Source organism: Pseudoalteromonas sp. MMG024, from assembly GCF_021654175.1.
In the GTDB taxonomy this organism is placed as follows: Bacteria; Pseudomonadota; Gammaproteobacteria; order Enterobacterales; family Alteromonadaceae; genus Pseudoalteromonas.
Genome location: NZ_JAKFZO010000012.1, coordinates 1 through 57671, shown reverse-complemented (window position 1 = coordinate 57671; position 57671 = coordinate 1). Strand labels below are relative to the sequence as shown.

Here is a 57671-nt window from a genome sequence, read left to right as displayed (position 1 = left end):
TTCAACGCTTCTTACAAGAGCAACCTGATGATATCGGTTTAAACCGCACACAATGGCAGATTTTTGATTGTTTAAACGGACAAACTTTGTCGTTAGCGCAGTTATTCGGTGCGAATCAAGATTTGGAAGAAGTCCCGTTTATGGGGGATTTAAGTTTTTGGTGTCAGATTGAAGAAATGCGAGAGTATTTGAATATATCGACGCAAGACAGTTTATTACACCAAGAAATAGAGTTCTATCATGGGGTTAAAGTGAGCTTGTCAGAAAAAGGACAAGCTCTGCTCTAAATTAGAGGTAGTGACCCGAGTTCAGGTTAGCTAAAAACTAGCTAGCGCAGACGCGAGTTAGTTACTTTTTGCCAGTTGTTTCAGTTTAAATACTAAATCAAGTGCTTGACGCGGGGTCAAATCATTCGGGTCAATAGTGTCTAAGGTTTCAACCACAGGGTTAGGCGTATCAAATAAACTTGCCTGTTGTGATATTTGCATATCTGCCGCGTTGTTAAGCGGCATTTCACTGACACTTTGATGCTGCTCCAACAATGAAAGCTTTTGTTTTGCTCGGTTGATTACCGCTTTTGGCACACCTGCAAGGCCCGCTACTTGTAAGCCAAAGCTTTTACTTGCTGCGCCATCTAATACGGTGTGTTTAAACGCAATAGTATCTTGGTATTCAATTGCATCTAGGTGCACATTGGCTAAAATTTCCAGCTGGTCAACAAGCTCAGTTAGTTCAAAGTAGTGAGTTGCAAACAGTGTTTTAGCAGCAATATTCTTCGCTAAATATTCGGCTGTTGCCCACGCCAGTGATAGACCATCATAAGTACTGGTACCGCGGCCAATTTCATCCATTAATACCAGTGAGTTCTCGGTAGCATTGTTAAGAATGTTGGCGGTTTCAGTCATTTCTACCATGAAAGTTGAGCGACCTGATGCAAGATCATCGCTCGCGCCAATACGTGTAAAAATACGGTCGGTAATGCCTATGCTCGCAGATTGCGCTGGAATATAACAACCAATATGTGCCATTAAGACGATTAACGCAGTTTGACGCATATAGGTTGATTTACCACCCATATTTGGCCCGGTAATAATTAACATTTTACGCTTATCATCAAGGTAAGTTGGGTTGGCAATAAATGGTTGTTGCATAACAAACTCAACCACAGGGTGACGGCCGCCTTTAATATCGATGCAGTTGTCTTCACTAAGGTTGGGTCTAATATAATCGAGGGACTCAGCGCGTTCAGCAAGATTATTAATGACATCCAATTCACTGAGCGCGGCAGCCATTTTTTGCAGTACGTCAATTTGCGGCGAAATAATATCGAACAATTCTTCATACAGACGCTTTTCAAGTGCCAATGCATTGGATTGGCTGTTAAGAACTTTGTCTTCGTGCTCTTTCAGTTCAGGAATAATATAGCGTTCGTTATTTTTTAGTGTTTGACGGCGTACGTAATCTGCCGGTACAAGGTTAGCGTTGGCCTTACTGACTTCTATGTAATAGCCATGCACCTTGTTGTAGCTAATTTTTAAGGTTGCAATGCCAGTGCGCTCGCGTTCGCGAATTTCCATTTGCTCAAGAATATCGGTTGCACCTTTGCTAAGGTTGCGCCACTGGTCGAGTTCGGCGTTATAGCCTTGGGCAATAACACCACCATCGCGAATTAGTACCGGAGGGTTGTCGATAATAGCGTGTTCAAGTAGCTCTTGAAGTTCAGTTAAAATCGGTGTGGCGTGCTTGATTTGTTTTAAGCGCGTGCTATTTGCATCATTTAATAAATCGTGAATAGGGTGCAGTGTTTGCAGCGCTAAACGTAAACGCGATAAATCACGTGGTCTTGCTGAACGCAATGCCAAGCGCGCAATAATACGCTCTAAGTCACCGACTTGTTTGAGTGTATCGTGTAGTTCAAAATTAATTGCTAAGTCGTGGATTTCACCGAGTGCATCAAGGCGGTTATTAAGCTCTTGTTGGTCACGAATTGGACTATGTAGGCGACGTTTAAGTAAACGAGAGCCCATAGGCGTTGCCGTTTTATCAAGTACTTGCGCCAAGGTATTGTCAAACCCGCCCGATAAATTGACGGTCAGCTCTAAATTTTTACGGGTTGCCGCATCCAGAATGACATTTTGCTCATTTTGCTCCAGACCAATCGCATTAAGGTGCGGCAGTGCAGTGCGCTGAGTGTCTTTTACATATTGCATTAAACAGCCAGCAGCTTGTAATGCTAAATGTGCGTTTTCAACGCCAAAACCAACAAGATCTTTGGTACCAAACTGCTTGTTAAGCGCTGTTTTGGCGCTGTCTAAATCGAACTCCCAAATAGGGCGACGACGCAGGCCATTACACTGTTCAATCAGCGCTAAATTTTCAAGGGTTTCAGGGTAGAGTAGTTCAGCGGGTGAAATGCGTTGCAAGCTTGAATTCAGCGATTCGTCGGTATCGACTTGTAAAATGCGAAAACGACCTGAGTTGATATCCAAATAAGCAATGCCGTATGCACCTTTATCATTATGCGATACCGCACATAACAAGTTGTCTTGGCGCTCTTTTAATAAGGCTTCATCAGAAATGGTACCCGGCGTAATAATGCGCACAACTTTGCGCTCTACTGGCCCTTTGCTGGTGGCAGGGTCGCCAACTTGCTCACATATGGCAACAGATTCGCCCATTTGCACTAGGCGCGCTAGGTAGTTTTCAACTGCATGATAAGGGACCCCTGCCATTGGTATAGGATCGCCTCCGGCTTTGCCGCGATGAGTTTGCGAAATATCGAGTAATTCTGCGGCACGTTTGGCATCATCAAAAAACAATTCGTAAAAGTCACCCATGCGATAGAAGACTAATATATCCCGATGTTCAGCCTTAATTTTTAAGTATTGCTGCATCATTGGCGTTTGTTGGCTGATAGTATGGTCTGAATATAAATCTAACGGCATAATTGACTAATAGTTGTTATGTAAAAGGTGTAAAAATGATATTACCTGCTCATATTTCTGAGCTAGCGGCAAAGTTAGGTGCTAGTTTAACGAATAAAAAGCTTTGGATCACTACTGCTGAATCGTGTACTGGTGGTGGCATTAGTTATGCGTTAACTGATACTGCGGGAAGTTCTGCATATATTGATCGTTGTTTTGTCACTTACAGTAATGATGCTAAGCATGAGTTACTTGGGGTTAAGCAGGAAATACTTGAACAATTTGGTGCAGTAAGTAAAGAAACTATCGAGCAGATGGTAGATGGGGCAATAAATGCAACTAACGCCGACGTTGCTATTGCTGTTTCTGGCATTGCAGGCCCAGGAGGTGGCACAAAAGATAAACCAGTTGGTACTGTATGGATTGCGGTAAAAGTACTGGATAAACTATCAGTTGAACACTGTTTGTTCGCAGGCGGTCGTAGCGAAGTTAGATTGCAAGTAATTGAATATTCCTTGAAAAAAGTAATTGAATTAATTAATTAATAAAAAACACTTGATACTGGTAATCTATACAGTATACTTTGCTGCATAACACAGATTCGGAGAGTCAAATGGACGATAATAAACAAAAAGCCCTAACAGCTGCGCTATCACAAATTGAACGCCAATTTGGCAAAGGCTCAATTATGAAATTAGGCGATAGCCAAGCGCTTGATGTTGAAGCTATTTCAACAGGTTCACTGGGTATTGATATTGCACTTGGTATAGGTGGTTTACCAACAGGTCGTATCGTTGAGATTTATGGTCCAGAATCTTCAGGTAAAACAACATTAACACTACAGGTCATTGCGGCAGCGCAAAAAGAAGGCAAAACATGTGCTTTCGTTGATGCTGAACACGCACTCGACCCAGTTTATGCTGAAAAGCTAGGTGTAAATGTTGACGAGTTATTAGTTTCTCAGCCAGATACTGGTGAGCAAGCGTTAGAAATCTGCGATATGCTAGTACGCTCAGGCGCTGTTGATGTAGTGATTGTTGACTCTGTAGCTGCACTAACACCTAAGGCGGAAATTGAAGGTGATATGGGCGATACTCACGTTGGTCTTCAAGCTCGTCTAATGTCGCAAGCATTGCGTAAATTAACTGCGAATATCAAACGCTCAAATACACTGTGTATTTTCATTAACCAAATCCGTATGAAAATTGGTGTTATGTTTGGTAACCCAGAAACTACAACGGGTGGTAACGCACTTAAATTCTATTCATCAGTACGTATTGATATTCGTCGTACCGGTTCGGTGAAAGAAGGCGATGAAATAGTTGGTAATGAAACACGCGTTAAGATTGTTAAGAACAAAGTTGCACCGCCGTTTAAACAAGCTGAATTCATTATCATGTATGGCCAAGGTATCTCGAAAGAGGGTGAGCTAATCGACTTAGGTGTTAAGCATAATCTAGTTGATAAAGCGGGTGCATGGTTTAGCTACAAAGGCAGCAAAATTGGTCAAGGTAAAGCAAACTCTATTAAGTTCTTAAAAGAGAATGTGGAAATTGCCAATGAAATTGAGCAGAAACTACGTGAAATGTTATTGCTACAAGCGACAATTAAACCTGAAGAAGGTGAAACGCAAAGTTTAGCTGCGGATGACGCTGAAGTATAAAATAAGCTAAATGACGAAAAAGGCCACTAATGTGGCCTTTTTGCATTGATGTTTACAATTTTTTGCTAACATTAAGTGTCTTAAATTACAAAAGCAGCTAAAATAGCCGCCTTTTTGCAGCTTACCTAAGAACGGACGCACACACAGTCTATGAAAATGCTCAATCGTATGATTAAGTTAGCACTGTTTTCATCAGTGATGACTCAACCTCTTTTTGCTAACCCGGAAGAGCAAAAACAGTTAAATACCCAGCTTAAAGATGACATTACGTCGGTTGAAGTTAAAACCTATAATTTACCGAGTAATAGCGATTGGAATCTAAAAGATATTCCCGATGACTTTTATCAGTCACCTTATCAAATAAACTTATTCTCAGATAATCACGGCCAAGATCGCGAACGTTTATGGTCGCAAACCCAATCGGTAATGGCATATGGTTTTGGTGTTGCTGGTTTGATTTTAATGTTGCCAGAAGATATCTCGAAATGGGATAAGGAAAACGGCGTATTTTCTAAGTGGACTGACAATGTAAAAGAAGGTCCTACATGGGATCGCGATGTTTGGTGGCTAAACTGGATAGGACACCCGTATTTTGGTGGTGTTTATTACCAAGTTGCACGTAAGTCAGGCTATCGCCAGTGGGATTCGTTTTTATACGCATTCACTATGAGCACATTTTATTGGGAATACGGTATTGAAGGGTTTGCTGAAATACCGTCAATGCAAGATTTAGTGATTACACCGGTATTAGGTTGGGCTTACGGCGAATGGGCATACCAAACAGAAATGGAAATTCGTAGCACCGGCGGAGAAGTGTGGGGCTCGAAAACCTTAGGTGATGTGTCGCTATTTTTACTTGATCCAATTGATGCTGCGGGTAAGGGCATTAACAACCTGTTTGATATGGAAGTGGTTAAAGCAGGTACCGGTGGTATTAACTTTGCGAAAATGCAACTACCAACGGGTGAGTATGAAGATCAAGTACAACTTAATGTGCACTATCAACTTGGTTCAGGTAAGGCGCAGCAAGCGCCTACTTATCAAAAAAACTATATTAGTAAAAAAGACCCAGTCGATATTGGCGTAATAGGCTTTGGTCTAAATTACGGCAGTTTAAATCCAGGTGAGCATTGGGGTTTAGAGCAAGATGTTGCCAATGGCTGGAATTTAGGTCTGTATTTTTCACCGCGATTCTCTATGAAGCTTGATTATTTAAAAGGTCAACTACCGCGAGAAGTTGGTTCAGGTGATCAAACATTTGAACAATTTAATGTGGGTGCAAACTATTACTTTAACAGCGATAGTAGCTTTCGCCCGTTTGTTAGCGCAGGCGCTGGTGAAATGTTGTATGCAAAGAATAATGAAGATGATGGTGACAGTACATTTGCGTTAAATGCCGGTCTAGGTATGCATTACCAAATTAACAACAATTTTGCTCTTCAGTTAGACGCTAAACGTTTCTTTAATAGTAAATACAGTAACAACGACACTTCATATAACTTTTCGCTAATTTATTTTTTTGGTGAAGGTCAAAGGTAGTATCAACTTTACTTATTAGGTGTTTTTTTAGCGAAGCAAACACTGAATTAACTGTATTGAAAAATACTGTGTCGTTTTCCCCAAGCAGGAAATGACTGTTAATTAGCAAAAAATAAGCGACCAATTGGTCGCTTATTACTGACAACAACTTAGGAAGCAATCTAAGTTATAAAGTTCGCAAGTAGGCTTTAGAAAGCATACTTAGCTGAAAGCTGTAAGCGGTTGATATCGCCATCAACACCACTTTCAGTTTCGCGCTCGCCTACTTTGTATTCAACACCAAAAGTAAGTTTTTTCTCAGGAGAATAAAGCAAGTTTGCACTGTAACTCATTGATGTTTTTGTTGGGTCGCCAGTGATATTTAACAAGTTTTGGTTATTATCAGCACTAAAATATGAAGCGAGGAAAGTTGAACGTAACTTTTCATTCCAGTGGTGTTGATAACCAACAAAGCCCGAAACTGAGTCAATTGCATCTAAATCATTGCCATCAAGCACTGCACCATGTGCGACGTTTAAACCAACGTAACGCCCTAAACCACTACCTGCTGTGACCATGTATTTTAAATTATTCTTACCAAAGTTAACGCGACCTGATGCGCTCACACCAAATGATGATGTTGATGCATCTGCACCACCTGCTTTATAAGTAAGTTGTCTTGCAAGACCCGCAACAGTGAAGTGACCCCAATCGCCTTTAAAGGTATAACGAGCTGTGATATCTGGTAGGCTAGAGTCGTCGGTTTCGTTGCGCACACCACCTGCTGTGGTAATAGTGCTTTCAGGATTTTCTGCCGATACAGAAAAGCCGCCTGAAGTGTACTTAATCATCGCCTGACGCACGAACACAGTACCTTCAGCAGGACCGACGAAATCAAGTGTTTCTGGTAATGCGCTAACGTTTTGGAAGTTTGACCACGCTTGACCAAACAAGAAGCCATTGTACGTTACAAATGCTTGACGAATACGCGGCGCATAAGAATTTGATACACGCTCATTACCACCTGGCGATGCAATAAAATCGAGCTCAATTTTGGTATTAATTGATTTGCCGTTGTCTAATTTAGTTGATGTTGCCAAGTTAAAACGTGATTGACGTGCATGCATATCAAATACAGGATCTGTATCTGCATCACCACCCACGGGAGTGGTACTTGGTACATAAAAATCACGACCAATGCTGTTACCGCCTACCGTACCAGCAGACCAATCACTCCACATTGCATCAAGCTTTACATAACCACCATATTTTACATCTGTAGACTCTAATACACCCGCTTGGGCTGAAGTACCGAACAATACTGCTAAAACGCTGAGCGCTGTTGTTGTTAGTTTATTGTTTTTCATAACTGTATCCCGATTAAGTTAACATCTTCACTGTTGGCTATGTTCAGATTTTGCTCAATTACCCATTGGTCTATACGACTAAGGTATAGCTAAACGGGCTTAAACAGTGTGCTTATTCCATTAAAACCCATGAAACTAGTTGTATTTGTGAATAATTCGTTAAAAAATATAATCGTAGATAGCGATAAATCGCAAAATAAAAATTTAATATTATGAATAATAAAAGTAATTGAGATAGCAGCAATAATTGAAGTTGTTAAAAAGATGATCTTGATTAAGTACTCTCTATATTTAAATTAAGATGCTACTAAGGTCTAATTCTTTATACCACCTAGCTGAGTAATGCTTGAAGGTATTGGTCTAGGTTGCATTTAGGCGACTAGCAACAAAGTTAAAAAAGGGGCACTCATGTCACAAGAAATTTACCCAGTACCAGCGTCTGTTAAAGAAGCAGCGTTAATTGACGAAGCAAAATATAACGAACTATATCAATGGTCGATTGACGACCCTAAAGCATTTTGGGGTGAGCAAGGTAAGCGACTAGACTGGATTAAGCCGTATACCAAAGTTAAAAATACCTCATTTGATAAAGGCCATGTTGATATCCGTTGGTATGAAGATGGTCAACTGAATGTGTCTTATAACTGTATTGACCGTCACTTAAAAGACAAAGCCGATAAAGTTGCGCTCATTTGGGAAGGTGATAACCCTGAGCATTCTGAAAATATTACTTATCAGCAACTTCATGATGAAGTGTGTAAGCTAGCAAATGGTTTACGTAAGCTAGGCGTGCAAAAGGGCGATCGCGTTGCGATTTATATGCCTATGACGCCACAAGCAATTTATGCAATGCAAGCGTGTGCTCGTATTGGTGCAGTGCATTCAGTTGTGTTTGGTGGCTTTTCTCCTTCAGCAATTGCAGACCGTATTCAAGATTCTGGTGCGAAAGTGGTTATCACATCTGACCAAGGTCGTCGCGGTGGTAATGCCGTTCCATTAAAAGCAAACGTTGATGAAGCATTAACGCAAGCTGGCGTTACAAGTGTTGAACACGTTGTTGTGCACCAACTTACAGGTGGCGATGTTGCATGGACTGATGTAGACGTTTGGTGGCATGATTTAGTTGCTGACCAAGCAACAAACTGCGAACCAGAAGTAATGGATGCTGAAGACCCGTTATTTATTCTTTATACCTCAGGTTCAACAGGTCAACCTAAAGGCGTTGTGCATAGCACGGCAGGTTACTTAGTTTATACATCGCTTACGCATCAATATGTTTTTGATTTGCAAGAAGATGACGTTTTCTGGTGTAGCGCAGATGTGGGCTGGATCACCGGTCACAGTTACATTGCCTATGGGCCACTGGCGAATGGTTGTACTCAGGTTGTATTTGAAGGTGTACCAACCTATCCATCATCAGGTCGTATGGGTGAAGTGGTTGATAAGCATAACGTTACTATTCTATATACCGCACCAACAGCTATTCGTGCATTAATGGCGAAAGGCGATGAGCCAACAGCTTCTTCTACACGTGAATCACTGCGTATTTTAGGTTCAGTAGGTGAGCCAATTAACCCAGAAGCATGGGCTTGGTATTATGAAAATATCGGTAACAGCAGTTGTCCAATCGTTGATACATGGTGGCAAACTGAAACTGGCGGTATGATGATTACACCACTACCAGGTGCAACAGATTTAAAACCAGGCTCAGCAACACGTCCATTCTTTGGTATTTTGCCGGCGCTATTCGATGCCGAGGGTGAAACATTACAAGGTGCAACAGATGGTAACCTAGTTATTCTTGATAGCTGGCCGTCACAAGCGCGTACTGTTTACGGTGATCATGAACGCTTTGAGCAAACTTATTTCTCAGCGTACCCGGGCGTTTACTTTACAGGTGATGGTTGTCGTCGTGATGAAGATGGTTACTACTGGATCACAGGCCGCGTAGATGACGTACTAAATGTTTCAGGTCACCGTTTAGGTACAGCTGAGATTGAAAGCGCGTTAGTAGCACACGAAGCGGTTGCTGAAGCGGCGGTTGTTGGCTTCCCACATGATATTAAAGGCCAAGGTATTTACGTTTACATTACGCCTAATGATGGCATAGCAGTAAGCGACGAATTAACCAAAGAGGTACGCAATTGGGTTCGTAAAGAGCTTAGTCCAATAGCAACACCAGATATGATCCAATGGTCACCAGGTTTGCCAAAAACACGCTCAGGTAAGATTATGCGCCGTATTTTGCGTAAGATCGCTGCAAATGAATACCAACAGCTAGGTGATACATCAACACTTGCCGATCCAAGTGTTGTAGAGGAGCTAATTGAAAACCGCCTAAACCGCTAAAAGGTTTGTGAATCAATTAAACTCACAGTAACATTAAGGCTGTTATCAGGGATAACAGCCTTTTTATTAGGAGTCATATATGAGCAAGTTTTTGATAGCGGATGATCACCCTTTGTTTCGCGAAGCACTTAAAGGGGCTTTAAATGGCAGTTTCGATGATTTAGAGATATTTGAATCTGAGAGCTTTGATACAACGCTGCAAGTACTAGAACAACAACAAGAGCTCGATTTATTATTACTAGACCTACACATGCCCGGTAGCGGCGATTTATACGGTCTAATTCGTATTCGTGAAGATTACCCCGATTTACCGATTGCCGTTGTTTCTGGCACCGAAGACATTCAAATCGTTTCAAAAGTAATGAGTTATGGTGCCCTTGGTTTTATTCCAAAATCGTCATCTTCAGCACAAATTGCCGCTGCAATCGAAGAGATTCTAGATGGTGAAACCTGGTTGCCAGAATCAATGGCTGATAAAGTTGAAGAAGTGATTGAACAAGATGCAGAGCTTGCGCAGCAAATTGCGTCACTCACACCGCAACAATACAAAGTGCTAAGCTATTTACACGAAGGCTTGTTAAACAAGCAAATTGCGTACGAATTGAATATTTCAGAAGCTACAGTGAAAGCACATATCACAGCAATATTCAGAAAACTGGGTGTTTACAACCGCACACAAGCGGTATTAATTGCCAGTAAGCTGCAGTTAGAACCAGTTGAATCTAATTAGCACATTAAAAATAATAAAAAACCGAGCAAATATGCTCGGTTTTTTCTTTTTAAAGTATCGGTAATCGCCGTTATTAGTTTGATGTTAGGCGAATAAACTTCTCGGCTAACTCATCAAGAGACTCAACATGCTGTGGGTCTTTTTTAATACAGTCAATCGGACAAACGCTGACACAAGTCGGTTGGTCGTAATGTCCAACACACTCGGTGCATTTTTCAGGATCAATTTGATAAATTTTATCACTCATGTAAATTGCCTGATTAGGGCACTCAGGGTCGCACATATCACAATTGATACACTTCGAATTTATTATCAATGCCATGATACTAGGCCTTTTTAAAAGGGTTACGCGTATCTTGGTCTGAATCTAAATTTCTTAATAGAATCGCTTTATCAAGTTCAATATCTTCCGGTAATGGAATTTTTACAATATGGCCTGAACCTTTAGCATCATCAATGCGTTCACCTTTCTTATTTTCCATATGATCTAAGGTAAACTGAATATTGCCTTGTGGCGTCATAAGTTCCATTGAATGGCCAGTACAGAACTTATTCTTAACATCAATTTCAACCAAACCGTTGTTGTGACGACCTAAAACTTCACCAACAAATTGCTGCTTGTCTGACACTGAGTGGCCATATTCATAGTTTTGGTATTCTTGGTGCACATGGCGCTTTAAAAAGCCCTCGGTGTAACCACGGTGCGCAAGGTTTTCTAAGGTGCGCATTAAGTTAGGGTCAAATGGCCTACCGGCAGCAGCGTCGTCAATTGCTTTACGGTAAACTTGTGCGGTACGCGCAACGTAATAAAACGACTTAGTTCGGCCTTCAATTTTTAAGCTGTGAACACCCATTTTAGTCAGTTGATCTACGTATTGCACTGCACGTAAATCTTTCGAGTTCATAATGTAAGTGCCATGTTCATCTTCAAAAGCAGGCATGTATTCGCCAGGGCGGCCTTGTTCTTCCAACATGAATACTTCACTTGTTGGAGCGCCTTGGCCTAGCGTTGGGATCACTGAGCTTGGATCAATTTTGTGAACAACATCACCGGTTTCGGTTTCTTTACCCGGCTTTACATCGTATTCCCAACGACATGCATTGGTGCAGGTACCTTGATTTGGATCGCGCTTATTGATGTATCCTGAAAGTAAACAACGACCAGAATACGCCATGCATAGTGCACCGTGAACAAATACCTCTAACTCGGTTTCGGGGCATAACTCACGAATTTGGCCAATTTCTTCAAGTGATAACTCACGCGATAAAATAACACGCTCAACCCCTTGCTGGGCCCAAAATTTTACCGTTGCAAAGTTCACAGCATTAGCTTGAACAGAAAGGTGAATAGGCATATCAGGCCATTTTTCGCGTACCAGCATAATTAAACCGGGATCTGACATGATTAATGCATCGGGGCCCATTTCAATAACTGGTTCAATATCACGTAAATAGGTATTAACTTTGGCATTATGCGGCGCAATATTTGATACCACATAAAGCTTTTTACCTAAATCGTGTGCTTCATTGATCCCGAGCGCTAAGTTATCAAGGTCAAATTCATTATTACGCACGCGTAAACTATAGCGAGGTTGACCGGCATATACCGCATCAGAGCCATAGGCAAAGGCATAACGCATGTTCTTTAAGCTACCTGCAGGCGACAGTAATTCAGGTACAAAAGGTGTGTTCATTGACGTGTCCTCATACATCGAACTGGGTGCTGGCCAGTTGCATGATTAAAAAAGCGGGCAATTCTAACGCACAGACAAATAGAGAGTTTTGATATAGATCAAATTAGCCAAGGTGTTTTGTTTCGCTGTATTGAATTAGTGTTGAGGTGATTATGTTTGTATATTTTTCTTACTTTGTTGGAAAAGTAATCAGATTATTTTCGGTTTTAATAGGATTTTCACACAAATATGCGTATAATTCGCGGCCGTTAAAATCATTAATTATTTATGGAGCATAAAAGATGGCTTTAGAGCGTACTTTTTCTATCGTAAAACCTGATGCAGTTGCTAAAAACCACATCGGTGCTATCTACAACCGTTTCGAAACTGCTGGTCTTAAAATCGTTGCAGCTAAAATGGTTCACCTTTCAAAAGAAAAAGCTGAAGGTTTCTACGCTGAGCACAGCGAGCGTCCTTTCTTCGGTGCTTTAGTTGAGTTCATGACATCTGGTCCAGTAATGGTTACTGTTCTTGAAGGTGAGAACGCAGTACTTAAAAACCGTGAAATCATGGGTGCTACTAACCCTGCTGAAGCACTAGCTGGTACTTTACGTGCTGACTATGCAGACAGCATCGACGAGAACGCAGTACACGGTTCAGACGCTGTAGAATCAGCTGCTCGCGAAATCGCATACTTCTTCTCTGACGAAGAAATCTGTCCACGTACTCGTTAATTTTAACGACGTAGACAAACATGCATTAGCTTAGGTTAATGCAGTAGAAAAGGGCTCTTTAGCCCTTTTCTTGTCATTTTGAACTAAAACAGTCTGTTTTAGTCACAGTGTCAACTTTGCTTTAAATTTACGGTACTTGGTTTAATACGCCGGTTGCGCAAATGTAAAAGTAAAGCAAAGTTGATATATCAGCTAATATAAAGTTGTATTACGTACTAGGGTCTGAGTTATGAGTGCTGCGGAAAAGAAAATTAATTTATTAGATTTAACCCGTGAAGGAATGCGAGAGTTATTTGTTTCATGGGGTGAAAAGCCGTTCCGTGGCGATCAGGTAATGAAATGGATGTACCATTTCGGCATTGATAACTTTGATGAAATGTCGAATATTAATAAAAAGCTAAAAGCCAAACTACACGCAGAGTGCGAAATTAAAGCGCCTGAAATTTCAGTTAAGCAAGTGGCTTCAGATGGTACAATTAAGTACGCATTAGTGCTTGAAGGTGGTCAAGAAGTTGAAACAGTGTGGATTCCTGAAAAAGACCGTGCAACATTATGTGTTTCATCACAAGTTGGTTGTGCACTTGAGTGTACTTTCTGTTCAACAGCGCAACAGGGCTTTAACCGTAATCTAAAAGTATCTGAAATCATTGGCCAAGTTTGGCGTGTTGCAAAAGATATTGGTTTACATGGCGATTCAACTAAGCGACCAGTTACCAACGTGGTAATGATGGGCATGGGTGAGCCATTACTTAACCTCAACAATGTTGTTCCAGCGATGGAACTGATGATGGATGATTGGGCATTTGGTTTATCTAAGCGTCGCGTTACTTTAAGTACCTCAGGCGTTGTTCCTGCACTGGATATCTTAAAAGAAAAAATTGACGTTGCATTAGCTATTTCACTTCACGCGCCGAATAATGAATTGCGTGACGTACTTGTACCAATCAACAAGAAGTACCCAATTGAAGAGTTCTTAGCTGCGTGTCGTCGCTATATTGACGGCTCTAAAGCAAACAAAGACATCACTATTGAGTACGTTATGCTGCAAGGTGTGAATGACAGCACTGATCATGCACACGAGCTAGTTAAAGTGTTAAAAGGCACGCCATCAAAAATTAACTTGATTCCATTTAACCCGTTCCCGGGCAACGAATACGGCCGTTCAAGTAACAGTCGTATTGACCGTTTCTCTAAAGTGTTACAAGCAGCTGGTTTAACTTGTATTGTACGCCGTACACGTGGTGATGATATCGATGCCGCATGTGGTCAGTTAGTGGGTGATGTTGTGGATCGTACTAAGCGTGTAATGAAGAAAAAGCAACTCGACGATAACAAAATTAGTGTCAATACGGTAAACCCGTAAAGGATCTAGAAAAAATAAGATGATCCCGAGGCTAATTCGGGTAGAATTGGGATAATTGTCAGAAAATGAGTATAACTATGCGTCGTTCAATATTAGTAGGTGTTGCGCTATTAGCAACAACAGGATGTGTAACCGAAAGTGTTTATGTTGGAAGTGATAAGCCAGTTGTCGAAAATCGAATTGATAACGATGAGGCTGCAAGAACACGCATTTCATTAGCATTAAAATACTTAGCTTCTGGCGATAGCACACAAGCAAAATATAATTTAGAGCGCGCCGCTAAATTTGCGCCTAAATTACCTGAAGTTCATTACACTACTGCGTATTATTATCAGCAAGTGGGTGAAAATGAACTTGCTAAAGAGTCTTACTTACGCGCGATTGATATTGCCCCGGATGATCCAAATACGCTAAATAACTATGGCGTGTTTTTATGTGGTTTAGGTGAGTACGATGAAGCGTCGGAATATATTTTGCGTGCAATCGAAATTCCAAGCTATCTGCGCGTTTCGCAAAGTTATGAAAATTTAGCGTTATGTGCGATTGAAAATAACGAGTTTGATGAGGCGGAAGAATACCTTGAAGCTTCAGTAAAACACAGCCCGTCGCGTGGCTCGTCACTGGTTAACTTATCTGCGATTTATTATGCCAAAAGCGATTTACATCGTGCACAAACATTTATGAATCGTTATGAAAAATCAGGCCGTATTTCTTCACGCTCGTTAATGTTGTCGTACTTAATTGAAAACCGTATGGGCCATATCGAAAAAGCCAATACATTGGCATTAACGCTACAGCAAACCTACAGTAATTCAATTGAAGCGCAACAGATCAAACTTAAGAAAACATCTGACAGTGAGTTTGAGCGTCTACGTGAAAAATACCGCAAAAATGAGTTAAGCAAGCTTAAAAAAGAGCTTAACCCAGATGGTAAATCGGTTGTTGCCAAGCCACAAGTAAAAGTGGTTAAACGTAAAGCGCAACCAGAGCAAGCGGAAGTCACACCAAGTAAAGCCGAGATTGAAGCACAAGTAAAAGTGGAAGTTGCTAAGCCAACTACACAAGTTGCGAAAAATGAAGTGGTTGTAGCGCAAGCTAAAGCACAGCAACAAGCGCCGGTTACACAACGTATTCCACTTAATAAGCTGGTTGAAACACCTTATCACGTTATGAAAGGCGGTGAGAATCTGTTCTCGGTATCGGTTAAATACAATGTTAAATTAGCGAAGTTACTTGAATGGAATGGCTTAACCGAAAACGATCCGGTTTTTGCTGGCACAAAAATTTATCTTAACAACCCGAATATTTACCACCTAGTTAAAGATGGCGACACCTTATTTAGTATTTCTGTGAAGTACAATTTACGCATGAAGTCGCTTGCTGAGTGGAACGAGATTCAAGAATCGGCAACATTAAGCCCAGGTAAAAAAATCTTGTTAGTAAATCCTAAAACTTACGCACTATGACTGAAGAAGTATTAGCTCAAGAACCAATAACAGGTTTAGGTGAGCAGTTAGCAACTGCTCGCGAGCAACACGCTGTTTCAATTGATGAAATGGCACATAAGTTAAAGTTAACAGCAAAACAAATTTCAGCCATTGAATGTGACGATTACAGCCAGTTAGGGCCCGTCACTTTTGTAAAAGGCCATATTCGTAGTTACTGTCGCGAATTTAACCTAAACGAAGCGCAACTAATGTCGCAGTTTAGGCACCAAAGGGAAGAAACCGAAAAGCGAATGCAAAGCTTTTCAAGACGCACGGAACGCGAAGCAAAAGATAACCGATTAATGCTTTTTAGTTACGCAATTATTGCCCTAATACTTGGTTCATCGCTGTTTATCTGGTGGCAAAACCGCGAACCAGCGCCAACGGAAGCTGAGACAAGCAAAACGGTGGTTGAAACGCCGAGTCAAGAAAATAGTACTGTACCGGTTGTAACTGAGCGTAAAGCAACAAATCAAATAAACCTTGCTGAAATATCACAATTAAGTGATGACGAACCTCAGCAAATAAGCAGTCAAGAACCTGAAACCACGCCAGTTGAGCAGCCAGAAGTAGCTAAACCGGCGGTGGTTGAAAAGAAAAGCGATACTAAGAAAAACGTCAGTACTATTGTCATGACGTTTAAAGATGATAGCTGGGTCGAGATTTTTGATGCCGATGGCGAGCGTGTCGCATTTGGTGTTAAGAAAAAAGGCTATGTCATGACATTGGATGGCAAAGCGCCATTTAATGTGGTGCTGGGCAAGCACTATATTGTTGATGTTGAGTTTAATGGTGAGTTAGTTGATATGTCACATTTCCCTACTAATCGACTCGCCAAATTTAGCCTGCCGTTGAGTGAGTAATAAGTATGTTTTCAGAATCTCCGATAAAACGCCGCAAATCAAAACGCATTTATGTAGGTAATGTGCCAATTGGCGATGGCGCACCGATTGCCGTGCAGTCAATGACCAATACAGAAACGACTGATGTCGCGGCTACGGTTGCGCAAATCAATGCAATTCAAGCAGCAGGTGCGGATATTGTACGTGTTTCTGTGCCAACAATGGACGCGGCTGAAGCATTTAAAGAAATTAAACAGCAAGTTGATATTCCGCTGGTTGCGGACATTCACTTCGATTACCGCATTGCGTTAAAAGTTGCTGAATATGGTGCTGATTGTTTGCGTATTAACCCAGGTAATATCGGCAGTGAAGAGCGTATTCAAGCGGTTGTTGATGCTGCACGCGAAAAGAATATTCCTATTCGCATTGGCGTGAATGGTGGGTCGCTAGAGCGCGATATCCAAGAAAAATACGGTGAGCCAACACCTGAAGCATTGCTTGAATCAGCGATGCGTCATGTAAATATTTTAAAGCGTCTTAATTTCGATAACTTTAAAGTATCGGTAAAAGCGTCAGATGTATTTTTGGCGGTTGGTGCGTATCGATTGCTTGCGAAAGAAATTGAACAGCCGCTGCATTTAGGTATTACCGAGGCCGGTGGTTTTAGAGCGGGCTCAGTTAAATCTGCGGTTGGTTTAGGCATGTTACTAGCCGAGGGCATTGGTGATACGTTACGTGTCTCACTTGCAGCCGACCCAGTACAAGAAATCAAAGTAGGTTTTGATATCTTAAAATCTTTGCGTATTCGCTCTCGCGGCATTAATTTTATTGCCTGCCCAAGCTGTTCACGTCAAGAATTTGATGTAGTAAGCACGATGAATCAGCTCGAAGAGCGTTTAGAAGACGTTATTGAACCCGTGACTGTTTCGGTTATTGGCTGTGTGGTAAATGGTCCGGGCGAAGCACTGGTGAGCGATTTAGGTTTAGCGGGTGCGAATAAGCGCTCTGGTTTATATATCAACGGTGAGCGTCAAAAAACGCGCATTGATAATACGCAAATTGTTGACCAACTAGAAACGCAAATTCGTGATTACATCGCAAAAAAAGACACTGAACAACAAATAGACGTTAAGTTAGTTGAGTAAGTAGTCTCGTTGAGTATAATTGACAATCTTCTTTTTTCTGGGGCGATATTCGCCCCATGCATTTAATTAGCAATAGGGTAAAAGCAGCGTGGCAAAACAAATCCAAGCAGTTCGCGGCATGAATGATTGTGTACCGGGTGATACTCAGGTATGGCAAAAAGTTGAAAGCATTTTACGCGAAACAGTTGCATCGTATGGTTATCAGGAAATTCGTTTTCCAATTGTTGAATCAACTGATTTGTTTAAACGCTCAATTGGTGAAGTTACCGATATCGTTGAAAAGGAAATGTACACCTTTGAAGATCGCAATGGTGACAGCCTAACATTACGCCCTGAAGGCACAGCAGTATGTGTGCGTGCAGGTAACCAAAATGGTTTACTGTATAATCAAGAACAGCGCCTTTGGTATATGGGCCCAATGTTCCGCCACGAAAGACCTCAAAAAGGTCGCTACCGTCAGTTTCACCAATTTGGCTTAGAAGTTTTTGGCTTTGAAACTGCGGACATCGATGCAGAAGTAATTATTTTGACTGCACGTTTATGGAAAGCATTTGGTATTAGTGACCACGTTCGATTAGAGCTTAACTCACTTGGTTCAAATGAAGCGCGTGCGCAATATCGTGATGCACTTGTTGCTTACCTTGAGCAAAATATTGATGCATTAGACGAAGACTCAAAACGTCGTATGCACTCAAATCCATTACGTGTACTCGACAGTAAAAACCCAGACGTGCAAGCAGTTTTAGTTGATGCACCAAAGCTATCTGAACACTTAGACCAAGAGTCACAACAGCATTTTGCAAATTTATGTGAACGTTTAGATGCTGCAGGCATCGAATATCAGGTTAATGAAAAACTGGTACGTGGTTTAGATTACTACAACCGCACTGTATTTGAATGGGTTACTGAAAGTTTAGGTGCACAGGGTACAGTGTGCGCTGGCGGTCGTTACGATGGCTTAGTTGAACAACTAGGCGGTAAAGCGACACCTGCAGTGGGTTTTGCAATGGGCATGGAACGTTTAGTGCTGATGTTGCAAGAGCTTAACTGTGTTGGCGAAATTCGTCGCACCAGTGATGTTTATATTGCGGCAATGGGTGATGCAGCAAGCATTCAAGCACCTGTTATTGCCGAGAAGTTACGTGAAAAAGTACCAGGAATACGCATTACAGTGCATGCCGGTGGCGGTAACTTTAAGAAACAATTAAAACGCGCAGATAAAAGCGATGCTGTATACGCACTGATTATCGGTGACAGTGAACTTGAAAATAACCAAGTAACTGTAAAACACTTACGCGAGCATCAAGAACAACAAACACTAAATTTAGATCAAGCAGCCGAGTTGCTAACAGGCTTGGTATAAGAGGTTAGAATGGAAGTTTATTCAACAGAAGAACAACAAGCAGAAGCAATAAAACGATTTTTCCGTGAAAATGGCACATCTCTGATTGCCGGTGTAGTGCTAGGTTTAGGTGGTTTATATGGCTGGAAAGCATATAACCAATCACAAATTGATAGCGCTGAAGCAGCGTCGGATGCCTACACGCAATTAATCTCGACGGCAGGCCAAGATAACTCTGACGTACTTGCAAAGTCAGACGCATTTTTAACTGAGTATAAAGATTCTAGCTATGCTGTATTAGCGGCGTTTGTAAGCGCGCGTGAAGCAGTTGATGCAAAAGACTTCAGTGCAGCAAAAGAAAAGCTAGAGTGGATTGTAATCAATGCACCAAAAGCTGAGTTGAAAGCCATTGCTACAACACGTATTGCACGTATTGAGCTTGCAGAAGGAAACTTTGACGCGGCACTTGCAAAACTAAACACAACATTGCCAGAAGCTTTCAAAGCACAAGTAGAAGAGCTTAAAGGCGACATCTATCTTGCTAAAGACGATAAAGACAATGCACGTTTAGCATACCAAGCAGCACTTGATGCGGCAGGTGAAACGCAAAATCAGCTTCTTCAAGTTAAATTGGATAATCTAGCTGTTGCTCAGACGCTGTAGGTGATTTATGAAAAAAATTACCTTAGCAACCTTGCTGCTGTTAACACTTGGCTTAACTGGATGTTCATCAAGTGATGATGAAGAAGACGAGTTAACACTGCCTGAAATCGTTAATCAGTTTGAAGCTGATAGCGTATGGCAAACTAGTGTCGGTTCTGGTGTTGAACATTACTTTTCGCGTCTTTCGCCAGTGGTTTACAAAGACACAGTATTTGTTGCGTCACGTCGTGGTGAAATCAAAGCAATTGACATTAACAGTGGCAAAGAACTTTGGCACAGCGATGTGCGTAAAAACCCTGCGTTTTGGCCATGGGAAGATGATGATAGTGCTAAGCTATCGGGTGGTTTAAGCGAAGCGTACGGTAAAATTTTTGTTGGTACAGAACGCGGTGAAGTGATTGCGCTTGATCGTGAAACCGGTGAACTTGCTTGGCGCAAACAAGTGCCAGGCGAAGCACTTTCAGCACCTGCTGCAGGCGATGGCTTAATTTATGTGAATTTAGGTTCAGGTAAGTTAGTTGCACTACATCCAGATGAAGGTGAACAGCGTTGGGTGTATGAGCATGAAGTGCCAGCACTTACGTTACGTGGCATTAGCTCTCCGCAATCAGCAAACGGCGGCGTTATCTTTGGTGAAGAGAACGGTAAGCTGTCAGTAGTTATCGCAGAAAACGGCTTTTTAGCGTGGCAAGCTGACGTTGCAATTCCACAAGGTGCATCAGAGTTTGAACGTTTGGCGGATGTAGATACGCAGCCAGTTGTACAGGGCTCAACGGTTTATTCACTGGCGTATAACGGCAACTTAGTGGCTGTTGATATTCGTTCAGGTAATGTACTTTGGAAGCGTGAATACAGTGGCTACCGCGATTTTACCGTTGATGGTCGCAATATCTATTTGGTAGATAGCCAAGGTTCTATCTATGCTTTAGATGCAAGCTCAGGTATTGAACGTTGGAGTCAACCAGCTTTAAATGGTTGGTTTTTGACGGGTCCAACAGTATTTGGCAACTATCTAGTAACGGGTGACCAAGAAGGTAACCTACACTGGTTAGATAAAGAAACCGGCGATCTTGTATCGCGCAGTGAATTCGATAGTTCAGGTTTCTATATCGAGCCAATTACAGCGGGCGATAAACTAATTGTTATCACACGTGATGGTGAAGTGAGTCTAGTTAACTTACCACTAGCGAATTAATATTTATTGCCAAGTGTGACTTGGTAAATTAAAGGCTTCGTTACGGCTTGCTCTGGACGAAGCCTTTTGTTGTTTATTTAAGAGGTTGAATATGCTTCCTGTGATTGCCCTTGTGGGCCGTCCTAATGTTGGGAAATCAACATTGTTTAATCGCTTGACGCGAACGCGTGATGCACTTGTGGCAGACTTTCCAGGTCTGACACGCGATCGTAAATATGGTCAGGCGAGTTATGAAGATTACGAGTTCATTTTAGTGGATACTGGCGGTATCGACGGGTCTGAGCAGGGCATTGAATCTGAAATGGCTGAGCAATCGCTGTTAGCGATTGAAGAGGCTGATATTGTAATGTTTTTAGTTGATGCTAGAGCGGGCTTAACCGCATCTGATATTGGCATTGCAGATCACTTACGTAAACAGCAAAAGAAAGTATTTGTTGTTGCCAACAAGATTGATGGTATTGATGCGGATTCAAACTGTGCTGAGTTTTACCAACTCGCACTTGGCGAAGTATATCAAATCGCTGCAGCTCATGGTCGTGGTATTACATCGTTACTTGATACGGCACTACAGCCAGTCATTGCTGAATATGCTGAAGCGTATCGTGAAGCAAATCCGGAAGAGTTTGAAGATGACTTAGTTGATTCACTTTACGATGATGAAAACGAAGGTGAAGACGTTGACGGTGAGCGCCCAGACAAACCGGTTAAACTTGCGATCATTGGTCGTCCTAATGTGGGTAAATCGACTCTTACAAACCGTATTTTAGGTGAAGAGCGCGTTATTGTTTACGATATGCCAGGGACCACTCGTGACTCTGTGTATATTCCAATGACACGCAATGAGAAAGAGTACGTACTGATTGACACAGCAGGTGTGCGTAAACGTAAAAAAGTATCTGACGTTGTTGAAAAGTTCTCAGTAATTAAAACACTGAAAGCGATTGAAGATGCAAACGTTGTGTTACTGGTAATTGATGCACGTGAAGGTATTAGTGATCAAGACTTAAGCTTATTAGGCTATACGCTTAATGCGGGTCGTTCATTAGTGATTGCGGTAAATAAGTGGGATGGCTTGGATACGGATGTAAAAGATCGCATTAAATCAGAGCTTGATCGTCGTTTAGGTTTTATTGATTTTGCGCGTATTCACTTTATCTCGGCGCTGCACGGTACTGGTGTTGGTCATTTATTTGAATCAGTAGATGAAGCCTATGAATCGGCAACAAAACGTATCAGCACTGCAATGTTACGCCGTATTATGGACATGGCACAAGCTGATCACCAGCCGCCGTTAGTACGTGGTCGTCGTGTTAAGTTAAAATACGCGCACGCAGGGGGATACAACCCGCCAATTATCGTTATTCACGGTAACCAAGTTAAAGACTTACCTGATTCGTACAAGCGTTATATGATGAACTATTATCGCAAAGCGCTTAAGGTTATGGGTACGCCAATCAAGATTGAATTTAGAGAAGGTGATAACCCGTATGCAGGTCGCACTAATAAGATGACCTTGTCGCAGCAGCGACAGCGCAAACGTATTTCTAAAATGTATAGCAAAAAGCCTTAATTTTAGATTTGTTGAAAAAAGCACCGAATAGGTGCTTTTTTCGTATGTGATGATGGAAATAGCTGCAATTACCAGCAGTTATGTGCTAATAATTAGACAATAAGAATAATTAACCATCATGTCATAAATGGATTACTTAAAAACGGTTATCTACGTTGATAATGTTGAAGAAACGTTAGATTTCTACTTCCAAGCATTTGCCGTCAGCACGGCTCAGCTCGATGAAGACGGGCAATATGGCGAGCTGGACTTCCAAGGTGCGTGTATTGCCTTCGCGGCGCATCCCTTAGCGCAATCTCACTTTAAGCAGAGTTATATTCGCGCGCAGCCAAAACAACCGGCACTTGGTTTTGAATTAGTCTTAAAGGTTGATGACATTAATTTAGCATTTGCAAAAGCGGTAGATGCAGGCGCAGAACCACTTTCTGCACCGCATGAAATGGAAGGTAAAAACTTGGCGTATGTACGTTCTATTGAAGGTACGCTCATTGCGCTAAGCGAATAAACTTTGCTTCATAAACTGCCAAGTTTCTTCAGAATTTATAATGCGACCGTGACCAAGTTTATTAACAGCTTTTAAATTGATATGGCTGTGCTGACTTGCTTGTTGATTGGTTAATTCAAACTTAGCAAATCGGTCTTTTTGATCGTGAATAATATGAATAGGATGGGCGTGACCTGCAACGTGTAGTTCAGGCAAAATCTCACCAAAACGCATATCGTGTTCATCTTCAACACTTTTTAGCACGCCACTAAATAAGTGTTGGTGAATGCCCGTATTTAAAATACGTTGTTCAAAAGAATCGTAAAAGCCAAAGGTAGGCGCGATTAAAAAATGGGGTACATCTTTACTCACATTAAGCGCTGCAATTGTTCCCATAGAATGACTGACAATTGCTTTGGGCTGCTCAATGCTTGCCATTATCGATTTTAGCCCTTTGATAAAAAGCGGTAAATTGGCAAACTTACCATCGCTTTCACCATGACCGTAATGATCAAATGCCATCGCTTTAAATCCACTTGCTGCTACTTTCTCCATAAGTGGTAAAAATTGGCGGCTACTACCAGACCAGCCATGGGTAAAAACCACAGCAGGACCTTCACCAATTGAGGTAAGGTGTAAGTCACCGTGCTCGGTTGCTAGTTTTTGTTGCGTAAACTGGGCTGACAATGTTGTTCTTTTGCGGTTTTTTACCGGTGTTAACAGTAATTTTCTCGTTTGATTAAAGGCAAACTTTGGAGCAATTTTAAGCGCGGTAGTCGATGCCGCTTTAATCAGATAGTAGGCAAGCGGCTTTCTTTTTGCCGATGATGAAAAATAGATTTTACTGCTCATACAGATTCCTCTGCGCGGTGGCGCTCAATTAATTGGTTTAGGGCTGTTTTAAAACGGCTATGCTCAGCGTCTTCAACACCTAGCCACGACATGCTTTGGCTGCCCAAATAAAGTGCGTAGAGTTCAAACACAAATTGTTCTGCGCTTACATCTTGTTTGAATTGCCCCGCACTTATCACTTGCTTAACTTTGTGAGTTAAATAGCCAAGCCAATTTGCTAGATCTTGCTTAACTTGGTCGTGTATAGCGCCTGGTTGGTCATCAAACTCCACTGCCGCGGAGATAAAAATGCAGGTCTTTGCTTGGTTTTCATACCAATCTAGCCAGTTCTCACACAAGCTAAGTAATTGAGCAAGAGGATCAAGCTCGCGGTTGATTGGCTGTATAACCGTGCTTTGAAAAAGTTCATTGGCGAATGTTAGTACATTTAATTGCAGCGTTTCTTTTGATTTGAAATGCGAAAACAAGCCCGATTTTGACATGCCTGTGGCAACTGCAAGGCCGCCAATAGTGAGATTGTCTAAGCTTGACTGTGTAGCAATTTTTAACGCCGTTGCGAGGATCTGCTGTTTTGTTTCTTGACCTTTACTCATAAAAGTACGCTCGTGCTATTATTTATGTGATAATAGCACGAGCGTACTAAAAGTAAATGTTTCAATTAGCTGTTCGCGAACACCGCATTTAATTCAATGTTGCCTATACTGTGTGTAATGTAATATGAGAGTTCACTATGCTAACCCCCGATTTACCAGCCAATGAAAATACAAGAATTAAAACCTTACAAAGCTTAAATGTGCTCGACACACCGTCTGAGCAAAGGCTCGATAGAGTCACGCAAATTGCCGCAAAAATGTTTAACGTACCTATCGCATTAGTATCGTTAGTTGATAAAGAGCGGCAGTGGTTTAAGTCTTGTGTTGGTTTAACGGCAAGTGAAACACCGCGAGATATTTCCTTTTGCGGCCATGCAATTTTGAGTGAGCAAGCATTGGTTGTAACAGATACTTTAGCGGATGAACGTTTTGCAGATAACCCGTTGGTACAGGGCGAGCCAAATATTCGCTTTTATGCGGGGATCCCTCTTGAGCATGAAAATGGATGCCGTTTGGGTACCTTGTGCATTATTGATAGCAAACCACGTAGTTTTAATACCGACGATATTACCTTGTTAAAAGAGCTTGCGGTGCTTGTTGAACTTGAATTAGTAAATAAATTACCAAATACCACTGACCCTGTAACAGGGTTATCAAACAAAGCCGGTTTTAAGTTATTAGCGCCGATTAGTTTAAAGGTGTGCCAAAAGTTAAATCTTAAAGTTTCGGTAGTGTATTTGTTTATGAAAGGGCTGCTTAGTTATCGTCATGATCGACAGAAGTATATAACTATTTTAAATATGACAGCTGATCTTTATAAAACCACATTTAGAGCGACTGATATAATTGCGCATTACGATGAAAATGGATTTGTTGCGCTAGTAAGTAATGCGGACAAACATAATACGCAAGAGCTACTTGATAGTTTGATTACGCAAATGAACGACGTTGATTTTGACGTGCAGCATGATAGCCCTATTGAGTTGATAACGGGTGTCATCGACAGCTCACCATTTTGTGATATTGATGAGCTGATCTTTAACGCCTTTATTAAGCTGCATGAGCAAGGCGAGGGGCTTTAGAAACAGGATGCGACGATAAGCTGCTTAATCATCTCTTGGCTTGGTTTTATTTTTTCCATCGCTAAAAATTCATCGGGTTGGTGGGCTTGTTGTATTGAGCCTGGACCCATTACGATTGTTTCACAACCGAGTTGTTGTAAAAAAGGCGCTTCGGTACAATAGTTTACTGCTTGCGCTTTTTCGCCAGACAGTTTTTCAGCGAGCTTTACTAAACTGCTATCGGTGCTGCCTGAAAACGCAGGAATAGGTTCGTGTAAATCATGTACCGCCACCGCGTTTGGATATTGGCCATTTATCGGTGCTACCGCCTGCAACAGCATTGCTTGAAGTTCTGGAATACTAATGCCGGGAATTGGGCGCATATCAATATGTAGCTCACAACATCCACAAATGCGGTTGGCATTGTCACCACCATGAATGTGTCCAAGGTTTAAAGTCGGGTAGGGGATTTTAAAATCTGATAATGAATATTTATTCTTAATGTCTTCTTTTAGTTTTAATAGCTGGCTAATTACAAGCTGCATTACTTCTATCGCGTTTAAACCCGCATCAGGATCAGAGCTATGACCTGCTTTACCTGTTACACGAATAGCCGTCGACATATGTCCTTTATGAGTATAAACAGGCACCATGTCGGTAGGTTCACCTATAATACAACGAGCTGGCTTTAGTTTATTCTGTTTGGCGATTTCAATTGCGCCAGCCATTGTGGTTTCTTCATCTGCGGTCGCTAAAATTGTAATAGGCTGTTTTAGATTAGTTAGTCCAGTATCGTTATCTATTTCTTGTAATGCATTTAAAACAAAAGCAAAAAATCCTTTCATATCGATACTGCCTAAGCCATAAAACTTGTTGTCTTGTTCGCTTAATTTGAACGGGTCGAACTGCCAACGACTATCGTCAAATGGCACTGTGTCCGTATGTCCTGCCAGCATTAAACCGCCTTCACCCGTACCTAGCTTTGCCGCTAGATTGTATTTTCCGGGATTGTTGTCAAGTTCTGTAATTTCGACTGCAAAGCCTAGTGACTCACACCAACTTGCCAATAAATTGATGACTTCGCGGTTACTCATGTCGAGTGATGGCACCGTTGCGCTAATCGACGGTGTGGCAATAAGTGCACCGTACATATCAAGAAAGTGTAATTGCGACATGATTACCTCAAAATATTTAATAAATAATTATGCAAAAAAGTTGAATATAAATTTACATTGGTTTATTCTGCATTTCAATTCATTATTTTGAAATAATTAGTACCGAGACTAACAGCATGCAGAACTCAATTTTACGACGATAACACTTTTTGAAAACTTGTCTTTATACCCTTAATAGTTTTTTGGAAAAAATATGAATATCGTTATCGTTGGTGCAAGCGGTTACTCAGGTGCTGAGCTTGCCAAATTAATCTCTCTACATAACTCACTAAAGTTAGTGGGTATGTATGTGTCTGAAAATAGCCTAGATAAAGGTAAATCGCTTGCTAGTCTTTACCCCGAACTAAATGGCATTGTTGCAGGTGAATTAGCGCCGTTAAATAGTGAGGCGTTTTCAGTAATCGAACAAAATGCCGATGCCATTTGCCTATGCACTGAACATTCAGTCAGTGTCGAACTTGCACCTCAGTTTTTAGCAATGGGCAAAAAAGTATTTGATTTATCTGGAGGCTTTCGCCTGTCATCAAATGATGACTATGAAACCTATTATGGCTTTAAACACACTAGCCCTGAGCTATTAGAACAAGCTGTTTATGGTCTTGTTGAATGGCAAAAAGATCAAATCAAAAATGCACAGTTAGTAGCAGTACCTGGTTGTTACCCAACCGCTGCGCTAAATGCCCTCAAACCATTAAAACAAGCTGGCTTACTTACTGATGATACTGTGATTATCAATGCGGTTTCTGGTGTTACTGGCGCTGGGCGTAAAACCAATGTGGCAACGCATTTTTGCGAAGTGAGCTTAAAACCTTACGGTTTATTTAATCATAGACATGGTCCTGAAATTGAAAAATACCTTGACCACAAGGTGTTGTTCACACCGCATTTAGGTAATTTTAAGCGCGGTATTCTTGAAACTATCTATGTCAAAGTAAAACCAGGCACGACTGCAAAGCAAATAGCTGAGTCATATCAGGTGCTTGCTGATGAGCCTTTAATTCGCTTACTTGGCGATGTTATTCCATCAATTAAAGGTGTTGAGAACACGCCGTTTGTTGATATTGGTTGGCAGTTACAGGGTGACCAACTCATAGTTATTTCTGCGATTGATAATTTACTTAAAGGCGCGTCAGGCCAAGCACTGCAATGTATTAATTTAACTTTAGGTTTGCCGGCACATACGGGCTTTCAAGGAGTGAATCATGGCTAATTGGGTAATTAAGCTAGGTGGCGCGGTATTAAATAATATTGACGCTGCAAAAGCGTTAATTGATGTGCTGCATCAAAAGCCTGAAGACAAATTTATTCTAGTTCATGGCGGTGGCTCATTAGTAGATGGCTGGTTAAGCGATGCGGGCTTTGTTACGTCAAAGCACCTTGGCCTGCGTATTAGTCCGCGTGAACAAATGCCTTACATTGTTGGTGCGCTTGCGGGCTGTGCAAATAAGCAATTAATGGGCGCGGCAATTAGTAATGGTTTTAAGCCTGTTGGTTTAAGTCTTTATGAAGCAGGTCTTGTTAGTGAACAAAAGCTAAAAGCCCTTGGCCAAGTCGGTACCTGCATTGAAAACGATGCCAGTATTCTTAAATCGCTGCTAAATGCAGGATGTTTTCCGATCGTGAGCTCAATTGGTTTTGACTTAGAAGGCAATTGGTACAACGTAAACGCCGATGAAGCAGCAGCTAGTATCGCTCAATTGCTTGATGCGGAACTTATTTTTATGACAGATGTAGAAGCTGTATTAGATCACAAGCTTAATCCATTACATCAGTTATCAAGTGCTGATATCAGCACATTAATCGCAGAGGGAGTCATTAAAGGCGGCATGCAGGTAAAAGTAAATACCAGCTTGCAAGCTGCTCAACATTTACGACGTGGCGTGTATATCTCGAGCTGGCAAAAGCCAGATAACTTAATCGCATTGCTCAATGGTGAGCATGTGGGAACCAAGATTACGCCATAGGAAAAACAATGACTCAACAATTCATTACGGGCTTAGAGCTAAACAAAGAAGCCAACTTAAAATTACTTAACTTAGCATTACAAATTAAAAATAACCCAATGGATTTTGCCGATGCGCTGAAAGGAAAATCGGTTGTTACGTTATTTGAAAAACCAAGTTTACGTACTCGACTGTCGTTTGATATCGGCATTAACAAACTCGGTGGTCATGCGGTTTACCTTGACCAGCAAAACGGTGCTATGGGGCAGCGTGAATCGGTAAAAGATTTTGCCCTGAATATTTCGACCTGGGCGGATGGCATTGTGGCGCGTGTAATGGCGCATAGCACATTAACTACGCTTAGCGAATTTTCGTCTGTGCCGGTTGTAAATAGTTTGTGTGATTTATATCACCCATGCCAAGCACTCGCTGACTTTTTGACATTGACTGAAATTTACGGCGACGTAAGCCAACTAAAATTGGCCTATTTAGGTGAAGGTAACAATGTTACGCACTCACTGATGCTGTTAGCAGCAAGCTTAGGTACTGACTTTGTTGCGGTATGCCCTAAAGGCGCATCACCTGATGCACAAATTGTAAAACAAGCTGAAGCAATCGCAGCACAAAATGGTGCATCGGTCTCGGTAAGTGACCGTGTAGAAGCTGCAGTTGGGTCGAATGCACTCTATGCCGATACTTGGGTATCAATGGGCGATAACACACCATTAGAGCTGGTAAAAGAAAAGTACATGCCGTACCAAATTAATCAAAAACTGCTTGATATGACAGGCGCATCAAGTGTGCTTCATTGTCAACCAGCGCACCGTGAATTTGAGATTACCTCTGAGGTAATGGACGGTGAAAAATCATTCATAATACAACAAGCTGAAAATCGTATGCATGCGCAAAATGCTCTGCTTGTAAGTTTATTAAACCCAAATTTTGTGTAAGGAATCGGTAACATGAGTTCTATTAAAAAAGTTGTACTAGCATACTCAGGTGGTCTTGATACATCGGCTATCGTGCCATGGTTAAAAGAAAACTATAACTGTGAAGTAGTGGCATTCGTTGCCGATGTAGGCCAAGGCGCTGAAGAGTTAGAAGGCGTAGAAGCAAAAGCAATTGCATCGGGTGCATCTGAGTGTCATATCGTTGATTTAAAAGACGAGCTAGTTGCCGATTATATTTACCCAACACTTAAAACTGGCGCAATTTACGAAGGTACTTACTTACTAGGTACGTCAATGGCGCGTCCTATTATTGCTAAAGCACAAGTTGAAGTTGCGCGCAAAGTAGGCGCTGATGCACTTTCTCATGGTTGTACTGGTAAAGGTAATGACCAAGTGCGTTTTGAGAGTTGTTTCGCAGCCCTTGCCCCTGATTTAAAAGTAATAGCGCCTTGGCGTGAATGGGATTTATCAAGCCGTGAATCATTACTTGATTACCTTGCTGAGCGTAATATTCCATGTTCGGCGTCGGCGACTAAAATTTACAGTCGTGACGCAAACGCGTGGCACATCTCACACGAAGGTGGTGAGCTTGAAGATCCGTGGTGCCAACCGAGCGATCAAGTATGGACATGGACAAATTCGCCAGAGCAAGCGCCAAATGAGTCACAACTTGTTCAGCTTAGTGTTAAAAATGGTGAAGTAGTTGCGGTAAATGGTGAGCAAATGTCACCGCTGCAAGTGCTTACTACGCTAAACGAAGTTGCAGCGCCCCATGGTATTGGCCGTGTTGATATCGTTGAAAACCGTTTGGTAGGTATGAAATCGCGTGGTTGTTATGAAACACCTGGAGGCACTGTAATTATGGCGGCACTTCAAGCGATTGATGAGTTAGTGCTTGATAAAACCAGCCGTAAATGGAAAGACACTTTAGCGAATGAGTTCTCGCACCTTGTTTATGACGGTCGTTGGTTTACGCCACTAAAAGATTCAATTTTAGCTGCAGCAGAAGCGTTTTCGACTCTTGCAACCGGCGAAGTGGTATTAAAGCTTTATAAAGGTCAAGTTACTGCGGTTCAAAAGCAATCTGAAAACTCATTATATAGTGAAGACTTTGCAACGTTTGGTGAAGATGATGTGTACGACCAATCACATGCAGAAGGCTTTATTCGTCTATTTTCATTAAGCAGTAGAATTTCTGCAATGAATAACAAGTAATCTTGCCGAGAATTAGTGAGAGGATAGAGTTATGGCACTGTGGGGCGGACGTTTTTCTTCGGGACCAGATCACGCATTTAAGCAATTTAATGACTCACTGCCATTTGATTATCAAATGGCAGAAGAAGACATTATTGGTTCTGTGGCTTGGGCTGGTGCGTTACAACAAGTTGATGTGTTAACAGCGGACGAACATCAAAAATTAGTAGCAGGTTTAAACGAACTTTTACATGAAGTTCAGCAAAACCCAAATGCAATTGCAACGGCTGGGGATGAGGATATTCACTCGTATGTAGAGGCAAAGCTAATTGAAAAAGTGGGCGATCTTGGTAAAAAGTTACATACAGGTCGTAGCCGAAATGACCAAGTAGCTACTGATTTTCGCTTGTGGAGCCGAAAAACTGCGAAGCAATTACTTGCGGCCATAGCGTCATTAAAAAATGCCTTAGTCACCCTTGCGGAAAAAGAGTTTGGTACCGTGCTACCTGGATATACTCACCTACAACGTGCGCAACCTGTGTTGTTTAGTCATTGGTGTATGGCGTATTTTGAAATGCTGGAACGTGATGAAGCGCGTTTAGAAAGTGCGCTTAGCCGCATTAATGTATGTCCGCTAGGTTCCGGTGCGCTGGCAGGCACTGCCTATACCATCGACCGTGAACAACTGGCTGCCAATTTAGGTTTTGATAGAGCAAGCCGAAATAGCCTTGATGCCGTGTCGGACCGTGATTTTGTGGTAGAGCTGTTAAGTTGTGCGTCAATTTCAATGATGCACTTATCACGTCTTGCAGAAGATATGATCTTCTATAATTCGGGTGAAGCTGGCTTTATTGAACTGACAGACAGTGTGACGTCTGGCTCAAGCCTGATGCCGCAAAAGAAAAACCCAGATGCGCTAGAACTTATTCGCGGTAAAACTGGCCGTGTATTTGGCGCCTTTAGTGCCATGATGATGACCTTAAAAGCACTGCCGCTTGCGTATAATAAAGATATGCAAGAGGACAAAGAAGGGCTTTTTGATGCAATGCCAACTTGGCTTGCCTGTATTCATATGGCTGAAGCTTGCATTAAAGGTGTTAAGGTTAATGCGGATAAAACCAAAGCCGCGGCACAAGGCGGTCATGCTAATGCTACTGAACTTGCAGATTACTTAGTTGCCAAAGGTATTCCATTCCGTGAAGGTCATCACATTGTTGGTGAACTGGTACAAGTGGCAATTTCAGAGGGCAAAAACCTTGAAGATTTATCACTATCGCAGTTTAAAGCCGTTTGCGATGTAATCAACGATGATGTTTACCCAGTGCTTGAACTACAAGCGTGTTTAGATGCGCGTTTAGCACTTGGTGGTACATCGCCGACGCAAGTTCAATTTGCCATTAGTAACGCAAAAAAAAACGCTGAATTTTCGGTAAGAGATGCCACGCTAAACGATGTGGAAGCAATTGCTGAACTTATCCAATATTGGGCGCGTGAAGGCGAAAACTTACCGCGTGCAAAAAGCGATATGATCCACAGTATCAATGAATTTGCTGTTACAGAAGTGAATGGCAAAGTGACAGGTTGTGCATCGCTATATATTTACGATACAGGCCTTGCTGAAATTCGTTCGTTAGGAGTTAATCCTGAATCGAATGTTAAAGGGCAGGGGCGAGCGTTGGTAAATCACCTAATTGAAAAAGGTGGTAAGTTGGCGCTAGGGCGTATTATTGTGCTGACTCGTGTGCCTGGTTTCTTTAGCAAGTTAGGTTTTGCTGATAGCCATAAGTCTCAATTACCTGAAAAGGTAATGAAAGATTGTGAGTTGTGCCTCAGAAAAGATAATTGTGATGAGGTTGCGATGGACTATTTAATTGCACGGCCCAATTCGTTGCGTATCGATTGTCGCAATGTAGCCTAAATCCATTTCAAATTTAATCGCCATTAAAAACACAACAGCTATGCTGTTGTGCTTTTTTACGTTTAACACTTTTTGTACTTTACTCAATAGAGATGGTGCTATTTAAATTCCAGTTGTTATTCAATTTGATTTTATTGCTATATAAAACAGTAAATTAAATTTAACCCTTTATTCGTATATTGCGAGTAATTCGCATTTATGGATCGCTAATTGCTAAATTTGAGCACCTGATGTTTAGTTGTCAGAAAAATGACAATTAAAGGCCCTAGGTATATAGCAGTATAAATAATTAAAAAATAATGCTTAGGGGTATCTTTAAAAATTAGTTTATTAGGAATTGAAAAATGCAAATTAACGGTACCAATAGCTTAAATGCTACACAATATGCTCAAACGCAAAACAGTCAGTCAACTGCAGTTAAATCAGAGGGTTCACAAAACACCCTACAAAATGATAAGGTGACTTTATCTACTGATTTGCAGCGCGGTGGCGGTATAATTAAAACCGACTCTTATGCAAATTTAAAGCGTGGCGGTGGTATAATCAAAACTGACTCGCAAGCAGATTTGAATCGTGGCGGCGGTATCATTAAAACTGACCCACAAGAAAATTTAAATCGCGGTGGTGGCATTATTAAAACTGATTCACAAGCAGATTTAAATCGTGGCGGTGGTATCATTAAAACTGATTCTTACGCAAATTTAAATCGTGGCGGCGGTATCATTAAAACAGACTCATACACAGATTTAAATCGTAGTGGCGGCATTATCAAGACGGATTCGTACGCTGATTTAAATCGTGGTGGTGGTATTATTAAAACTGATCCACACGCAAACTTAAATCGCGGTGGCGGTATTATCAAAACGTAAAGATTAAATGATTTGGACGACTAACCTGGCACTAACTATGGGAACACTTGTTGTTTGGGGGTTCCTAATGGCATTTTTGTTTAATATATTTATGCGTACTGTTTCTGCTAAAACAGATAACTACTTAGTCTGGGTTAGTGCCATTATGTTTGCGTCATATTATTTCAGCGACTTATTCCACGATCTCAGCTCAGGTACTGAGATTTACTTTACGTGGTTTATTTATGATCTGCTCACGTTACTTGTTGTTCTTTTTCCTCTTCTGTTTAAACGTCGTCTAAATCTCATTTTAAAACCAGCTTCAATTTATATTTTTTTTGGTTTAATCGTAAATGCAATTTTGTTTTTAGCTATGTTTATTGATATGAACTTACTGGGCAATAGAGAGCCATGGTTGTTGTGGTCTATTTACAGCTTTACGGTGAATGCGGTTGATTATGCAATGATTATTACATTAATTATTGGTCGTGATTGGTTAGGCCTAATCAGATTGGCACGTTATGCGTACTCAAGAGCTCTTAAATCAGAAGCTAAACATGAGGCACGCACTGAACAGTGCGCACATATTGTATTACACGCTTAATTAAAAACGATATTCCCAACTGCCACTTAGTGCGAATTCTGTATCCGAATTATTAGCAAACTTATCGCGCCAAGTTGTTGCTTTTAGCTTTAGCAAACCGTCAAATAACCCTTGCTGAAAACCCACCTCTAGTTGCAAGCGCTTTGTATCAAGTTTTTCAAAATCCATATGACGTAGTTTTACAAATCCAGCATAGCCATTTGTAGTTTGGTAGCTGCTTGATAAACTCAAGCCTTTAACATTCTGACCGATACTTGCCGCGATATTTTCACCTAAGTGCGCGTACCCTTGCTCATAATATGGGGGCTGATATTGGCAATGGCTCAAGGTCGCAATATAACGACAGTTTGAAATCGTATCTGAGTATTCAATATAGCTTTTAACTAAGAAATCTTGGCCACCAAAAAAGTGTTCAGCACCTAAGGTGTACATGGTGTCTTCAGGTAAAAAGCTTAGCTCGTTGGTACCAGCATATTCACCGTAAAGTGCAATAGACTGATTAAACAGTCGTGTACTGTATTTAACATCAATGCTGGTTAATTGGTTATATTCATTAATACCATTGTTATCGAGCTTATTCTTGGTCAGTATGACATCTGATAGCGCACCAAAGCCATGATCTGTATCTGGACTATCAAATTGCGCAGTTTGGTTTACGCCTACCTCTAAACCCGTAATCGGGGTTGATGAAAAGCGCATAGCCCAAAATAGGGTGTCTTTGTTATCGTTTTTGAGGTACTTATCTTGACCAACAAAGGCTGAAAAATTCCACGGACCAATAAATGAAAGAAAACTCGGTCCATAGTAATCGGTATTTAAACGGCTAAGGCGCAGCCCCGGAATTGGGTCGGCGTTGTTTGAGAGTAACAACGCGTTATCGTTACTTGGTCCAAACCATTTATTAATTTGCTCAACACTGACGCTCCAATTGCCGTATAACACCGCCAAATAAGAACCGTCATAGTTGAGTTCCTTTTGGCTGGTGGCATCTTTGCTATAGCCAATAGATACTTTTGCAGTCACTCTGTCACCCATTAGTACAGAGGTGCCTTGAATGTTACCTTTATGCTTATTGCGTTCACCAAAACTTTGTAAGTTGCTTGGCTCACTGTTACCACTTACTTTAACTGATGAATAAGAGCCTGATTTTGCGGCTTTAAGTGCATGTTGTACTTTACGAAGTGCGAAAATACCATCATCAGATAGCTTATTGCGATTGATCATTGATAAATCTTGCGCAATACCTTGCCACATAAGCGGATAGCTATTAACTGGGCGCTTAATCGCGCCTTCACTTACTAATTGCTCAATCGCTGCGCGTAAAAACGGGTCATCGGTGCCAACCCAAGGCTCAGCAAAAACGTTTGCTGCAAAAACTAAACTACATGATGCAGCAATATGGCTTAACTTCATTTTGCCAACTTTTCCTTAAGGGCGTTTACGACAATTGGGTCTACAAATTCATGAACATCACCACCATGAATGGCCACTTCTTTTACTAGGCTTGATGAAATAAATGAGTTTTTCTCAGCAGGTGTTAAAAACACTGTTTCAAGCTCTTTATTGAGTCGGCGATTCATATTGGCTAATTGAAATTCAAATTCAAAATCCGATACAGCACGTAAACCACGTACTAATACGTGTGAATTTTGCTCTCTCGCTAAATCAGCAAGTAAGCCAGAAAAACCAATTACTGTCACGTTATCAAGGTGTGACAAAATAGACTTAGCGATTTCAACACGTTGTTCTAATTCAAAAAACGGCTTTTTATTTGGATTATGTGCAACGGCTAAAATTACTTCGTCGAACATTTTAGCGGCGCGCGCAACTAAATCTGTATGGCCATTAGTGATTGGATCAAAGGTTCCAGGATAAATCGCTTTTACTTTCATGGTATTGGTAACTTAGTGATGATGCTGGCATTTTATCAAGCTTTAATTGGAATACCAATCGCCAAACGAGACATTTTGCCAATTGGTATTCAACACTAGATTGTTTATACTGCGCCGTATTAACGTTAGGCATAATAGGATAATTATGAGTACCAAGGATAAGATAATTCAAACAAGCATTGCTTTGTTTAACCAGCATGGAGAGCGTGCGATAACAACCAACCATATCGCATCAGAAATGGGCATTAGCCCAGGTAACTTGTATTATCACTTCAAGAATAAAGAAGATATTTTACGCAATATCTTTAGCCTTTATAAAAATCACCTAAAAGATAATTTTATCCCAATGGATAAAAACCAAGATGTGATGGCACAGCTCGCGGGCTATCTTGATTCATTGGTTGAATTAATGTGGCGTTTTAACTTCTTTTATAACAACTTAACCGATATTTTAAGCCGCGATAATGAGCTTAAAGCGCAATATTTAGAGCAGCAAGCACAACTTTTAGAACAAGTATCGGCGGTAATTGCAGGGCTAAAATACGCCGAAGTTATTGAGATTGATGACAGCGATATCACTGAGCTTGCACATATGGTGAAACTAACCGTGAGTTTTTGGACGCCATATGTGAAAGCGCATAGTGAGAATGGTTGCTTGTCAAAACAGGATATCTTTGGTGGTATTGTTAAAGTGATATTACTGTTTAAGCCTTACGCCAAAGGCGCAGGCTTAGATCAGCTAAAAAAGTTACAACAAGAATACATTAATAAGCAACTTGACGTTGAACAGGCGGTTGCTTAACGGTCTTTTTGGCAGTGCGTTAACAGTTGCTGCCAAAACGCGATACCTTTTTCTCGCGCAAGATTAATGTTCGTCTCTGGAATACCTTCCGGATCAGGGTGAATATCAAGTACCCTCGCCATTGACGCTTCTCTTATTAAATGTAATGTTGGATAAGGTGCGCGGTTGGTGTAGTTAGCTGCATCTAGCTCATCACTATCGGCAAATACATAGTCAGGGTGGAAATTGGCGATTTGAATAAAACCTTCATAACCGCTTGATACCAACATTGCATTGGCTAAATCAACCAAATCTAAAAAATCGTCAAAGTTTTGAAAGCCTTCGCTAAAAATATGCAAGCAGGTTTCAATATCGTCGTTTTCACGCATTTCTTGTATTAATGAGAGCATTTCAATTACCGCATCTTCATGCGACTTTGTTTTGCTATCTACATAGTTAATTGTATTGTTTACCACTTCTTTTTTGGCAAAAGGGCAAAAGTTATATCCAACAATAACGCGGCTAACCCAGTTTTTAGTTTGTTCAATCGGTGATAATGTCATGAGAAATCTCGTTTTCGATAAGCGTTATTGTGCGTTTAACCGCGCCACTGTTAGCATTCAATATAGCCAAAGCATTGTCCCCCAATTCTTTTTGTTTACTAGGGTCGTTTGCAATTGAAAGCAGGCTGTTACAAAGTGCATCGGCATCATCAACACACAAGCAGGCATTACTGTCTAGTAATTGCGGGTAGACATGTAAAAAGTTGGTGTAGCTTGGCCCGGTAATAATTGGAATACCAAATGCCGCAGCCTCAAGTGGATTATGACCGCCGCGCTCAATTAAACTACCGCCAATAAAAGCACTGTTTGCGGCCCCAAACAGTGTAAGCATTTCACCCATGGTATCTGCGAGTAGTACTGCTTGCCCATTGTGTGGCGCTTTACTGCGTTGGCTAAAACTAATATTTTGTTGTGCTAAATAGGCTGCTACTTTGGCAAATTGCTCAGGATGGCGCGGGGCAATAATCAGTAGGGCGTTTGGCTGTTTTTCTAACAGTGATAAATGTGCAGCAATAACCTGTTCATGTTCGTTAGGGTGAGTTGAACCTGCAACCCAAATAAAATCATGTGTTGTAAGCTCAGATTGAAACTTTGCTACGTTGTTTGTTATTTCATTATTTAGCGTAATATCAAACTTAATCGAGCCAGTCACATGCGCATTTTTGGGGTTTAACCCGAGTGCTAAAAAACGTGCTGCATCGTCTTTATTATGCGCTGCTAGCAAGCCAATGTTATGCATAATTTGTTTGCTTAAAGGCTTTATGCGCTGATAGCCTTTTTGCGATTTTTCCGATAAACGCGCATTAATAACACACACAGGTATGCCATGTTTACTTGCTTTAATAATCAAATTTGGCCAAAGCTCAGTTTCTAAAATAACAACGGCTTTTGGTTTTAATTGTTTTATAAAACGTGAAACAGCGCCAGGAAAATCGAGTGGCAAATACACATGTTGCACGCTGTCTTTAAATTGCTTTTTTATTTCCGCTAAGCCCGTAGGTGTATTGCAGGTTATAGTGACAAGGTGAGTCTGGTTTAATGTGTTAATTAATTTACTTGCGGCCATTAACTCACCGACAGACGCGCAGTGAATCACTAGACTGTTTGGTTTTAAATTATCATCATAAAAACCAAGACGTTCAGCCCAACGCTTACGATATTCAGGCGCTTTTTTTCCGCGTAACCACAAGTGCAAAAATATCAGCGGTGATAAAAGATATAAAACAAAACTGTAAATTATGCGTGCCATATCGACCTCACGAGATAGAGCGGCGAGTTATAACATATTTATACAATTTTTGCTGCGCTATGTGATGGCGTTTTGTTATCATGAACGGATAATTCTTTAACGACTTCGCCTATGAAACTCAGTAATTTACTTATTATTGCAGGGGCATTTGTTGCAACAGAAAGTGCTGCAAAACCTACTGTATATTTGCCTTTGGGCATAGACGCCCACTTAGAAAGCCAACTTGATCGCATGTTTGTACTTACCCGTGGTACGCCTATGCATAAGCCATATGCGTTAAGTGAAGTCGACCTTGCACTTAGGAAACTAAAGCAAAAAGACAGTAGATTGTATCGTTACTTAGTAGGCGAGCTGAAACGTTATCGTGGTGAAGACAAAATCAGCCGTTATGGTTTACGAACTACAGCAAGTAGCGGTGATACAATGCCGATTGCTAATCAGCGCGGTTTAACAACCGATGAATATGCGCAAGGTTTTTTCGAAGGTATTTGGCGACCTAATGACTTTATGTTGGCACAAATAGGCGTAGATTATCGCGTTAAAGGCCAAGACTTAGTTGCTTATAATTCGACACTGAGCATGGCTGCAGCTAACCTGCAACTAGATATTGGTTACAGAGATCACTGGTATTCACCATTTAAAAATTCGGCGCAAATTATGTCGAATAACGCACAAATGCCAATGAGTATTTCACTAGGCACGGTTGAGCCGCTTAATAACTGGTGGAACCTTGATTTTGAATTGTTTTATACCGAACTCGATGAAGTAAAAGAGGGTATTCAGTATCAAGGTGAATGGCACGACGGTAGCCCTGAACTTGTTGGTATGCATGGTTCAATAGAACCGCTACACGGCTGGAAAATAGGTTTTAACCGTGTGATGCAGTTTGGTGGTGGTCCGCGTGAGACGGATATCAGTGATATCTTTAAAGCATTTTTTGACCCATCAGGTAACGACAATGCTGATAATGACTTGAGCACAGACGATGAATTTGGTGACCAAATGATCTCGTTTACCTCGAGTGTTTATTTTGATTGGGTAACACCAATTGAAATTTACGCAGAATATGGTGCTGAGGATACCTTGCATGGCAGCAATTTTAAATTTGGTAATCAAACCATTTCATTTGGTACGTACTTACCAAAATTAACTAACAACTCTTCATTAAGATATGAATATAACAAGTGGAATACACTTTGGTATGTTCACCACTTGTATAAAAATGGTAATACTAATGAAGGCTTCACATTTGGTCACTTTGCCGCTGATAATCGTAATTTCGGCGATGGTGTACCGGCTGATGTACACACCATAAATTATGACTATTTTGAATCGGTATTGAGCTCTTGGCAGTTTAAGCTAAGCACGCAAAATAACGACAGCGACGATTATCAGCGCGCATATTCGTTATCAGTGCTTAATAGTCGTAAAGTGGGTGAATACCGAGTTGAAACCAGTTTAATGGGTGGGAAAAACGTTTACGATGAAAGTTATGGTTATTTATCTGTAACCATGTTTTGGTAACCATGGATTATGGCCTAGAGTTCCTAGGGGCTGTTGACCTTTTAAGTTCGTTTTTGCAGCAGCTTGATTGGGTTTTATACAAGGCAGAGGCTGCGTGGCATAGTTATTCTATGTGAGTCAGCCGATAACACAGTAGAAAACCCAATCAAGCGTTGCCGAACGGTTCTTTTGAGCGTATTTTTCTCATTGTTGCCTATATGGATGTGGGTAAGGGGCGTGAGCAGGACGCGGAAGCTTTGCTCGATATTCGCTTAGATTGCTAGGCCACACATCGAGCGCCGCGATAAAAGCACGCTCAAAGAGAACAAAAATAGAACAGCAAAGGTGGGCAGACCCTAAGCCAACTTAAGAATATTCTCAGCAGCAATCACGACTTCCGAAGCGGCAATATTATCAACTCGCTTTTTCCCCTCAAGCACTGAATTAGCCTTAAGCGGGCGCCAGCTAGATGCCGACTCTCTAATCAATGCGATTTGTGGCAGTGATAAGCTGCTTGCGATATGCATAATCGCAGTTTCAACAGAAATTACTAAGTCGCAGGCTTGCATTACACTCGGCAGCTCAAAGAAATCCTTAGTTGCTGAAAATGCTTCTACAGCAATGTTTGTTTGCTGTGCACACCAGTTAGAAACTTCATCAAATTTATGCGGCGGCGCGTTTAACACAAACAGTGTATTAGGTGACTTTTCAGTTAGTTTTGCTGTTAATTCAGCTAATTGTGATAGTTGCCAGTCACGCTTTTCATTAGTCGAAATATGATTAATGAAAATGGTTGGCCCATTACTTAAGTTCTTAGAGTTACGCCATGCGTTAATTTGTTGTTTGCCTTGTTCACCCAGTGAGTTTGTGACCAAAATTTCGCGAGAGCGCTGTTGTTCATCAAGCGATACAGCAAACAGGCGAGAAAAAATATGGTTATAAAAATCACTAATGTGTTGGCTGGTAGCTAATTCAGACAGTGCAATTGTAGTACGTAATGATTTGTACTGGTTGCGATAAAACAAACGCGACAAAAGGTTTTTAGGCTCGGTGCCAACTATGGTGGCGTTTGCGTTGATTGCCTGTGCCACTTTTAAATAGGCCGGTGCGCGTGTAGTGGCAACAAATACAATAAAATCATACTGCTGATTTTTTGCATCAGCGATTAATTGTTCTCTGTGCTCGTTACTACTGGCAATGGGGTATATGGTATTTAGGTGGTTTTCTTTTGCTAACCACTGCTGCAAAGTAGAGTTTCTACCTGAATGCCAAGATTTTTTCTTGTTGCGACAATCATCAATCCACACGTCAATTTGCACATCTGGGTACTGCTTTGATAAGGCTTTTAGAAACGCGCCCTGATAGACATAATCACCTAATGCAAGGTGAGTCATGTACAGTACTTTACTGCCTTTTTTGAGAGTCAGTTCAGGAACTTGTATTTGAGTTGTGGTTGAATGCTTGCTTTGATGCACTTAAATCTCCCTGCGCATGAACCGGAATTGTAACAAACAACCCTGCTGCAAGGGTAGTAAATTTAAAGATTCTTAAAAGTTTAACAAAGCCATTTGTTAAGATTGGTTAACAAGCCTCGCCATTTTAAGACGATTCGTTATAAAATGAAGTTAACTATTTATAGATGCAATAAACAAAGACCTATGGAAGCGATTACAAACTCATACTTAGCAAGCTTAGAACGTCACCGCAAAGTGTTTGCTATTATGGAGCAATACCAACAACAATCACTATTACTGTTACAAGCTTGCCAAGAAACCTTAGATAAAGGCGGCAAAGTAATTTGGTTTGGTAATGGCGGCAGTGCAGCTGACTCGCAACATTTAGCCGCTGAGTTTGTAGTGCGTTATAAGAATGAACGCGGTCCTTTAGCATCCATTGCACTTACAACGGATACGTCAATTTTAACCGCGCATGCTAATGACTATCACTTTGATACAGTATTTGAACGCCAAGTTCAGGCACTTTGCAAACCAGAAGACTTAGTGATTGGTTTAACGACGTCTGGCACTAGTGCCAATATTAATCTCGCACTAGAAGCAGCAAACAAAATTGGTGCCTACACGGTGGCATTAACCGGTCGTGATGGCGGCAAGGTAAAAGACATCGCACGTTTACCAATTATTATTGCCAACGATGAAACTGCACGTATTCAAGAAGCACATATGTTTATTGGTCATTGGTTGTGTGAAGCAGTTGATATGCTAGTTGCCGAAAAGAGTTAAGTGTTGATTATGGATTTATCGTATTTTAATCAGTTATCAAACAGCAAAATTTTAGTTGTTGGCGATGTCATGCTAGACCGTTACTGGCATGGAGATACTGGGCGTATTTCACCTGAGGCACCGGTGCCAGTAGTAAAAGTCAGTGGTCTTGAAGACAAAGCTGGTGGTGCGGCAAACGTTGCAAAAAATATCGCACATCTGGATGGCAAGGTAAGTTTGCTTGGCATTATCGGCGATGACGATAACGGACACAGTCTTGAGGCGTTACTAAAGTCAGAGAATATTGATTCTCAGCTTATTCGTCAGTCAGAGGCGCCAACAATCGCAAAAATGCGTGTGATTAGCCGTCACCAACAAGTCGTGCGCTTAGATCTTGAAGAGCGTTTTAGCGAAACCCATTCACAGCTATTGCTTGAGCAGCTTAAAACCCTGATTAACGATTTTGATCTGGTGGTATTTTCTGACTACAACAAAGGCTCACTGCATTTTATTGCTGATATGATTGCCGTTGCAAAAGGTGCGGGCAAAACGGTATTAGTTGACCCGAAATCAAAACAACTGGCAGATTACCGCGGCGCGGATTTTATTACGCCAAATCTTACAGAGTTTAAAGCGGCTGGTGGTGTTGTCGGTGATGAAGCAACAATCACGCAAAGTGCACGCGATATTATTGCTGAGTGTGGTTTAGGTAGCATGTTACTAACGCGTTCAGAGCAAGGAATGTCATTAATTACGCCGAATGAAAAACACGATTTTGCAGCGCAAGTATTAGAAGTGTCAGATGTAACGGGTGCCGGTGATACGGTAATCGCAACATTGGCGGTAATGTTAAGTACAGGCATGCCAGCAGCGCAAGCCGTTGAAATCGCAAATATTGCAGCAGGCTTAGTAGTTGCAAAATTGGGTGCAGCTACAGTATCGCCAGAAGAGCTAAGCGCTAAACTAACGCAATATTTACGTGACACCGGTGAGCAGTACCAAGCGCCAGCGCAAGAAGTACTGCATCATATTGAGCTTGCGCGTCAGCGCGGTGAAAAAATTGTCTTTACCAATGGCTGTTTTGATATTTTACACGCAGGGCATGTGCGCTATTTAGCACAAGCTAAAGCGCGTGGTGATAAGTTAGTAGTGGGTTTAAATAATGACGAGTCGATTAGCCGTTTAAAAGGGCCAACGCGACCTATTAATCCACTTGATGAGCGTGCCACCGTGATCAGTGCGTTAGCATCGGTAGATTGGGTGATCCCGTTTGGTTCTGAAGCTGAAAATGATACCCCTGCTAAGCTGATTGAGCTTGTAAAACCAGATGTGCTGGTGAAAGGCGGCGATTATAAAGTGTCGGAAATTGCAGGCGCTGATTTTGTACTTGCAAGCGGTGGTCAAGTTGAGGTGCTGGAATTTGTAAATGGCTGCTCAACATCGAACGTTATTCATAAAATCCAAAGCGATAGCTAGTAACCACCTCTTTATTGGCGCACTAAGCAGTTTTTAGTGCGCTGTTATACACCTCAATAAATACCTGCCAATCGTTTTCTTGCCAATAAAATTGTGCGTTGCGATTAGCTTCTTTATCAAATGAGCGCTTTAGGCGTGTAATATTACTTTGTGCTTCTTGTGGATTGAATGCGGTGCGAGTGCCACGGTCAAAATCAATTAAGAAAACGCGTCCATCACTAATTAAAATATTATTGATATTAAGGTCGGCATGATTAACGCCGTGATTATGAAAATCGGCAATTGTTTTTGCACAGTCAGTAAGCTCTTTTTGACTTATTGATCGGGTTTTTAGGATATCGAGCAGGCTTTGCGAGTGTGGTAGTGCCTCAGTAATGATATCTCCACGATAGATTACCCCCGATTTTACAACCTTAGCCGCAATGGGTTTAGGTACGGGTAGGCCAATACCTTCAAGCTCTACTAATAACTTGAATTCTTGGTATGTTCTTGTTTTTTCAAAGCCTAAATACAGGTATTGGTCGGATAATAGCTTACCAATTAAGCCGCCACGCCAGTAATGGCGAAGTACACCCGTTGTGTTACCACAATCAAAAAAGTAAGTTGTTGCACGACCTCGTTTTTTGTCGCTAATCAAATCATTACGGCTTAAATACTCAACATCAAATAAATTAGGATCGAACGTGTCCTCCAAGTTGCTAGGGGTAATGATGGTGGCTGAACCGTGTTTTTGAAATGACAGCATGGCGATTTAAACTAAATAGTAATTGCGTGCAAAAAGGGATTATACCAAGTTTTAATTTACGTTAAACTGCACGCATCTATTTATATGTTTTTAGGTAAATTGTGAGCTTACAAGGGCCGTTCAACGATATTTGTATTTTACGTCTTTCAGCAATCGGTGATGTATGTCATGCCGTTTCTACGGTGCAGGCAATTCAACGTCATTATCCAAACGCTAAAATTACATGGGTTGTTGGAAAAATAGAGGGGATGTTATTAGCTGATTTACCGGGAGTTGAGCTGGTTGTTTTTGATAAAAAACAAGGCAAAGCGGCTTATCACTCACTTAAAGAACATTTTAAAGGGCGTAAGTTTGATGTGTTATTACATATGCAAGTTGCGCTGCGTGCCAATCTAGCGGCGCGTGTCATTCCTGCAAAAGTAAAAGTTGGATTTGATTGGCAGCGCGCTAAGGAAGGGCACTTTTTATTTACTAACCACCGTATTGCGGCTGAAAAAGAAGCCCATGTACTCGAGGGTTTTCGTGGTTTCGCAAAAGCTATTGGTGTGCCGCATTATGAACCATCGTGGCAGATGCCAGTAACCCAAGAAGACAGAGACTTTGCTGAAGAAACTTTATCGCCATTTGGCGATAAAGTATTGGTGCTTTCGCCTGCTGCAAGTAAAGCTGAGCGCAACTGGTTACCGGAGCGTTATGCCGATATAGCTGATTATGCGGTGCAGCAAGGATTTAGTGTTGTTATAACAGGTGGCCCTACAGAACTCGAGGTTACACTTGCAAAGCAAATTGAAAATGCGATGAAATCAAAAGCACTTAACCTTGTTGGCAAAACAAACTTAAAACAATTGTTATGTGTGTTAGAAAATGCCTCCCTGGTTATTGCGCCAGATACTGGCCCTGCACATATGGCGGTGACTATGGGCACACCGGTGATTGGGCTATATGCACATTCGAATCCGGCACGTACCGGCCCTTACTTATACCAAGATTATGTGGTTGAGGTTTATCATCAAAACTTAAAAAAGCAAACTGGCAAAACAGCAACCCAATTGCCATGGGGTACACGTGTGAAAGGCAAAGATCTAATGCAACGAATTAGCGTAGACAGCGTTAAAGAGATGTTTGACCGTGTTGTAAACGAAAAGGCATTGTAATGAGTGATAAAGCTGTTTTTCTCGATAGAGATGGTGTTGTTAACGTTGATCACGCCTATGTTTATAAAATTGATGATTTTGAATTTATTGCTGGTGTATTTGAAGCGTGTCAGTTATTTCAGGCCGCGGGTTACAAAATTGTGATTGTAACGAATCAGTCAGGTATTGGGCGCGGTTACTATACCGAACAAGATTTTCATACGCTTACAGATTGGATGGTGACGCAGTTTAAACAACGTAATGTGGAAATCAGCAAAGTCTACTTTTGCCCGCATCACCCAACTAAAGGTGTTGCACACTATAAACAGCAATGTGATTGCAGAAAACCAAAGCCAGGCATGCTGTTGCAAGGTGTGAAAGAACTCGGGCTGGACCCATCAAAATGCATTATGTTTGGTGATAAAGGCTCAGACATGTTAGCGGCAAAGGCGGCAGGGTTTAGTAAGAAGATTCTTGTTCAGTCTGGACAATCGTTTGACGCGCAAACTATCACGTTAGCTGATGACGTGTGGCAATCGCTGAATTGTGCCAGTGAAAAGTTTAGTGAAAACACCTAGGATTAATTAGTGAACTATTTAAAATGCAGTTTATTAAACTGTATTTTTGTTTGGTTTTAGTTTTATCTACTTTTCTAATCGCATTTACTAGTATTAAGTGCATTTATCAACCTAACCTTTTACAATTACCCCTTTAAATATAAGCTACAATTTTAAGGCTTAGCATTCGCCGTTTTTAACGTATTTGTGGAAAACGTGCGAGCAACCCGTTCTATTAGGCATTGGAGACTTTGGATGAGAGCATCTGCATTTTTTGATCAGCTTAAACAACAGATTGAACAAGTAAAAGAAGATGGATTATACAAAAGTGAACGTGTAATCACGTCACAACAACAAGCTGAAATTGAAGTTGCATCTGGCGACTCGGTAATCAACTTTTGTGCAAATAACTACTTAGGTTTAGCAAATCACCCAGAGTTAATTAATGCGGCAAAAGCTGGATTAGATGACCACGGTTTTGGTGTAGCATCAGTACGCTTTATTTGTGGTACGCAAGACATTCATAAAACGTTAGAAGCAAAAATCAGTAATTTCTTACAAACTGAAGATACCATTCTTTATTCATCTTGCTTCGATGCTAATGCAGGCCTTTTTGAAACAATTTTAGGCCCAGAAGATGCGATTATTTCAGACTCGTTAAACCATGCATCAATTATTGATGGTGTGCGCTTATGTAAAGCAAAACGCTTCCGTTATGCCAATAACGACATGGCTGATTTAGAGCAGCAATTAATTGCTGCCGATGAAGCGGGTGTTAAAACCAAACTAATTGCTACAGATGGCGTGTTCTCAATGGATGGCGTTATTTGTAACTTAGAAGCGTTATGTGATTTGGCTGACAAATACGATGCACTGGTAATGGTTGATGATTCTCACGCAGTGGGTTTTGTTGGCGAAAACGGTCGTGGTACACCTGAGTATTGTAATGTAATGGATCGTGTAGATATTATCACGGGTACATTAGGTAAAGCGCTAGGTGGTGCATCGGGCGGTTATACGTCAGGTAAAGCTGAAATTGTAGAATGGTTACGTCAGCGTTCTCGTCCTTACTTATTCTCAAATTCTTTAGCGCCTTCAATCGTTACAGCATCAATCAAAGTACTTGATATGCTTGCAGATGGTAAAGAGCTGCGCGATACGCTTTGGCAAAATGCGGCGTACTTCCGTGAGCAAATGGAAGCGGTTGGCTTTACTTGCGCCGGTAAAGATCACGCAATTATTCCAGTAATGTTAGGCGATGCTAAATTAGCAGCTGAAATGGCTGATAAATTACTGGCTGAAGGTATTTACGTAACAGGTTTCTCATTCCCTGTAGTACCAAAAGGGCAAGCGCGTATTCGTACACAGATTTCTGCTGCGCATACCCGTGAGCAACTAGATAAAGCAATTGCTGCATTTACCCGTATTGGTAAAGAATTAGGTATTATTTAATTTGATATTGGCCTGTTAGATAACAGGCCTTTTTTGTGAGTAAAAAGATGAAAGCATTATCAAAACTTAAAGCTGAACCAGGGATCTGGATGACAGAAACGGCTAAACCGGAAGTTGGCCACAATGACTTATTAATTAAAATCCGTAAAACAGCGATTTGCGGTACCGATGTACATATCTACAAATGGGACGAATGGTCACAAAATACCATTCCAGTACCTATGGTTGTGGGTCACGAATACGTTGGCGAAGTAGTGGATATGGGCCAAGAAGTACGTGGTTTTAAAGTGGGTGACCGCGTATCAGGTGAAGGCCATATTACCTGTGGTCACTGTCGTAACTGTCGTGCAGGCCGTGTTCACTTATGTCGAAACACGACAGGTGTAGGTGTAAACCGCGAAGGTGCATTTGCCGAATACTTAGTTATTCCTGCATACAATGCGTTTAAAATTCCTGACAACATCCCAGATGAATTAGCATCAATTTTTGACCCATTTGGTAATGCTGTTCACACGGCATTGTCTTTTGATTTAGTCGGTGAAGATGTACTGATCACAGGTGCAGGTCCTATTGGCATTATGGCTGCAGCGGTAGCTAAACATGTTGGTGCCCGTCATGTGGTAATTACGGATGTAAACGAATACCGTTTAGACCTTGCACGTAAAATGGGTGCAACACGCGCCGTAAACGTGGCGAACGAGAAATTAGAAGATGTGATGAATGAGCTTGGCATGACAGAAGGCTTTGATATTGGCCTTGAAATGTCAGGTGTACCGAGCGCGTTTAATAGCATGCTAAACAACATGAACCATGGTGGTAAAATTGCCATGCTAGGTATTCCACCATCAGATATGGCGGTTGACTGGAATCAGGTTATTTTTAAAGGGTTAATTATTAAAGGTATCTATGGCCGTGAAATGTTTGAAACTTGGTACAAAATGGCAAGTTTGATTCAATCTGGCTTAGATTTATCACCAATTATTACTCACGAATTCCACATTGATGACTTCCAACAAGGCTTTGATACCATGATTTCAGGCCAGTCAGGCAAAGTTATTTTAAATTGGGATTAAGCTATCGCTTGATGATATTATAAAGGGAGCATTTGCTCCCTTTTTTATTGAGGTATATATGTCATACAAACATATTTCAGTGTCGCAAACAGCAGCACTTCTTACAAATGACAATGTTGTTATTGCCGATATTCGTGATCCAAATAGTTTCAGCTCAGCACGTATTCCTGGATCTGAGCGCTTGTCGAATGAGAATTTGGCACAATTTTTAAATGAAAAAGATTATGAGCAACCAATAGTTGTTGTGTGTTATCACGGTATTAGTTCACAAAGTGCTGCGAATTATCTGGTTGAGCAGGGTTTTGAAGATGTTTACAGCATGGACGGTGGCTTTGCTGCGTGGGGCAGCGAGCAAGCCGATAATGTTGAATCAGGTGCGTAATCATTGTGAAGCAACTTACTACGCTAAGTAATGTAAGGGCTGCACAAGGTTTTTGTGATTACCTTAATAGCATTAATATTCACTGTGAATCAAAGCCGATTAACAGTGAAACCGTTGTATTGCTGGTGTCAGATAGTCAGTTTGAAGTTGCTGAAAAAGAATTGACGCAATTTCAAGCCAACCCTAACCAAGCAAAGTATCTTGAGGCATCTTGGCAGGTTGGTTCAACCAATAGTGGGCTAAGTTATGGCGGCAGCTCACTTAATTTGGTACCGCGATTTTTAAAGCTTTCACTACTTATCCAAAGCGTGTCATTGTTATCGATTTTGGTATATGGGGCGTTTGTTTTAGGCGGTTTTGAGTGGTTGTTTCCATACCTTCAGTTTGCCCCTAATGCACCACATACTTGGCTTGCGCCCACTATTATGCATTTTTCAGCAATGCATTTAATTTTTAATTTGATGTGGTGGATGTACCTTGGCGATAAAATAGCGCAACAATTAGGTAAACGCTTTTTAGTATTGGTATTTATTGTTACTGCACTTGCCAGTAACTGGCTTCAGTTTGGGTTGGTGAATGCTAACTTTGGCGGCCTGTCTGGTGTGGTTTATGGTTTATTGGGCTTTTGTTGGCTGTATGGTTATATTACTGGCAATAGCAAATTAGCTGTTAGCCCGTCCATTGTTGGCTTTATGTTGGTGTGGCTGGTACTTGGTTTTGCTGACGTGTTGTTTATCAATATGGCGAATTGGGCACATTTAGGCGGATTGATCGCCGGTGCTGTGCTTGGCGTGTTAGCTGCGAGTAGTCATAAAAAAAGCAAAGTTAATTAACTTTGCTTTTTTTGTTTTCTATCTAGTAATACAGATACTTAGTAAATAGCACATCGTGCACAACTTCTTGCCCTGTTTCTTCTTTTAGTAACTCTTTTATTCGCTCGCTGCAACGTTTGCGAATTTCCTCACGGCCAGTTAATGATTTAACGTGTTCTTCTTGCTCTTTGCTAATAATTTCAACAATCGCGTCGCGTAGTAAAGGTGAGTGGTGTTCAACCACTTCTAAATTGCCCATATCTTTAATCATTAGTTCAACCGTTACTCTAACGTAACCTAATTTTTTATTTGACGTCGCAATGTAGTTTGTAATGATATCTGGCTCAAAGCCAAAATAACCAAAGTTAGACGCAGCATCGGCCTTAGGCGTTGATAGTGATAAAAAAAGTGTAATTAGAAATATCGATAGGCTACGCATTGCGTGACTAACACCTTGTTTTTCCCATAGTAACTTAACAATAATAATACTTGATTATGGGCTTTTTACTAGTCACTTAAACGTAATTTAATTGAAAATTTAATTTACCATTTAGCTCACTGTTATCCAGTGCTAAAATGGTGCGATTTTTTTTCGCAGCAGGTTATTGTGGTAACTTTCCCTTTAGATATTTCGGCGCAGTGGCATCAAAATTTTACCCAGCTAAATAGTGTGCAGAGTGAGTGGTTGTTAGAAACCGGTTCGCTTACTGCTAAGTTGAAGCAAACGTTTTCGCAATTTAGTGTGCGCGTGCTAAGCGAAAAGCACATTACGCTCAGCGCACAGCAAGCCAATGTGTTAGGTGCTGATCAGCAAACTGCGTTATGCCGCGAAGTTATTTTATATGGTGATGAAAAACCACGGGTGTATGCGCAAAGCTGGATCCCGCTTGAGCAATTAACTGACAACAGCATGTTTTTAAATTTGGGGGAGCGCCCGCTCGGAGAGTTTATTTTTCAGCACCCTAACTTAGTGCGGGAAGATTTAATGATCACCCAGTTTTCGGGCAGTGCACAACTGCACTCGTTATTACAAGACTTGTCGCTTGAAATCGCTGATGTTGCAGCTCGTCGCAGTGTATTTCATTTAGCAGACCTAAAACTGATGGTGTGTGAAGCCTTTTTACCAGGAGCATTTGAATAACCATGATCCAGCTAACATGGCAAAATCGTGATGCCTATAAAGCGTTAATGCGCACTGATAAACCAATCGGTACTTTGCTTTTGTTATGGCCCACATACTGGGCACTATGGCTAGCGAGTTCTGGTGTGCCAGATTTAACGATTTTGCTTGTTTTTAGCGCTGGTGTATTTGTTATGCGCAGCGCTGGCTGTGTAATAAATGACTTTGCTGATCGTAAAGTGGACGGTTTGGTTAAACGCACTCATATGCGCCCATTGGCATCCGGTAAAGCAACACCAGCAGAGGCAATACAACTTTTTACTTTACTGATTTTAATAGCATTTATCTTGGTGCTATTTTTAAATTGGCAAACCGTATTACTGTCGCTTGGGGCGTTAGCATTAGCATTTTGTTATCCCTTTATGAAGCGCTATACCCATTTGCCTCAAGTCGTGCTCGGCGCTGCATTTAGTTGGTCGATTCCAATGGCGTATATGGCTGTGCTTGGTGAAGTACCTGAGGAAGCGTGGTGGCTGTATTTTTCTAACCTCGTTTGGACCGTGGCATACGATACTATGTACGGCATGGTGGACCGCGATGATGATGTGAAAATTGGGGTTAAATCTACCGCCATTTTGTTTGGTCGTTTCGATAAAGCCGCGGTATTTATACTGCAAATCGCTTTTTTACTTACCTTAGTATTTATTGGATTCAATCGCAATTTGCCATGGCCATTTGACGTTGGTGTGCTGCTATCAGCATTTTTGTTGGCTCATCAGCAAGTAAAAATTAAGCACCGCGACCGCGATGCCTGCTTTTGGGCGTTCTTAAACAATAACTACGTTGGGCTATTTGTATTTATGGGCATAGCTGCAAGCTTTATTGGTTAGGGTCAACAAAGTTTGCACTTGAGTTATTCTTTCTAAACCAACCAGCAATAGAGTAGCGTGTGCTACTTGCTGCTAATACCTCGTGCGGAAAACGTTCACTTTCAAAGCAAATTAACGTACCAGCCTTAGGTGCTACTTTAGCGAGTAGTTCTTTGCCTTTTTCAGGGTAAATTAACAACTCGCCGCCTTGGGGGGGGGTATTTAAATAGCAAACTGTGGTAAATACACGGTTTGATTTACCTTTAAACGCATCTAAATGTTTTTTGTAAAAGTCACCTTGCTGATAAATCGCAAAATGGCATTCGTAATCAAATAGGCCAAGGTAGAAGCTTTGATTGATTGCTACTCTAATTTGCTCCATAAGGGCTAGGTAACTCGTTTCGGCAGCTGTTTCACCATTAAACCATTTTGTTTTATCGCTACGAATAGCGCTTGCTTGCTGTAAATCCTGATGGCGTCCAATTTTAGCGTGTTGAAATTGTGCTTCTTGCGCTTCACATTGCTGTTGTAATTGAGTTATTAACTCTGCAGGAATTGCATTTTCGATAATGCAATAGCCGTTTTCCGCTATATTATCGAGCAGGTTGTCGAGGTGTAAAAAGGTCTCGGGTGAGCAGTTCATAAATAACGCCAACTATAAAAATTGGCGTTATTTTAAAGAACATTTAGTCAGTTAGAAAGTTGCTTTTGCAAGTTCAATTTCAGGGCGAGCACCTGCTTCTAAAGTAATAAAGTTTAAAAGCTCAGAAATATTAGGTGCCGTTAGATTCGTTTTTGCAATTTGCAGCTCTAAGTTGAGTTTTTCAGATTGCTCAATCATTTCGCTTAAATTTACAAGTTCTTCATTGTTCGTTACTTGCTGCATTAAATCGAGCGTAGTGAGTGCGATGTGATTACGGTCGCTTAATTTATTAACCACTTGCTCAAACGTACCTAATCGCAAGGAATCTTGTTTGTTAAGATTAGTTGCTGCCTGATTAATTAATTTACCAAGTGCTTGATTAGTACTTACTGTCGCCAACATAGGTAGTTTGGTTATCTGTGATAACTGAACCGGTGAACTTTGTAAAATAGGGTGCTCTTTATGGCAGAACATCACCACTTGTTCTGGCAGGCTAAACATTTCACCTGAGCTTGTTGTGATAGGCGCATTAATTGCTAAATCAAGTTGACCATTTCGAATATTCTGCAATAGCGTATTGGTATCTTGTAGTTGCATTTCAATTGAAATGTTCGGGAATTGTTGCATAAATTTGCCACACGCCTGTGGCACTAGGCCAATGGCTTCTGGGCTATAACCAATCACTATTTTGTCGTTTTTGACTTCGGTAAATTTACTTAATTTTTGTTTAAGTAATGCATGATTATCGAGCGCTTGTTGGCAGTACTGTAAAAATACTTCGCCCGCGGCGGTTAGCTTAACCGAGCGTGTCGAACGTGTTAATAAATTGCAAGCAAGATCTAATTCAAGCGTTTGGATGCTGCGGGTAAGGGCTGATGTGCTTAAGTTACACACCTCTGCAGCTTTGCGAAAATGTTGATGATGGGCAAGTGCAATAAATTGTTCAAATTGCTCTATACGCATGATTACTCCTGTAAACTAAAATCCGTTATTGTTGCTAATGAGAACATAATTAGGGTACAAATACCATTGCTAAAGTGTAATTTATTATTAGAGTTATCATTCTACGTAAATGAATGATAACAAAGTTAAAAGTTACACATTAGAGCAAGGCTTTGGACTTAGTAAAATACTACTTTAGTTTGTTGTGTTTTTTATTCAGTTTACAGGCGTATTTTTAATATTGGTTAACGCGTCATTAGGAATAGTCGCTACCGTAAAGTTAAAACGAAAAAGTAAATAAAACGGCTAACTGTTTTTCTTAATCGGGGAATTGATCTCTAATTGCTAAAAATTCATCAAGGTTATCAATAAAAATCTCAATTAGTTTTGGATCAAACTGCTTACCTTTTTCGTCTTTTAACAATGTAAGTATTTTATCGAGCGGCCAAGCGGGTTTGTAGCAGCGTTCGCTGCCAAGCGCATCAAACACATCTGCAAGGGCTGTAATACGTCCTGAAATATCAATATCTTCACCTGCGAGTTGTTGCGGATAACCCTTGCCGTCCCAGCGTTCATGATGTTCGTACGCTATCGTCGCACCCTGTTTTAAAATTTCATTAGTTGAGTTTTTAAGTATGTCATAGCCAATCTCAGCGTGTGATTGCATGATTTCCCATTCTTGGGCGTCATGCTTGCCGGGTTTATTGAGAATATGATCAGGGATGGAGATTTTACCAATATCGTGTAGCGGTGAAGCCAGTTTGATAATTTCTGCCTGATACGGGGTTAAACCGTATTTAATTGCAAGCAAATAACTATAATGGGCCACACGTTTTACGTGGCTACCGGTTTCTTTACTGCGTTTTTCAACGGCTTCCCCAAGAATATAAGAGAGCTCTTTTTGCGATTCTCTAATGAGTTCACGCAGCCGTAAGTTGTCGTATGCAAGGGCAATGTTATGGGCAAAAAACTCTAACAGTTGATGGTCTGAAGCGTTTAAATCTGATGACTTACTGACATACAGCATAGTCTCTAAGCCGCCTTTTGTTGGGAAATAACCAACATATTCCTGCGGTGTTTTAAACGATGACTTCGTATTGTGTGCTTGCTCAAATAAATTGCCAATTTCGCTTGGTACGTCTTGCTTTGTGTTATCAGCACCAGAGCAAGCTAGTAGTTTAAAGTCTGTTGCATTATCAGTTTGCGAGTTGATTGCTGCGGCACAGTAAATCTCTTTATTGCTGTGGCCAATTACACCTGAAACATGCTCTAGGATCGAAGATGCAAATTCGTTAACTGTTTCACACTCTAAGAATTTAGCTGAAGCATTAATGATGTTTTCAAGTCCCAATTTATGTTGTTCAATAATGCAAATATCACGATAAGAGCGAAGGGCAGAGTACAACAATGTTTTGAGTTTTATTGCAGTGAGTTCGGTTTTATTTTTGTAATCGTTAATATCGTAATCACGAATCACTGACTCTTCGGGGGCTTCACCTGGTTGTCCGGTACGTAAAATCAGGCGAATATCGTGATTATCAGCGTCTTCGCGAATGTAACGAATGAGATCCAAACCAGCGTGGCTAGTTTCCATCACTACATCCACTAACGCTACGGCAACTTCAGGCAACCCTTTAAGCATTTGCATTGCTTCAGCAGCAGTGTATGCGTGGTGGAAAATTAGCCGCTTATCTTCAAATGTAAAGCCGTTTAGAACTAGCTTGGTGACCTGATGAATATCTTCTTCATCATCAACTACCAAAATATTCCAACTCTCGTCGTTTGACGCTTTTGCTATGTCATCAATTTGCTCGTCGGCAAATAGAAAGTCCGCCACAGTCGCTGCTCTAATTTATAAACCTTGTTTAAAAGTATAGAAGCAAAAAACTAGAGTAGTGAAATATTTAATGTCACAAATATTACCTCGCGTTGTGAGGCTAGGGCTGTTATATGGCGCTGTCGTCATTATCAATAACAGGTTTACTTTCGATATTATTGAGTTCGATTTCGATAGCCTGACAAGAGATATGTATTTCGTAAAGTGACAACACCAAAGAGTACAGCAAACACGCTAAGCTTAAACCAAATAAGCCTGTACCCAGCAAGTTTTGTGTGAGAAATACAGCGAACATTGCTGCGGTACAAAGCAAAAAAGAAAGTACACCAAAAAACTGCATGCGGCGAATCAAATTTAGGCGGTCGCGAAGGTTGGAAATTTGCGCCTTCACCATAGCGCGAATTTCATTGCCATTTTCACGTGAATTTAGTTGCCTAATAAGCTGTGCAAGTACCAAAAAACGGTTGGTATATGCTAGTAAAAGCAATGATATTGCTGGAAAAAGCAGCGCTGGGGTGGTTAAGTTTAGTTCAATTGTCATACCGTTTTAATAATTTCTTTTTTAGTAAAAAATACTTATTTTCTTTATTTTACAACTAGGTTATTCCATCCGACTATATTGTAGGCTAGACTAAAGCGCAAAAATAACACGATTAAATCTCATCGCTATAGTAAGCAGTGCCAGATTTTATTGTCTACACTTATCTTTGATTTTTATTATTCATAACAACGAATGATAACAAAGAAACTTTATACGTAAATTGGATTACATTAGAGCAATAATAATAAAAAGCTCAAAGGGGGATACATGGGTGAAAATAAGAGCAAGCAGTTAAATGAAGTGCTGAGTGCTTTAAACAGTTTATCGCCTAGTGATGTGTTTAATCTTGCAGCAGAAAAAGTGAATGCAAGTCAAGAAAGTATCGAGCAGCAGGTTGCTGACGCAATTGAGTTCGAACATCCGTATATTTCTGAATTAAGTCAAACCTTTACGACGAATATCGCGCCGATATTGCAAACTCTTTTACTGAGCGCGAGTCAACAGGCGCTAGAAAAAGGCCATCAAGCGGCAATGGTTCAACATCAAAATGATGAAGATGAACACATTCAACAGCTTGAAGCGCAACTTGCCGAATTTAAAAAGAAAGCAAATCAATTAGAGTTGGATAACGAATCGCTAGAAGAGGCGATTGCAGCGAAAGAAGCTGAGCTTGAAAAAGTAAGTGACGAATTAAGTTCTCAATCAGAGCAGCAACAAGGTGAGCTAAGTGGCAAAATTGCCGAGCTTACAGAAAGCCTTGAACTGGCAGAGTCGCAGCTTCACAAACAAAAAGAACAAAACGAAGCACAGTCTAATAAGCTTAAACAGCTGATTGATGAGCGCAGAACAGAGCATCAGAGCCAAGATCAAAAGCTGGTTGAAGTGAAAAAAGTATTTACTGATGAAATTGAGCTACTAAAGCAAGAATCAACCGGTAAAGACGAAGTTATCGAGAAGTTAAAGCAACAGCTTGATGACGTAAGCGGCGAGCTTGATTCAGTACATGAGAAGCACCAATCACTGTCGCAAGAAGCGAATAAAGACAGTGAAACATTGCGCTCGATGTTAGAAGACAAAGAAAAATCGCTACAACAATACGAGAAAGATAAAGCAGAACTTGAAAGCCAAGTGAAAGAGCAATCTGAGGTTGTTGGTAAACTTGAAGAGCAAAACAAACTGCTTTCATCTGATATTGAACAGCACAAAGAGCAAGTTAGTGAACTGTCTGAGAAGTTAACGCAAATCAGTCAAGAAAGTGAAGGTCGCTTCAACGATTTGAAGAAAGACTTGAGCCAAGAAGCAAGCGCGCTTAAAGAAAAAGTGAAAGCGCAAGCAGATGCACTTTCTGAAGAAACATCTAAAAACCAAGAGTTAATGGAAAAACTCACACTGATTGAAAACGCGAAGCAAGATGACCAAGATTTGATTTCGCAGTTACGCCGTCAGTTAGAAGCGCAAGACACTGCGCTTAACCGTGAACAAGGTCGTAACTCAAGCTTGCTAAGCCGTATTGAAAAAGATACTCAACAAGCACGTGGTGCTTATGAGTCAATACGTAGCGAAAACATTGGTTTAACGGACCGTGTGGAAGAGCTTGAAGCAAAAGTAACCGAATTTAAACTTAAGTTTGAGTACGCGCAGAAACAGCTTAACCAAGAATAATAGTTAGAATAGAAAAAGGCGTGCTAATTAGCA

At 41.0% G+C, this 57671-nt stretch carries 55 protein-coding genes (1 of these 55 running past the window's edge); 37 read left to right on the top strand and 18 right to left on the bottom strand.

Annotation, left to right across the window (positions count from 1 at the left end):
* Window positions 1–287, top strand: the 3' end of a protein-coding gene (locus tag L1068_RS12975; RefSeq protein WP_237130614.1) for a DUF1835 domain-containing protein. 547 nt of this gene lie to the left of the window's left edge; only the last 287 of its 834 coding nucleotides appear in the window; its start codon lies beyond the left edge, outside the window; its stop codon occupies window positions 285–287.
* A 57-nt stretch (window positions 288–344) separates the two neighbouring features.
* Here L1068_RS12975 and mutS read toward each other — a convergent pair whose 3' ends face one another.
* Window positions 345–2945, bottom strand: coding sequence for a DNA mismatch repair protein MutS (gene mutS / locus L1068_RS12970; RefSeq protein WP_237130613.1), 2601 nt, complete (start codon window positions 2943–2945; stop codon window positions 345–347).
* Between the two features lie 35 nt (window positions 2946–2980).
* On the opposite strand from mutS, the gene L1068_RS12965 reads away from it, so the two are divergent.
* The 3 genes from L1068_RS12965 (at window position 2981) to L1068_RS12955 (ending at window position 6126) form a co-directional block, all read left to right on the top strand.
* Complete coding sequence (locus L1068_RS12965; protein ID WP_237130612.1) at window positions 2981–3469, top strand: nicotinamide-nucleotide amidohydrolase family protein; 489 nt, start codon at window positions 2981–2983, stop codon at window positions 3467–3469.
* A 68-nt stretch (window positions 3470–3537) separates the two neighbouring features.
* Window positions 3538–4587, top strand: coding sequence for a recombinase RecA (gene recA, locus L1068_RS12960; protein ID WP_237130611.1), 1050 nt, complete (start codon window positions 3538–3540; stop codon window positions 4585–4587).
* A 168-nt stretch (window positions 4588–4755) separates the two neighbouring features.
* Window positions 4756–6126 (top strand): DUF3943 domain-containing protein, encoded by a 1371-nt coding sequence (locus L1068_RS12955; protein WP_237130610.1) that lies wholly within the window; start codon window positions 4756–4758, stop codon window positions 6124–6126.
* A gap of 188 nt (window positions 6127–6314) precedes the next feature.
* Here the strand turns inward: L1068_RS12955 and L1068_RS12950 are convergent, their stop codons facing one another.
* Entirely contained in the window at window positions 6315–7472 is a 1158-nt protein-coding gene (locus L1068_RS12950) for a DcaP family trimeric outer membrane transporter (protein ID WP_237130609.1), read from the bottom strand.
* A 408-nt stretch (window positions 7473–7880) separates the two neighbouring features.
* Here L1068_RS12950 and acs point away from each other — a divergent pair, with 408 nt between their 5' ends.
* Window positions 7881–9821, top strand: a complete 1941-nt coding sequence (acs, locus tag L1068_RS12945; protein WP_237130608.1) for an acetate--CoA ligase — start codon at window positions 7881–7883, stop codon at window positions 9819–9821.
* Between the two features lie 79 nt (window positions 9822–9900).
* Window positions 9901–10551 carry a response regulator transcription factor gene (locus L1068_RS12940; RefSeq protein WP_100912813.1) on the top strand — a complete coding sequence of 217 codons (651 nt, stop codon included), beginning with the start codon at window positions 9901–9903 and terminating at the stop codon, window positions 10549–10551.
* Window positions 10552–10624: 73 nt separating this feature from the next.
* Here L1068_RS12940 and L1068_RS12935 read toward each other — a convergent pair whose 3' ends face one another.
* Together L1068_RS12935 and yegQ are read right to left on the bottom strand one after the other, a co-directional pair.
* Entirely contained in the window at window positions 10625–10873 is a 249-nt protein-coding gene (locus L1068_RS12935) for a YfhL family 4Fe-4S dicluster ferredoxin (protein WP_237130607.1), read from the bottom strand.
* Window positions 10874–10877: 4 nt separating this feature from the next.
* On the bottom strand, window positions 10878–12245 hold the full coding sequence (gene yegQ / locus L1068_RS12930; protein ID WP_237130606.1) for a tRNA 5-hydroxyuridine modification protein YegQ: 1368 nt from the start codon (window positions 12243–12245) through the stop codon (window positions 10878–10880).
* Window positions 12246–12526: 281 nt separating this feature from the next.
* Here yegQ and ndk point away from each other — a divergent pair, with 281 nt between their 5' ends.
* From ndk to L1068_RS12880, 10 genes are all read left to right on the top strand, one after another.
* Window positions 12527–12958, top strand: a complete 432-nt coding sequence (gene ndk, locus L1068_RS12925; RefSeq protein WP_010560883.1) for a nucleoside-diphosphate kinase — start codon at window positions 12527–12529, stop codon at window positions 12956–12958.
* A 229-nt stretch (window positions 12959–13187) separates the two neighbouring features.
* Complete coding sequence (locus tag L1068_RS12920; RefSeq protein ID WP_010560882.1) at window positions 13188–14321, top strand: bifunctional tRNA (adenosine(37)-C2)-methyltransferase TrmG/ribosomal RNA large subunit methyltransferase RlmN; 1134 nt, start codon at window positions 13188–13190, stop codon at window positions 14319–14321.
* A 77-nt stretch (window positions 14322–14398) separates the two neighbouring features.
* Window positions 14399–15787, top strand: a complete 1389-nt coding sequence (pilW, locus tag L1068_RS12915; protein ID WP_054979680.1) for a type IV pilus biogenesis/stability protein PilW — start codon at window positions 14399–14401, stop codon at window positions 15785–15787.
* Window positions 15784–16671, top strand: a complete 888-nt coding sequence (locus tag L1068_RS12910) for a RodZ domain-containing protein (protein WP_237130605.1) — start codon at window positions 15784–15786, stop codon at window positions 16669–16671. The genes pilW and L1068_RS12910 overlap by 4 nt, the downstream gene beginning before the upstream one ends.
* 5 nt (window positions 16672–16676) lie before the next feature.
* Complete coding sequence (gene ispG / locus L1068_RS12905; protein ID WP_010560879.1) at window positions 16677–17795, top strand: flavodoxin-dependent (E)-4-hydroxy-3-methylbut-2-enyl-diphosphate synthase; 1119 nt, start codon at window positions 16677–16679, stop codon at window positions 17793–17795.
* A gap of 88 nt (window positions 17796–17883) precedes the next feature.
* Window positions 17884–19158: a histidine--tRNA ligase gene (hisS, locus tag L1068_RS12900; RefSeq protein ID WP_237130604.1), complete on the top strand. Its 1275-nt coding sequence runs from the start codon at window positions 17884–17886 to the stop codon at window positions 19156–19158.
* A 9-nt stretch (window positions 19159–19167) separates the two neighbouring features.
* Window positions 19168–19800, top strand: coding sequence for a tetratricopeptide repeat protein (locus L1068_RS12895; RefSeq protein WP_237130603.1), 633 nt, complete (start codon window positions 19168–19170; stop codon window positions 19798–19800).
* Between the two features lie 7 nt (window positions 19801–19807).
* Entirely contained in the window at window positions 19808–20995 is a 1188-nt protein-coding gene (gene bamB, locus L1068_RS12890) for an outer membrane protein assembly factor BamB (RefSeq protein ID WP_237130602.1), read from the top strand.
* Between the two features lie 91 nt (window positions 20996–21086).
* Entirely contained in the window at window positions 21087–22565 is a 1479-nt protein-coding gene (gene der / locus L1068_RS12885) for a ribosome biogenesis GTPase Der (RefSeq protein ID WP_054978649.1), read from the top strand.
* 127 nt (window positions 22566–22692) lie between these two features.
* A complete protein-coding gene (locus L1068_RS12880; RefSeq protein WP_010560874.1) occupies window positions 22693–23070 on the top strand; it encodes a VOC family protein in 378 nt (125 codons plus the stop codon).
* Here the strand turns inward: L1068_RS12880 and L1068_RS12875 are convergent.
* Both L1068_RS12875 and L1068_RS12870 read right to left on the bottom strand, forming a co-directional pair.
* On the bottom strand, window positions 23059–23901 hold the full coding sequence (locus tag L1068_RS12875) for an alpha/beta fold hydrolase (protein ID WP_237130601.1): 843 nt from the start codon (window positions 23899–23901) through the stop codon (window positions 23059–23061). The two genes, L1068_RS12880 and L1068_RS12875, sit on opposite strands and share 12 nt — an antisense overlap.
* Window positions 23898–24494: a TetR/AcrR family transcriptional regulator gene (locus L1068_RS12870; protein ID WP_054978647.1), complete on the bottom strand. Its 597-nt coding sequence runs from the start codon at window positions 24492–24494 to the stop codon at window positions 23898–23900. The genes L1068_RS12875 and L1068_RS12870 overlap by 4 nt, the downstream gene beginning before the upstream one ends.
* Before the next feature lie 137 nt (window positions 24495–24631).
* Between L1068_RS12870 and L1068_RS12865 the strand changes: the two genes are divergently transcribed.
* On the top strand, window positions 24632–25576 hold the full coding sequence (locus L1068_RS12865; RefSeq protein ID WP_237130600.1) for a GAF domain-containing protein: 945 nt from the start codon (window positions 24632–24634) through the stop codon (window positions 25574–25576).
* On the opposite strand, the gene argE is transcribed toward L1068_RS12865, so the two are convergent.
* The gene (argE, locus tag L1068_RS12860; protein WP_237130599.1) at window positions 25573–26730 is read right to left on the bottom strand and encodes an acetylornithine deacetylase; all 1158 of its coding nucleotides are present in this window, start codon (window positions 26728–26730) and stop codon (window positions 25573–25575) included. The two genes, L1068_RS12865 and argE, sit on opposite strands and share 4 nt — an antisense overlap.
* Before the next feature lie 193 nt (window positions 26731–26923).
* Here argE and argC point away from each other — a divergent pair, with 193 nt between their 5' ends.
* The 7 genes from argC to L1068_RS12825 all read left to right on the top strand — a co-directional run bounded on the left by argC (window position 26924) and on the right by L1068_RS12825 (window position 34187).
* Entirely contained in the window at window positions 26924–27940 is a 1017-nt protein-coding gene (gene argC / locus L1068_RS12855) for an N-acetyl-gamma-glutamyl-phosphate reductase (protein ID WP_237130598.1), read from the top strand.
* Entirely contained in the window at window positions 27933–28694 is a 762-nt protein-coding gene (gene argB / locus L1068_RS12850; protein ID WP_237130597.1) for an acetylglutamate kinase, read from the top strand. The genes argC and argB overlap by 8 nt, the downstream gene beginning before the upstream one ends.
* A gap of 8 nt (window positions 28695–28702) precedes the next feature.
* On the top strand, window positions 28703–29623 hold the full coding sequence (locus tag L1068_RS12845; protein ID WP_010560867.1) for an ornithine carbamoyltransferase: 921 nt from the start codon (window positions 28703–28705) through the stop codon (window positions 29621–29623).
* Between the two features lie 12 nt (window positions 29624–29635).
* Window positions 29636–30838: an argininosuccinate synthase gene (locus L1068_RS12840; protein ID WP_105170849.1), complete on the top strand. Its 1203-nt coding sequence runs from the start codon at window positions 29636–29638 to the stop codon at window positions 30836–30838.
* Between the two features lie 31 nt (window positions 30839–30869).
* Window positions 30870–32735, top strand: a complete 1866-nt coding sequence (argH, locus tag L1068_RS12835) for an argininosuccinate lyase (RefSeq protein WP_237130596.1) — start codon at window positions 30870–30872, stop codon at window positions 32733–32735.
* A 344-nt stretch (window positions 32736–33079) separates the two neighbouring features.
* Window positions 33080–33604, top strand: coding sequence for a hypothetical protein (locus L1068_RS12830; protein WP_237130595.1), 525 nt, complete (start codon window positions 33080–33082; stop codon window positions 33602–33604).
* 67 nt (window positions 33605–33671) lie between these two features.
* Window positions 33672–34187, top strand: coding sequence for a hypothetical protein (locus L1068_RS12825; protein ID WP_237130594.1), 516 nt, complete (start codon window positions 33672–33674; stop codon window positions 34185–34187).
* Here the strand turns inward: L1068_RS12825 and L1068_RS12820 are convergent, their stop codons facing one another.
* Window positions 34188–35600 carry a capsule assembly Wzi family protein gene (locus L1068_RS12820; protein ID WP_237130593.1) on the bottom strand — a complete coding sequence of 471 codons (1413 nt, stop codon included), beginning with the start codon at window positions 35598–35600 and terminating at the stop codon, window positions 34188–34190.
* Entirely contained in the window at window positions 35597–36079 is a 483-nt protein-coding gene (coaD, locus tag L1068_RS12815) for a pantetheine-phosphate adenylyltransferase (RefSeq protein WP_054978636.1), read from the bottom strand. Before coaD ends, L1068_RS12820 begins: the two co-directional genes overlap by 4 nt.
* Before the next feature lie 145 nt (window positions 36080–36224).
* On the opposite strand from coaD, the gene L1068_RS12810 reads away from it, so the two are divergent.
* The gene (locus tag L1068_RS12810) at window positions 36225–36881 is read left to right on the top strand and encodes a TetR/AcrR family transcriptional regulator (protein ID WP_237130592.1); all 657 of its coding nucleotides are present in this window, start codon (window positions 36225–36227) and stop codon (window positions 36879–36881) included.
* On the opposite strand, the gene L1068_RS12805 is transcribed toward L1068_RS12810, so the two are convergent.
* Together L1068_RS12805 and waaA are read right to left on the bottom strand one after the other, a co-directional pair.
* Complete coding sequence (locus tag L1068_RS12805) at window positions 36878–37423, bottom strand: DUF1415 domain-containing protein (RefSeq protein ID WP_237130591.1); 546 nt, start codon at window positions 37421–37423, stop codon at window positions 36878–36880. The two genes, L1068_RS12810 and L1068_RS12805, sit on opposite strands and share 4 nt — an antisense overlap.
* The gene (waaA, locus tag L1068_RS12800) at window positions 37404–38672 is read right to left on the bottom strand and encodes a lipid IV(A) 3-deoxy-D-manno-octulosonic acid transferase (protein ID WP_237130590.1); all 1269 of its coding nucleotides are present in this window, start codon (window positions 38670–38672) and stop codon (window positions 37404–37406) included. The genes L1068_RS12805 and waaA overlap by 20 nt, the downstream gene beginning before the upstream one ends.
* A 111-nt stretch (window positions 38673–38783) precedes the next feature.
* Between waaA and L1068_RS12795 the strand changes: the two genes are divergently transcribed.
* A complete protein-coding gene (locus L1068_RS12795; RefSeq protein WP_237130589.1) occupies window positions 38784–40196 on the top strand; it encodes a capsule assembly Wzi family protein in 1413 nt (470 codons plus the stop codon).
* 335 nt (window positions 40197–40531) lie between these two features.
* On the opposite strand, the gene L1068_RS12790 is transcribed toward L1068_RS12795, so the two are convergent.
* Window positions 40532–41650, bottom strand: coding sequence for a glycosyltransferase family 9 protein (locus L1068_RS12790; RefSeq protein ID WP_237130588.1), 1119 nt, complete (start codon window positions 41648–41650; stop codon window positions 40532–40534).
* A 183-nt stretch (window positions 41651–41833) separates the two neighbouring features.
* On the opposite strand from L1068_RS12790, the gene L1068_RS12785 reads away from it, so the two are divergent.
* Both L1068_RS12785 and hldE read left to right on the top strand, forming a co-directional pair.
* Window positions 41834–42415, top strand: coding sequence for an SIS domain-containing protein (locus L1068_RS12785; RefSeq protein WP_010560855.1), 582 nt, complete (start codon window positions 41834–41836; stop codon window positions 42413–42415).
* A gap of 9 nt (window positions 42416–42424) precedes the next feature.
* Window positions 42425–43870, top strand: a complete 1446-nt coding sequence (gene hldE, locus L1068_RS12780) for a bifunctional D-glycero-beta-D-manno-heptose-7-phosphate kinase/D-glycero-beta-D-manno-heptose 1-phosphate adenylyltransferase HldE (protein WP_237130587.1) — start codon at window positions 42425–42427, stop codon at window positions 43868–43870.
* A 22-nt stretch (window positions 43871–43892) separates the two neighbouring features.
* Here the strand turns inward: hldE and L1068_RS12775 are convergent, their stop codons facing one another.
* A complete protein-coding gene (locus tag L1068_RS12775) occupies window positions 43893–44615 on the bottom strand; it encodes a 3-deoxy-D-manno-octulosonic acid kinase (RefSeq protein ID WP_237130586.1) in 723 nt (240 codons plus the stop codon).
* A 101-nt stretch (window positions 44616–44716) separates the two neighbouring features.
* Between L1068_RS12775 and L1068_RS12770 the strand changes: the two genes are divergently transcribed.
* The 6 genes from L1068_RS12770 (at window position 44717) to glpG (ending at window position 50045) form a co-directional block, all read left to right on the top strand.
* Entirely contained in the window at window positions 44717–45769 is a 1053-nt protein-coding gene (locus tag L1068_RS12770) for a glycosyltransferase family 9 protein (protein WP_237130585.1), read from the top strand.
* Entirely contained in the window at window positions 45769–46326 is a 558-nt protein-coding gene (gene gmhB / locus L1068_RS12765; protein WP_237130584.1) for a D-glycero-beta-D-manno-heptose 1,7-bisphosphate 7-phosphatase, read from the top strand. Before L1068_RS12770 ends, gmhB begins: the two co-directional genes overlap by 1 nt.
* A 234-nt stretch (window positions 46327–46560) precedes the next feature.
* Complete coding sequence (locus tag L1068_RS12760; protein ID WP_010560850.1) at window positions 46561–47757, top strand: glycine C-acetyltransferase; 1197 nt, start codon at window positions 46561–46563, stop codon at window positions 47755–47757.
* Window positions 47758–47804: 47 nt separating this feature from the next.
* Window positions 47805–48830 (top strand): L-threonine 3-dehydrogenase, encoded by a 1026-nt coding sequence (gene tdh, locus L1068_RS12755; protein WP_054978625.1) that lies wholly within the window; start codon window positions 47805–47807, stop codon window positions 48828–48830.
* Between the two features lie 58 nt (window positions 48831–48888).
* Window positions 48889–49212: a thiosulfate sulfurtransferase GlpE gene (gene glpE / locus L1068_RS12750; protein ID WP_054978624.1), complete on the top strand. Its 324-nt coding sequence runs from the start codon at window positions 48889–48891 to the stop codon at window positions 49210–49212.
* 5 nt (window positions 49213–49217) lie between these two features.
* Window positions 49218–50045 (top strand): rhomboid family intramembrane serine protease GlpG, encoded by an 828-nt coding sequence (glpG, locus tag L1068_RS12745; protein ID WP_054978623.1) that lies wholly within the window; start codon window positions 49218–49220, stop codon window positions 50043–50045.
* A gap of 22 nt (window positions 50046–50067) precedes the next feature.
* Here glpG and L1068_RS12740 read toward each other — a convergent pair whose 3' ends face one another.
* Window positions 50068–50463, bottom strand: coding sequence for a flagellar basal body-associated protein FliL (locus L1068_RS12740; RefSeq protein WP_010560846.1), 396 nt, complete (start codon window positions 50461–50463; stop codon window positions 50068–50070).
* A gap of 168 nt (window positions 50464–50631) precedes the next feature.
* Between L1068_RS12740 and L1068_RS12735 the strand changes: the two genes are divergently transcribed.
* Both L1068_RS12735 and ubiA read left to right on the top strand, forming a co-directional pair.
* Window positions 50632–51165 carry a chorismate lyase gene (locus L1068_RS12735; protein WP_237130583.1) on the top strand — a complete coding sequence of 178 codons (534 nt, stop codon included), beginning with the start codon at window positions 50632–50634 and terminating at the stop codon, window positions 51163–51165.
* A 2-nt stretch (window positions 51166–51167) separates the two neighbouring features.
* Complete coding sequence (gene ubiA / locus L1068_RS12730) at window positions 51168–52034, top strand: 4-hydroxybenzoate octaprenyltransferase (protein WP_237130582.1); 867 nt, start codon at window positions 51168–51170, stop codon at window positions 52032–52034.
* Here the strand turns inward: ubiA and L1068_RS12725 are convergent.
* The 4 genes from L1068_RS12725 to L1068_RS12710 form a co-directional block, all read right to left on the bottom strand.
* The gene (locus tag L1068_RS12725; RefSeq protein ID WP_237130581.1) at window positions 52024–52656 is read right to left on the bottom strand and encodes a 2OG-Fe(II) oxygenase; all 633 of its coding nucleotides are present in this window, start codon (window positions 52654–52656) and stop codon (window positions 52024–52026) included. The two genes, ubiA and L1068_RS12725, sit on opposite strands and share 11 nt — an antisense overlap.
* A 51-nt stretch (window positions 52657–52707) precedes the next feature.
* Window positions 52708–53619: a LysR family transcriptional regulator gene (locus L1068_RS12720; RefSeq protein WP_237130580.1), complete on the bottom strand. Its 912-nt coding sequence runs from the start codon at window positions 53617–53619 to the stop codon at window positions 52708–52710.
* A gap of 298 nt (window positions 53620–53917) precedes the next feature.
* Window positions 53918–55435, bottom strand: a complete 1518-nt coding sequence (locus tag L1068_RS12715; RefSeq protein ID WP_237130579.1) for a DUF3369 domain-containing protein — start codon at window positions 55433–55435, stop codon at window positions 53918–53920.
* Between the two features lie 109 nt (window positions 55436–55544).
* Window positions 55545–55976 carry a DUF2721 domain-containing protein gene (locus L1068_RS12710; protein WP_010560840.1) on the bottom strand — a complete coding sequence of 144 codons (432 nt, stop codon included), beginning with the start codon at window positions 55974–55976 and terminating at the stop codon, window positions 55545–55547.
* Window positions 55977–56243: 267 nt separating this feature from the next.
* Between L1068_RS12710 and L1068_RS12705 the strand changes: the two genes are divergently transcribed.
* The gene (locus L1068_RS12705) at window positions 56244–57638 is read left to right on the top strand and encodes a hypothetical protein (protein ID WP_237130578.1); all 1395 of its coding nucleotides are present in this window, start codon (window positions 56244–56246) and stop codon (window positions 57636–57638) included.
* Window positions 57639–57671: the final 33 nt, after the last annotated feature.

Excerpts from the sequence above, each read along its gene's own strand:
- mutS (WP_237130613.1), bottom strand. The coding sequence starts at position 2,945 with ATGCCGTTAGATTTATATTCAGACCATACTATCAGCCAACAAACGCCA.
- L1068_RS12965 (WP_237130612.1), top strand. The coding sequence starts at position 2,981 with ATGATATTACCTGCTCATATTTCTGAGCTAGCGGCAAAGTTAGGTGCT.
- recA (WP_237130611.1), top strand. The coding sequence starts at position 3,538 with ATGGACGATAATAAACAAAAAGCCCTAACAGCTGCGCTATCACAAATT.
- L1068_RS12955 (WP_237130610.1), top strand. The coding sequence starts at position 4,756 with ATGATTAAGTTAGCACTGTTTTCATCAGTGATGACTCAACCTCTTTTT.
- L1068_RS12950 (WP_237130609.1), bottom strand. The coding sequence starts at position 7,472 with ATGAAAAACAATAAACTAACAACAACAGCGCTCAGCGTTTTAGCAGTA.
- acs (WP_237130608.1), top strand. The coding sequence starts at position 7,881 with ATGTCACAAGAAATTTACCCAGTACCAGCGTCTGTTAAAGAAGCAGCG.
- L1068_RS12940 (WP_100912813.1), top strand. The coding sequence starts at position 9,901 with ATGAGCAAGTTTTTGATAGCGGATGATCACCCTTTGTTTCGCGAAGCA.
- L1068_RS12935 (WP_237130607.1), bottom strand. The coding sequence starts at position 10,873 with ATGGCATTGATAATAAATTCGAAGTGTATCAATTGTGATATGTGCGAC.
- yegQ (WP_237130606.1), bottom strand. The coding sequence starts at position 12,245 with ATGAACACACCTTTTGTACCTGAATTACTGTCGCCTGCAGGTAGCTTA.
- ndk (WP_010560883.1), top strand. The coding sequence starts at position 12,527 with ATGGCTTTAGAGCGTACTTTTTCTATCGTAAAACCTGATGCAGTTGCT.
- L1068_RS12920 (WP_010560882.1), top strand. The coding sequence starts at position 13,188 with ATGAGTGCTGCGGAAAAGAAAATTAATTTATTAGATTTAACCCGTGAA.
- pilW (WP_054979680.1), top strand. The coding sequence starts at position 14,399 with ATGCGTCGTTCAATATTAGTAGGTGTTGCGCTATTAGCAACAACAGGA.
- L1068_RS12910 (WP_237130605.1), top strand. The coding sequence starts at position 15,784 with ATGACTGAAGAAGTATTAGCTCAAGAACCAATAACAGGTTTAGGTGAG.
- ispG (WP_010560879.1), top strand. The coding sequence starts at position 16,677 with ATGTTTTCAGAATCTCCGATAAAACGCCGCAAATCAAAACGCATTTAT.
- L1068_RS12895 (WP_237130603.1), top strand. The coding sequence starts at position 19,168 with ATGGAAGTTTATTCAACAGAAGAACAACAAGCAGAAGCAATAAAACGA.
- bamB (WP_237130602.1), top strand. The coding sequence starts at position 19,808 with ATGAAAAAAATTACCTTAGCAACCTTGCTGCTGTTAACACTTGGCTTA.
- der (WP_054978649.1), top strand. The coding sequence starts at position 21,087 with ATGCTTCCTGTGATTGCCCTTGTGGGCCGTCCTAATGTTGGGAAATCA.
- L1068_RS12880 (WP_010560874.1), top strand. The coding sequence starts at position 22,693 with ATGGATTACTTAAAAACGGTTATCTACGTTGATAATGTTGAAGAAACG.
- L1068_RS12875 (WP_237130601.1), bottom strand. The coding sequence starts at position 23,901 with ATGAGCAGTAAAATCTATTTTTCATCATCGGCAAAAAGAAAGCCGCTT.
- L1068_RS12870 (WP_054978647.1), bottom strand. The coding sequence starts at position 24,494 with ATGAGTAAAGGTCAAGAAACAAAACAGCAGATCCTCGCAACGGCGTTA.
- L1068_RS12865 (WP_237130600.1), top strand. The coding sequence starts at position 24,632 with ATGCTAACCCCCGATTTACCAGCCAATGAAAATACAAGAATTAAAACC.
- argE (WP_237130599.1), bottom strand. The coding sequence starts at position 26,730 with ATGTCGCAATTACACTTTCTTGATATGTACGGTGCACTTATTGCCACA.
- argC (WP_237130598.1), top strand. The coding sequence starts at position 26,924 with ATGAATATCGTTATCGTTGGTGCAAGCGGTTACTCAGGTGCTGAGCTT.
- argB (WP_237130597.1), top strand. The coding sequence starts at position 27,933 with ATGGCTAATTGGGTAATTAAGCTAGGTGGCGCGGTATTAAATAATATT.
- L1068_RS12845 (WP_010560867.1), top strand. The coding sequence starts at position 28,703 with ATGACTCAACAATTCATTACGGGCTTAGAGCTAAACAAAGAAGCCAAC.
- L1068_RS12840 (WP_105170849.1), top strand. The coding sequence starts at position 29,636 with ATGAGTTCTATTAAAAAAGTTGTACTAGCATACTCAGGTGGTCTTGAT.
- argH (WP_237130596.1), top strand. The coding sequence starts at position 30,870 with ATGGCACTGTGGGGCGGACGTTTTTCTTCGGGACCAGATCACGCATTT.
- L1068_RS12830 (WP_237130595.1), top strand. The coding sequence starts at position 33,080 with ATGCAAATTAACGGTACCAATAGCTTAAATGCTACACAATATGCTCAA.
- L1068_RS12825 (WP_237130594.1), top strand. The coding sequence starts at position 33,672 with ATGGCATTTTTGTTTAATATATTTATGCGTACTGTTTCTGCTAAAACA.
- L1068_RS12820 (WP_237130593.1), bottom strand. The coding sequence starts at position 35,600 with ATGAAGTTAAGCCATATTGCTGCATCATGTAGTTTAGTTTTTGCAGCA.
- coaD (WP_054978636.1), bottom strand. The coding sequence starts at position 36,079 with ATGAAAGTAAAAGCGATTTATCCTGGAACCTTTGATCCAATCACTAAT.
- L1068_RS12810 (WP_237130592.1), top strand. The coding sequence starts at position 36,225 with ATGAGTACCAAGGATAAGATAATTCAAACAAGCATTGCTTTGTTTAAC.
- L1068_RS12805 (WP_237130591.1), bottom strand. The coding sequence starts at position 37,423 with ATGACATTATCACCGATTGAACAAACTAAAAACTGGGTTAGCCGCGTT.
- waaA (WP_237130590.1), bottom strand. The coding sequence starts at position 38,672 with ATGGCACGCATAATTTACAGTTTTGTTTTATATCTTTTATCACCGCTG.
- L1068_RS12795 (WP_237130589.1), top strand. The coding sequence starts at position 38,784 with ATGAAACTCAGTAATTTACTTATTATTGCAGGGGCATTTGTTGCAACA.
- L1068_RS12785 (WP_010560855.1), top strand. The coding sequence starts at position 41,834 with ATGGAAGCGATTACAAACTCATACTTAGCAAGCTTAGAACGTCACCGC.
- hldE (WP_237130587.1), top strand. The coding sequence starts at position 42,425 with ATGGATTTATCGTATTTTAATCAGTTATCAAACAGCAAAATTTTAGTT.
- L1068_RS12775 (WP_237130586.1), bottom strand. The coding sequence starts at position 44,615 with ATGCTGTCATTTCAAAAACACGGTTCAGCCACCATCATTACCCCTAGC.
- gmhB (WP_237130584.1), top strand. The coding sequence starts at position 45,769 with ATGAGTGATAAAGCTGTTTTTCTCGATAGAGATGGTGTTGTTAACGTT.
- L1068_RS12760 (WP_010560850.1), top strand. The coding sequence starts at position 46,561 with ATGAGAGCATCTGCATTTTTTGATCAGCTTAAACAACAGATTGAACAA.
- tdh (WP_054978625.1), top strand. The coding sequence starts at position 47,805 with ATGAAAGCATTATCAAAACTTAAAGCTGAACCAGGGATCTGGATGACA.
- glpE (WP_054978624.1), top strand. The coding sequence starts at position 48,889 with ATGTCATACAAACATATTTCAGTGTCGCAAACAGCAGCACTTCTTACA.
- L1068_RS12740 (WP_010560846.1), bottom strand. The coding sequence starts at position 50,463 with ATGCGTAGCCTATCGATATTTCTAATTACACTTTTTTTATCACTATCA.
- ubiA (WP_237130582.1), top strand. The coding sequence starts at position 51,168 with ATGATCCAGCTAACATGGCAAAATCGTGATGCCTATAAAGCGTTAATG.
- L1068_RS12725 (WP_237130581.1), bottom strand. The coding sequence starts at position 52,656 with ATGAACTGCTCACCCGAGACCTTTTTACACCTCGACAACCTGCTCGAT.
- L1068_RS12720 (WP_237130580.1), bottom strand. The coding sequence starts at position 53,619 with ATGCGTATAGAGCAATTTGAACAATTTATTGCACTTGCCCATCATCAA.
- L1068_RS12710 (WP_010560840.1), bottom strand. The coding sequence starts at position 55,976 with ATGACAATTGAACTAAACTTAACCACCCCAGCGCTGCTTTTTCCAGCA.
- L1068_RS12705 (WP_237130578.1), top strand. The coding sequence starts at position 56,244 with ATGGGTGAAAATAAGAGCAAGCAGTTAAATGAAGTGCTGAGTGCTTTA.